The 56,196-nt window shown below is 67.5% G+C and carries 54 protein-coding genes and 4 tRNA genes (2 of these 58 cut by a window edge); 11 read left to right on the top strand and 47 right to left on the bottom strand.

From position 1 onward, the window contains the following. From EAW56_RS00575 to EAW56_RS00530, 10 genes are all read right to left on the bottom strand, one after another. On the bottom strand, positions 1–950 hold the 5' portion of the coding sequence (locus EAW56_RS00575) for a TIGR03773 family transporter-associated surface protein (RefSeq protein WP_122084676.1). 706 nt of this gene lie to the left of the window's left edge; 950 of the gene's 1,656 nt are visible here — the first part of the coding sequence; its start codon is at positions 948–950; its stop codon lies off the left edge, out of view. A gap of 118 nt (positions 951–1,068) precedes the next feature. Next, positions 1,069–1,779 carry a 50S ribosomal protein L1 gene (gene rplA / locus EAW56_RS00570; RefSeq protein WP_095535268.1) on the bottom strand — a complete coding sequence of 237 codons (711 nt, stop codon included), beginning with the start codon at positions 1,777–1,779 and terminating at the stop codon, positions 1,069–1,071. A gap of 79 nt (positions 1,780–1,858) precedes the next feature. Then, the gene (gene rplK, locus EAW56_RS00565; RefSeq protein ID WP_095275090.1) at positions 1,859–2,287 is read right to left on the bottom strand and encodes a 50S ribosomal protein L11; all 429 of its coding nucleotides are present in this window, start codon (positions 2,285–2,287) and stop codon (positions 1,859–1,861) included. A gap of 190 nt (positions 2,288–2,477) precedes the next feature. Continuing rightward, entirely contained in the window at positions 2,478–3,428 is a 951-nt protein-coding gene (gene nusG / locus EAW56_RS00560) for a transcription termination/antitermination protein NusG (protein WP_095546827.1), read from the bottom strand. A 136-nt stretch (positions 3,429–3,564) separates the two neighbouring features. Further along, a complete protein-coding gene (gene secE, locus EAW56_RS00555; protein WP_095275092.1) occupies positions 3,565–3,885 on the bottom strand; it encodes a preprotein translocase subunit SecE in 321 nt (106 codons plus the stop codon). Between the two features lie 24 nt (positions 3,886–3,909). After that, a tRNA-Trp gene (locus EAW56_RS00550) sits at positions 3,910–3,985 on the bottom strand. Positions 3,986–4,057: 72 nt separating this feature from the next. Then, positions 4,058–4,129 (bottom strand) — tRNA-Met (locus EAW56_RS00545). Between the two features lie 26 nt (positions 4,130–4,155). Continuing rightward, positions 4,156–4,228: transfer RNA gene (locus EAW56_RS00540), tRNA-Thr, on the bottom strand. Between the two features lie 443 nt (positions 4,229–4,671). Then, positions 4,672–4,753, bottom strand: a tRNA-Tyr gene (locus EAW56_RS00535). An 80-nt stretch (positions 4,754–4,833) separates the two neighbouring features. Continuing rightward, a complete protein-coding gene (locus EAW56_RS00530) occupies positions 4,834–5,850 on the bottom strand; it encodes a polyprenyl synthetase family protein (RefSeq protein ID WP_122084675.1) in 1,017 nt (338 codons plus the stop codon). A 159-nt stretch (positions 5,851–6,009) separates the two neighbouring features. Here EAW56_RS00530 and EAW56_RS00525 point away from each other — a divergent pair, with 159 nt between their 5' ends. Next, entirely contained in the window at positions 6,010–7,230 is a 1,221-nt protein-coding gene (locus EAW56_RS00525) for a geranylgeranyl reductase family protein (RefSeq protein WP_122084673.1), read from the top strand. A 13-nt stretch (positions 7,231–7,243) separates the two neighbouring features. Here the strand turns inward: EAW56_RS00525 and EAW56_RS00520 are convergent, their stop codons facing one another. After that, complete coding sequence (locus tag EAW56_RS00520; protein ID WP_095547017.1) at positions 7,244–7,933, bottom strand: demethylmenaquinone methyltransferase; 690 nt, start codon at positions 7,931–7,933, stop codon at positions 7,244–7,246. A 123-nt stretch (positions 7,934–8,056) separates the two neighbouring features. Here EAW56_RS00520 and EAW56_RS00515 point away from each other — a divergent pair, with 123 nt between their 5' ends. Genes EAW56_RS00515 through EAW56_RS00505 form a run of 3 tightly spaced genes read left to right on the top strand, consistent with a single transcriptional unit; the run spans position 8,057 to position 10,568 of the window. After that, the gene (locus tag EAW56_RS00515) at positions 8,057–8,965 is read left to right on the top strand and encodes a metal ABC transporter substrate-binding protein (protein ID WP_122084671.1); all 909 of its coding nucleotides are present in this window, start codon (positions 8,057–8,059) and stop codon (positions 8,963–8,965) included. Then, complete coding sequence (locus EAW56_RS00510; protein ID WP_122084669.1) at positions 8,962–9,702, top strand: metal ABC transporter ATP-binding protein; 741 nt, start codon at positions 8,962–8,964, stop codon at positions 9,700–9,702. Before EAW56_RS00515 ends, EAW56_RS00510 begins: the two co-directional genes overlap by 4 nt. After that, the gene (locus EAW56_RS00505; RefSeq protein ID WP_095547664.1) at positions 9,699–10,568 is read left to right on the top strand and encodes a metal ABC transporter permease; all 870 of its coding nucleotides are present in this window, start codon (positions 9,699–9,701) and stop codon (positions 10,566–10,568) included. Before EAW56_RS00510 ends, EAW56_RS00505 begins: the two co-directional genes overlap by 4 nt. Here EAW56_RS00505 and EAW56_RS00500 read toward each other — a convergent pair. From EAW56_RS00500 to EAW56_RS00470, 7 genes are all read right to left on the bottom strand, one after another. Then, the gene (locus EAW56_RS00500) at positions 10,474–11,190 is read right to left on the bottom strand and encodes a metal-dependent transcriptional regulator (RefSeq protein ID WP_095275098.1); all 717 of its coding nucleotides are present in this window, start codon (positions 11,188–11,190) and stop codon (positions 10,474–10,476) included. The genes EAW56_RS00505 and EAW56_RS00500 overlap by 95 nt on opposite strands. Positions 11,191–11,211: 21 nt before the next feature. Further along, on the bottom strand, positions 11,212–12,411 hold the full coding sequence (locus EAW56_RS00495) for a glycosyltransferase family 4 protein (protein ID WP_122084668.1): 1,200 nt from the start codon (positions 12,409–12,411) through the stop codon (positions 11,212–11,214). Positions 12,412–12,474: 63 nt separating this feature from the next. Beyond that, complete coding sequence (locus tag EAW56_RS00490) at positions 12,475–12,891, bottom strand: DUF3592 domain-containing protein (protein ID WP_415528451.1); 417 nt, start codon at positions 12,889–12,891, stop codon at positions 12,475–12,477. After that, positions 12,891–14,519: a 2-succinyl-5-enolpyruvyl-6-hydroxy-3-cyclohexene-1-carboxylic-acid synthase gene (menD, locus tag EAW56_RS00485; protein ID WP_122084665.1), complete on the bottom strand. Its 1,629-nt coding sequence runs from the start codon at positions 14,517–14,519 to the stop codon at positions 12,891–12,893. Before menD ends, EAW56_RS00490 begins: the two co-directional genes overlap by 1 nt. A 21-nt stretch (positions 14,520–14,540) precedes the next feature. Continuing rightward, a complete protein-coding gene (locus EAW56_RS00480) occupies positions 14,541–15,116 on the bottom strand; it encodes a hypothetical protein (RefSeq protein WP_122084663.1) in 576 nt (191 codons plus the stop codon). A 38-nt stretch (positions 15,117–15,154) separates the two neighbouring features. Further along, positions 15,155–16,735 carry an SLC13 family permease gene (locus EAW56_RS00475; protein ID WP_095537587.1) on the bottom strand — a complete coding sequence of 527 codons (1,581 nt, stop codon included), beginning with the start codon at positions 16,733–16,735 and terminating at the stop codon, positions 15,155–15,157. A 144-nt stretch (positions 16,736–16,879) separates the two neighbouring features. Next, entirely contained in the window at positions 16,880–17,869 is a 990-nt protein-coding gene (locus EAW56_RS00470) for an o-succinylbenzoate synthase (RefSeq protein ID WP_167457366.1), read from the bottom strand. Between the two features lie 60 nt (positions 17,870–17,929). On the opposite strand from EAW56_RS00470, the gene EAW56_RS00465 reads away from it, so the two are divergent. Further along, on the top strand, positions 17,930–18,862 hold the full coding sequence (locus tag EAW56_RS00465) for a 1,4-dihydroxy-2-naphthoyl-CoA synthase (RefSeq protein WP_122084660.1): 933 nt from the start codon (positions 17,930–17,932) through the stop codon (positions 18,860–18,862). A gap of 107 nt (positions 18,863–18,969) precedes the next feature. Here the strand turns inward: EAW56_RS00465 and EAW56_RS00460 are convergent, their stop codons facing one another. The 5 genes from EAW56_RS00460 to EAW56_RS00440 all read right to left on the bottom strand — a co-directional run bounded on the left by EAW56_RS00460 (position 18,970) and on the right by EAW56_RS00440 (position 24,049). Then, positions 18,970–20,394, bottom strand: a complete 1,425-nt coding sequence (locus EAW56_RS00460) for an ABC-2 family transporter permease (RefSeq protein WP_122084658.1) — start codon at positions 20,392–20,394, stop codon at positions 18,970–18,972. After that, the gene (locus tag EAW56_RS00455) at positions 20,391–21,101 is read right to left on the bottom strand and encodes an ATP-binding cassette domain-containing protein (RefSeq protein WP_122084657.1); all 711 of its coding nucleotides are present in this window, start codon (positions 21,099–21,101) and stop codon (positions 20,391–20,393) included. The genes EAW56_RS00460 and EAW56_RS00455 overlap by 4 nt, the downstream gene beginning before the upstream one ends. Before the next feature lie 75 nt (positions 21,102–21,176). Next, positions 21,177–21,806 (bottom strand): response regulator, encoded by a 630-nt coding sequence (locus tag EAW56_RS00450; RefSeq protein ID WP_122084655.1) that lies wholly within the window; start codon positions 21,804–21,806, stop codon positions 21,177–21,179. Next, on the bottom strand, positions 21,803–22,891 hold the full coding sequence (locus tag EAW56_RS00445; protein WP_122084654.1) for a sensor histidine kinase: 1,089 nt from the start codon (positions 22,889–22,891) through the stop codon (positions 21,803–21,805). Before EAW56_RS00445 ends, EAW56_RS00450 begins: the two co-directional genes overlap by 4 nt. Positions 22,892–22,900: 9 nt before the next feature. Further along, positions 22,901–24,049 (bottom strand): ATP-binding protein, encoded by a 1,149-nt coding sequence (locus EAW56_RS00440; protein WP_167457365.1) that lies wholly within the window; start codon positions 24,047–24,049, stop codon positions 22,901–22,903. Positions 24,050–24,116: 67 nt separating this feature from the next. On the opposite strand from EAW56_RS00440, the gene menE reads away from it, so the two are divergent. Both menE and EAW56_RS00430 read left to right on the top strand, forming a co-directional pair. Then, positions 24,117–25,265: an o-succinylbenzoate--CoA ligase gene (menE, locus tag EAW56_RS00435; protein WP_122084650.1), complete on the top strand. Its 1,149-nt coding sequence runs from the start codon at positions 24,117–24,119 to the stop codon at positions 25,263–25,265. Positions 25,266–25,347: 82 nt separating this feature from the next. Continuing rightward, on the top strand, positions 25,348–26,061 hold the full coding sequence (locus EAW56_RS00430) for a hypothetical protein (protein ID WP_095553335.1): 714 nt from the start codon (positions 25,348–25,350) through the stop codon (positions 26,059–26,061). A 7-nt stretch (positions 26,062–26,068) separates the two neighbouring features. Here EAW56_RS00430 and EAW56_RS00425 read toward each other — a convergent pair whose 3' ends face one another. Both EAW56_RS00425 and EAW56_RS00420 read right to left on the bottom strand, forming a co-directional pair. Continuing rightward, positions 26,069–29,248, bottom strand: coding sequence for an alkaline phosphatase (locus tag EAW56_RS00425; RefSeq protein WP_095547034.1), 3,180 nt, complete (start codon positions 29,246–29,248; stop codon positions 26,069–26,071). A gap of 283 nt (positions 29,249–29,531) precedes the next feature. Further along, positions 29,532–30,407, bottom strand: a complete 876-nt coding sequence (locus tag EAW56_RS00420; protein ID WP_095535246.1) for a glycosyltransferase — start codon at positions 30,405–30,407, stop codon at positions 29,532–29,534. A 48-nt stretch (positions 30,408–30,455) separates the two neighbouring features. Between EAW56_RS00420 and EAW56_RS00415 the strand changes: the two genes are divergently transcribed. Beyond that, positions 30,456–31,448: a 1,4-dihydroxy-2-naphthoate polyprenyltransferase gene (locus EAW56_RS00415; RefSeq protein WP_095555303.1), complete on the top strand. Its 993-nt coding sequence runs from the start codon at positions 30,456–30,458 to the stop codon at positions 31,446–31,448. Between the two features lie 869 nt (positions 31,449–32,317). Here the strand turns inward: EAW56_RS00415 and EAW56_RS00410 are convergent. Then, complete coding sequence (locus EAW56_RS00410) at positions 32,318–32,857, bottom strand: hypothetical protein (protein ID WP_122084649.1); 540 nt, start codon at positions 32,855–32,857, stop codon at positions 32,318–32,320. A 90-nt stretch (positions 32,858–32,947) separates the two neighbouring features. Further along, entirely contained in the window at positions 32,948–33,235 is a 288-nt protein-coding gene (locus EAW56_RS00405; protein WP_095547681.1) for a hypothetical protein, read from the bottom strand. Between the two features lie 88 nt (positions 33,236–33,323). On the opposite strand from EAW56_RS00405, the gene EAW56_RS00400 reads away from it, so the two are divergent. Further along, on the top strand, positions 33,324–34,238 hold the full coding sequence (locus tag EAW56_RS00400) for an AEC family transporter (protein ID WP_122084647.1): 915 nt from the start codon (positions 33,324–33,326) through the stop codon (positions 34,236–34,238). A gap of 3 nt (positions 34,239–34,241) precedes the next feature. On the opposite strand, the gene EAW56_RS00395 is transcribed toward EAW56_RS00400, so the two are convergent. Then, a complete protein-coding gene (locus EAW56_RS00395; RefSeq protein ID WP_095535242.1) occupies positions 34,242–34,550 on the bottom strand; it encodes a DUF4229 domain-containing protein in 309 nt (102 codons plus the stop codon). 39 nt (positions 34,551–34,589) lie between these two features. On the opposite strand from EAW56_RS00395, the gene EAW56_RS00390 reads away from it, so the two are divergent. Beyond that, complete coding sequence (locus EAW56_RS00390; RefSeq protein WP_095535241.1) at positions 34,590–34,844, top strand: hypothetical protein; 255 nt, start codon at positions 34,590–34,592, stop codon at positions 34,842–34,844. Between the two features lie 6 nt (positions 34,845–34,850). Here EAW56_RS00390 and galE read toward each other — a convergent pair whose 3' ends face one another. From galE to EAW56_RS00295, 19 genes are all read right to left on the bottom strand, one after another. Further along, entirely contained in the window at positions 34,851–35,840 is a 990-nt protein-coding gene (gene galE / locus EAW56_RS00385; RefSeq protein ID WP_122084646.1) for a UDP-glucose 4-epimerase GalE, read from the bottom strand. A gap of 20 nt (positions 35,841–35,860) precedes the next feature. Then, positions 35,861–36,880: a c-type cytochrome biogenesis protein CcsB gene (gene ccsB, locus EAW56_RS00380; RefSeq protein ID WP_095553329.1), complete on the bottom strand. Its 1,020-nt coding sequence runs from the start codon at positions 36,878–36,880 to the stop codon at positions 35,861–35,863. Positions 36,881–36,909: 29 nt separating this feature from the next. Further along, a complete protein-coding gene (locus EAW56_RS00375) occupies positions 36,910–38,553 on the bottom strand; it encodes a cytochrome c biogenesis protein ResB (RefSeq protein ID WP_122084644.1) in 1,644 nt (547 codons plus the stop codon). 1 nt (position 38,554) lies between these two features. Further along, positions 38,555–39,283: a cytochrome c biogenesis CcdA family protein gene (locus EAW56_RS00370; RefSeq protein WP_122084771.1), complete on the bottom strand. Its 729-nt coding sequence runs from the start codon at positions 39,281–39,283 to the stop codon at positions 38,555–38,557. A gap of 52 nt (positions 39,284–39,335) precedes the next feature. Continuing rightward, entirely contained in the window at positions 39,336–39,926 is a 591-nt protein-coding gene (locus tag EAW56_RS00365; protein WP_122084643.1) for a TlpA disulfide reductase family protein, read from the bottom strand. Positions 39,927–39,983: 57 nt separating this feature from the next. After that, positions 39,984–40,586, bottom strand: coding sequence for a histidine phosphatase family protein (locus EAW56_RS00360; RefSeq protein WP_122084641.1), 603 nt, complete (start codon positions 40,584–40,586; stop codon positions 39,984–39,986). Then, positions 40,583–41,911, bottom strand: a complete 1,329-nt coding sequence (gene hemL / locus EAW56_RS00355; protein ID WP_122084640.1) for a glutamate-1-semialdehyde 2,1-aminomutase — start codon at positions 41,909–41,911, stop codon at positions 40,583–40,585. Before hemL ends, EAW56_RS00360 begins: the two co-directional genes overlap by 4 nt. Positions 41,912–41,943: 32 nt before the next feature. Continuing rightward, positions 41,944–42,663, bottom strand: a complete 720-nt coding sequence (locus tag EAW56_RS00350; protein WP_122084638.1) for a DedA family protein — start codon at positions 42,661–42,663, stop codon at positions 41,944–41,946. A 19-nt stretch (positions 42,664–42,682) separates the two neighbouring features. Then, on the bottom strand, positions 42,683–44,200 hold the full coding sequence (locus EAW56_RS00345; protein ID WP_147453233.1) for a CAP domain-containing protein: 1,518 nt from the start codon (positions 44,198–44,200) through the stop codon (positions 42,683–42,685). Positions 44,201–44,210: 10 nt separating this feature from the next. Further along, positions 44,211–45,596, bottom strand: a complete 1,386-nt coding sequence (locus tag EAW56_RS00340) for a protoporphyrinogen oxidase (protein ID WP_122084635.1) — start codon at positions 45,594–45,596, stop codon at positions 44,211–44,213. Continuing rightward, positions 45,597–46,658: a uroporphyrinogen decarboxylase gene (hemE, locus tag EAW56_RS00335; RefSeq protein WP_095547047.1), complete on the bottom strand. Its 1,062-nt coding sequence runs from the start codon at positions 46,656–46,658 to the stop codon at positions 45,597–45,599. Between the two features lie 25 nt (positions 46,659–46,683). Next, positions 46,684–49,251, bottom strand: coding sequence for a heavy metal translocating P-type ATPase (locus tag EAW56_RS00330; protein WP_122084633.1), 2,568 nt, complete (start codon positions 49,249–49,251; stop codon positions 46,684–46,686). Between the two features lie 15 nt (positions 49,252–49,266). Then, positions 49,267–49,761 carry a hypothetical protein gene (locus tag EAW56_RS00325; protein WP_095537618.1) on the bottom strand — a complete coding sequence of 165 codons (495 nt, stop codon included), beginning with the start codon at positions 49,759–49,761 and terminating at the stop codon, positions 49,267–49,269. Positions 49,762–49,772: 11 nt separating this feature from the next. Further along, on the bottom strand, positions 49,773–50,387 hold the full coding sequence (locus tag EAW56_RS00320) for a hypothetical protein (protein WP_147453232.1): 615 nt from the start codon (positions 50,385–50,387) through the stop codon (positions 49,773–49,775). A 5-nt stretch (positions 50,388–50,392) separates the two neighbouring features. Continuing rightward, positions 50,393–51,391 carry a porphobilinogen synthase gene (hemB, locus tag EAW56_RS00315; protein ID WP_165765491.1) on the bottom strand — a complete coding sequence of 333 codons (999 nt, stop codon included), beginning with the start codon at positions 51,389–51,391 and terminating at the stop codon, positions 50,393–50,395. Positions 51,392–51,424: 33 nt separating this feature from the next. Next, on the bottom strand, positions 51,425–53,149 hold the full coding sequence (locus EAW56_RS00310) for a bifunctional uroporphyrinogen-III C-methyltransferase/uroporphyrinogen-III synthase (RefSeq protein ID WP_122084630.1): 1,725 nt from the start codon (positions 53,147–53,149) through the stop codon (positions 51,425–51,427). 171 nt (positions 53,150–53,320) lie between these two features. Further along, entirely contained in the window at positions 53,321–54,205 is an 885-nt protein-coding gene (gene hemC / locus EAW56_RS00305) for a hydroxymethylbilane synthase (RefSeq protein ID WP_122084628.1), read from the bottom strand. After that, positions 54,205–55,530, bottom strand: coding sequence for a glutamyl-tRNA reductase (locus EAW56_RS00300; protein ID WP_122084627.1), 1,326 nt, complete (start codon positions 55,528–55,530; stop codon positions 54,205–54,207). The genes hemC and EAW56_RS00300 overlap by 1 nt, the downstream gene beginning before the upstream one ends. A 57-nt stretch (positions 55,531–55,587) precedes the next feature. After that, positions 55,588–55,806, bottom strand: coding sequence for a glutaredoxin family protein (locus EAW56_RS00295; RefSeq protein WP_095275327.1), 219 nt, complete (start codon positions 55,804–55,806; stop codon positions 55,588–55,590). Between the two features lie 112 nt (positions 55,807–55,918). Between EAW56_RS00295 and EAW56_RS00290 the strand changes: the two genes are divergently transcribed. Then, on the top strand, positions 55,919–56,196 hold the 5' portion of the coding sequence (locus tag EAW56_RS00290; protein ID WP_095275137.1) for an HAD-IB family hydrolase. Its footprint extends 775 nt past the window's final position; 278 of the gene's 1,053 nt are visible here — the first part of the coding sequence; it begins with the start codon at positions 55,919–55,921; the stop codon falls past the right edge of the window.

The raw sequence follows: 56,196 nt of genomic DNA, 5'->3' as shown, positions 1-56,196 counted from the left end.
GGGATCGGTCCGACGTCCTCGGGCAGTGTGGTCGTTGCGGCATCGCCGAGCCCGAAGACCATCGTGGCGGGGTCGTTCCACGTCGCGGGCACCTGCCGGTCGTCCTTCACCTGCGGGCTCAGGGCCGGCTTGCAGGACTCGCTAGCCGCGGCGGTTGCGGCCTCAGTGCCCTCGGCGGGCTCGGCAGGCCCGCCGGCGTAGGTCTCCACCCGGTGCGATGCCTCCGACTCGTCCGTGTCAGCCAAGCCGCCGAGCGCCGAAGCGTCATCACTCTGCGTCGAAGAGTCCGCCGGGGTCGGTGTTGTCTCGGCCGAGTCAGCCTCCCCCACCATCCAGGTGTAGGTCGCCTCGTTCGACGTCGCGCCGCCCGCGTGCGCCACGACCCGCATCGTGTAAGTACCGGGCTCGGTGAACAGCCAGTTTGCGTGGGCATGCGCAGGCGTGGCCTGGTGGATGGTCGCGCCTGCGTTGAGGGCGAGGGTGGCGTCGTCAAGCACTGGCCCAACGCCGCCGAGCCCCTGCGCCTGGAAAAGGTACACCTCGCCTGGGCCGGAGATCTCGAGGAATTCGATGTCAATGTCGCTGATCCCCGCGCCGGCGAGCGCCTGCGTATCCCAGCCCGGCCAGATGAGGTCCGACTGCTGCGTCTGCGGGAGCAGGTAGCCTGGCGCGCCAATCCCCTCGACACTCTCGGTGTCCTCGGTGTATGCCTGCTCGCCGACAACAAGGGTGACGTCCTCGGGGGCGTGCTGCACATGCGACCCCGTCACGTCCTCCTGCAGGCTCAGCGCAATCCCGTCGCCGTCGGGGCGCACCGCAAACGCGTCGATGTGCCCGGTATCCAGGCTGAGCTCCGCCGCGTGCGCGATCGGCGCGAGGAACACCAGCAACAGCGCAGAGAGTATCGACGCCACCTTGCGCCGCCCACAAGTCACTCCGAAGATTTCCACTTAATGAAGACTATTTTCATTAAGCACGCATGGCAAGTCGCCCAGGTGAGCAAGCAAAAAGCGCCCCGGCGCCGGACTTTCTCAAGTCTGGCGCCGGGGCGCTGAGAGTGTGCGAGACTTAGGCCTTGGTGGCGTAATCCTTCTGCACGGAGGAATCAACCGGGACACCCGGGCCCTGGGTCGCGGAAACCACGATCTTCTTCAGGTAGATCCCCTTGGCGGATGCCGGCTTCAGGCGCAGCACCTCGTCAAGCAGGGCACCGTAGTTCTCGGCGAGCTGCTCGGCGGTGAAGGATGCCTTACCAATCAGCGCGTGCAGGTTGGCGGCCTTGTCCACGCGGAAGGCAATCTTGCCGCCCTTGGACTCGGAGACAGCCTTCGCCACGTCCGGGGTAACGGTGCCGGTCTTCGGGTTCGGCATGAGACCACGCGGGCCGAGGACACGAGCGACGCGACCGACCTTGGCCATCTGGTCCGGCGTTGCAATAGCAACGTCGAAGTCGAGCTGGCCGTTGTTGATCTGCTCGATGAGCTCGTCGGTGCCAACGATGTCGGCGCCAGCTTCCTGTGCCTTGGTGGCGTTCTCGCCCTCGGCGAAGACTGCGACGCGGACGGTCTTACCGGTGCCGTGCGGCAGGTTGACGGTGCCGCGGACCAGCTGGTCAGCCTTGCGCGGGTCGACGGACAGACGCATAGCGACGTCGATGGTGGCGTCGTAGTTCTTGGAGGAGGTCTCCTGCGCCAGCTTCACCGCGTCGAGCGGGTGGTACAGGGCGTCGCGGTCGACCTGTGCGAGGGTCTCGTTGTAACGCTTGGACTTCTTAGCCATGTTGCGTTCCTTTCTTCGTATGTGATGTCAGGAGTGGTGGTACGGGCCTGGCCGGCCCTCCCACCTGCGTCGAGCGGGTTTACTTCTCGACGGTGATGCCCATGGAGCGGGCGGTACCAGCGATGATCGCGGCGCCAGCCTCGATGTCGCGGGCGTTGAGGTCCTTCTTCTTGGTCTCAGCGATCTCCTTGCACTGATCCCAGGTCACGGAACCGACCTTCTGGGTGTGCGGGACGCCGGAGCCCTTCTTAATGCCCGCAGCCTTGAGCAGCAGGGAAGCTGCCGGCGGGGACTTCAGGATGAAGTCGAAGGAGCGGTCCTCGTAGACGGTGATTTCCACCGGGATGATGTTGCCGCGCATGGACTCGGTGGCGGCGTTGTAGGCCTTGGTGAACTCGACGATGTTCACGCCGTGCGCACCGAGCGCCGGGCCAACCGGCGGTGCCGGGTTCGCCATGCCTGCCTCGATGTGCAGCTTGATCAGGCCAGTGACCTTCTTCTTAGCCATCGTTAAACCTCAATTCCTTGGTACAGCGCCCCGCCCACGATGTTTGGCGGCACGCTTCCGGATGCCCCGCTTTTCCGGAGCCACCGGGGAGACGAATAGAAAACGTCGCGCAGCCCTTGTGCGGGCACGCGCGACGTTTTACCTTACGGCAGGTGGGGCGCAAGAAGCAAAACGCTTCTCGACGCCACGCCTACATAATCCGCTCGATCTGGTCAGCCGTGAGCTCGACCGGAGTTTCGCGGCCGAAGATGGACACCAGCGCCTGGATCTTGCCTGTCTCCTCGTCGATCTCGGAGATCGTACCCGCAACGGACGCGAACGCGCCCGACAGGATGGTGACGGCCTCGCCCACCTTGTAGTCGTGGGTGACCTTCGGCTTCTCGTCCTCCTCCGGCATCGCGATGACGGTCTCGCCCTCCGCATTCGCGACGCTCTTGCCCTCAACCGGCTCCGCCTTCGGCATGAGGAACTTCGCCACATCGCGGTGCTTCACCGGCGTCGCGTTGCCCTCGTTGCCCACGAAGCTGGTCACGCCCGGGGTCTCGCGAACAACGGACCAGGCAGCGTCGTTCATCTCCATGCGCACAAGGACGTAGCCCGGCAGCAGCTTCCGCTTCACCAGCTTGCGCTTGTCATCCTTCTTCTCCAGCACCTGCTCGATCGGCACGACCACGTCGTAGATGGAGTCCTCCACCTCGAGCGTCTGGATACGCATCTCCAGGTTGGTCTTCACCTTGTTCTCGTAGCCCGAGTAGGACTGGATGATGTACCACTCGCCCGGCAGCTTCTTCAGCTCGCGGACGTAAGCGCGCAGGCGGGCGCGGTACTCGCTGTCCGCTTCGGCCGCGGAATCGTCGCCAAGCGCCGCGGCGGCAGCTGCCTCGGCATCTCCCTCGGTGGCCTCCGCGCCCTCGGTGCTTTCCGTCTCCGGGTCAGTTTCCTCGGTGACCGGGGCACCCTCGTCGACCATCTCGAGCTCCTCCTCCTGCTCGGAGGGCGCTTCCGGCTCGGCAGAATCGGCCTGCTGCTCAGCCAGCTCCTCCTCGGGGTCGGTCTGATCGGTGACGGGCGCGCCCTCGTCGATCATTTCCAGCTCGTTTTCCTCGACCGTGTTCAGGGCGTCGTTGTTTTCCACTGCCATGGTCCGTCTCCTTTATCTCCGTAAATTCCCCGCCCTAGCGTACTCACGTTGGTGGTTCGCGCGCGGTGGGACAAAAACTTATCCCGCCCCTCGGAGTCCGAGGAAGCGGGATATTAAGTAACCGTTCGCATTATAGCTAACGAATGAAGATCCATTCAACCAGCAGGCTAGCCAGGCTGTCGGTGCCCCACACCATGACGGTCAACACGATCAGGAAGGCAAACACGATGAGTGTGTAGTTGAGCATCTCCTTGCCGGTCGGCCAGATGACCTTGCGCATTTCGGAGACAACCTCGCCCGGGAATGCTGCGGCGCCGTTCTTCTTCTCGGCGTCATCGCCATCGCGCTTCGCGGGGGTGCGCTTCTCTTCGTAGGAGTCGGTGGAGATCGGAGAAGCCCCGCCCAGCTGACGCTTACCGGTTGGCCGTGCCGGGTTCTGACCGTTGGGGTTAGTCAAGAAAACTCCTCCACATTCATGCTTTGGCAGGGGCGACAGGACTCGAACCTGCAACCTACGGTTTTGGAGACCGTTGCGCTACCAATTGCGCCACGCCCCTAGGTCCCTGCGTTGTAAACAATTACAGGGGCCTAACCCTACCACGAACGCCGGAGCATCCGCTTGAGGTGAGTAGCGATGGAGAGAATTGAACTCTCGACACAACGATTATGAGTCGTTTGCTCTACCACTGAGCTACACCGCCATGTGTTTGCCTTACGCAAACAACAGAGCCCCCTGACAGAATCGAACTGTCGACCTTTTCCTTACCATGGAAACGCTCTGCCGACTGAGCTAAGGGGGCACAGCCTCTTTGTTGTGAGTCTCACCTTTCGGTGTGACCCGCTCCGTTGAAGCCTTAAGAAGATTAACCCGATAGCGTTAAAGAACACAAATCGCCACTACAGGGCGGGTTTTTAGGCCGTTTTTCACACGCTTATGAACGCTATCTGGGCCCTGCGCATTGGAGGCGCGACCGTGCGCCCCTCCACGCGGCGGCGGTACCGTGCCTCCGGCGCTGCAGGCGCCAATGTCGCTGCCGCGGGTCGCTGTGGCGAGGGATAGTTCAGGCTGCCACCTACTAGACGAGAACCCCGCGACGAGGATGCGACAAAATCCCCGCACCCTCGTCATCCTGATCTCGTCAAACAGGCCGTTCTCGTCATCCCGCCCAAGCCCGCCCAAGCCCCGCCCCCACGCACGAAAAACCCACCGCCTCGTACTCGCGTACGTGGTGGTGGGTGAGTGTGCCAGGTAGAAGATTCGAACTTCTGAAGGCAATGCCGGCGGATTTACAGTCCGCTCCCTTTGGCCGCTCGGGCAACCTGGCGTGCACCTTAAGTGCGTTGAATACTTTACAACACTACCGCCAGCTCTTTGCAAATCGGCTGGTCAGCAGCACCAAAGGCGCTATCCCACGCGGTCGACGGTGTAGCGGGACAGCTGGCGCAGCGCGTCGCTGGCGGGCCCGGCCGGGAGCGTCTCGAGTTCGCGGTTGACGGCGGCGAGGTAGGCGTTGACGTCGTCAAGCGCTCGCTCCCGCCCGTTGGTCTGGCCGATCAACTGGAGCGCCCGCTGCACCTCCTCATCCGTCTGCAGCGGGCCGGTGAGCATCGCGCGCAGCTCGCGGCCCGCCTCCGAGTCCTCCTGCATGGCGTAGAGGACCGGGAGGGTGAACACGCCCTCGCGAAGGTCCGTGCCGGGGGTCTTGCCGGACTGCGCGGGGTCGGAGAAGATGTCGATGATGTCGTCCACGATCTGGAAGACCATGCCGACGGCGGCGCCGAGGCGCTGGCAGCTCGCCACCACCTCCTGGCTCGCGCCGGCGTGGGTGGCGCCCAGGTACGCGGCGGACGCGATGAGCACGCCCGTCTTGCCCTCGATCACCTTCATGTAATGCTCGACAGGGTCGCCGCCGCGCGCGCCGAGTGACTCCAGCATCTGCCCCGTGACCAGTTCCTGGAAGGTGTCGGCGAAGTGCGCGACCGTGGCGGTGTCGATCTCGCTCATGATGCGCGACGCGTGGGCGAACAACACGTCGCCGGCCAGGATGGCCACGGTGTTGTCCCAGCGCGAGTTGGCCGAGTCGACGCCGCGGCGCCGCTCCGCCTCGTCCATCACGTCGTCGTGATAGAGGGTGGCCAGGTGGACCATCTCTGTAATGACGGCGGACTTCACCACGTTCTCCGACGCGGTGTCGGGCCCGAACTCGCTGCTCAACAGCGCCATCAGCGGGCGGAAGCGCTTGCCCCCGGCCACGGCCAGGTGGGTGACCTTGTCCGTGATGAACTCCTCGCCCTGCGAGAGCCGCTCGAGCAGCACGCGTTCAACCTCGCCCATCCCCTGCGCAATGCGGGCGTTCAGGGCGTCGTCGCCGAGGTCCATGTCGTATCCATGGCGCGGCGACGGGTGGTTGATGTTGGCCATCGGTACCATCCTTGCAGGTTGGGCGAGACGGCCGCGGCGCCACCCGGTTCCCGGGCAGCGCGTCGCGGCGCACAATTTATCGCATTCAACCGTAGTGCAAGCTGGCCGCCGGGTGTACCAGCGGGGGCTGTCAACGCCTCTGGCACAATGTTGTCCGTGATGGATGTTGTTGATTGCGTTGTTGTTGGCGCTGGCCCCTCCGGCTCGATCGCGGCGATCGCCACCCAGCGCGCCGGCCTGAGCACCCTGCTTCTGGACGCGCAACCGCACCGCCGCGACAAAACCTGCGGCGACGGCCTCACTCCGCGCGCCGTCCACACGCTGCGCACACTCGGCCTCGAATCAGCACTCCCCGCCTACCGCAACCGCGGCCTCAAGCTCCACGGCTACGGCGGCAGCGTCACCGCGCCTTGGCCCGCCGGCCGCTACGGCACGCAAGGCTCCGCGAGCCCCCGCTCGCTTTTCGACGCCACCCTCGCCGACCAGGCCGCCGCCTCCGGAGCCACCGTCTGGCACGGCTGCGCGGCGACCGGGGCGGATTTCGGCGCCCACGGCGCCATCACCGCCGTCCACACGGACCGCGGCCCGGTGCGCACCCGCTGGGTGATCGTTGCCGACGGGGTGCGCTCCCCCTTTGGCAAGTCGCTCGGGCGGACCTGGCACAAGGACCAGGTGTACGGGATTGCCGCGAGGTCCTACTGCACGACGTCGCTGAGCACCGAGCCCTGGATGCACTCGCACGTAGAGCTGCGCGACGACGCGGGCGAGATCCAGCCCGGCTACGGCTGGATCTTCCCGCTTGGCGACGGCACCGTAAACCTCGGCTGCGGCGCCCTGTCCACCCAGGCGCGCCCTGCGAAGGTGAACACGAAGAAGCTGCTCGCGCACTACGCCCGCCAGCAGCGCGACAACTGGGACCTGGGCGAGCCGCAACACGTGACCTCGGCGCTGCTGCCGATGGGCGGCGCGGTGTCCAACGTGGCGGGCCCGAACTGGGCGCTGATTGGCGACGCCGCCGCCTGCGTCAACCCCCTCAACGGCGAGGGCATCGACTACGGCATGGAAACTGCCGTGATGGCCGTGGAGCTCCTCGGCGAGGGCAAGGACCTCACCCTTGCGTGGCCGTACGCGCTGCGCCGCGCCTACGGCGACGCGTTCGCGCTCGCGCGCACCGCGGCGCTCCTGCTGACCTACCCGCAGTTCCTTCCCGCCGCCGGCCCGCTCGCGCTGCGAGGATTAGGCGGGCGCTACCTCATGCCGGCGGCGGCACGACTGATGGGCAACCTGGTCACCGAGGAAGACACGGACCTCATCGCACGCGCGTGGCGCGCCGCCGGGCGCCTCGCCCCACGTGGTGAGGCGCTGTGGGACCCACGCTAACGCGTGTGCGGGGCTAGGCAGGCTTCGTCGCGCTGTGCAGCGCGACAATGCCCGCGCTTAAATCCTGCCAGCCTGCGTCCTGCCAGCCATTACGGTTGATCGCTGCGGCAAGTGCCTCCTGATCCGGCCAGGCGCGGATGGACTCTGCCAGGTACTCGTAGGCCTCCGCATTGGAGGAAAAGACCTTGGCCAAAAGCGGCAGCGCGACCGGCAGGTACTCCTTGTACACGGTGCGGAAACCGGGCACGACCGGGGTGGAAAACTCGTTGACTACAAGGCGCCCACCCGGCTTGGTCACGCGCGCCATCTCGCGCAGCCCCGCCTCGAAGTCGTAGACGTTGCGAAGCCCGTAGGAGATGGTCACAGCGTCGAAGGTGGCATCCGCAAACGGCAGGTGCATCGCATCGCCCACCGCCTTGGGCACGTCGCGATCGCGGCCCGCGGCGAGCATGCCTTGGGAGAAGTCACAGGCCACCACCCAGGCACCCGACTTGGCCAGCTCAACGGTAGACACCGCGGTGCCGGCGGCGAGGTCAAGCACCTTCTCCCCCGGTTTGAGCTGGAGGCGCTTGCGCGTACGACGCCGCCAGTACTTATCCAGCCCAAAAGACAGGATGGTGTTGGTGATGTCGTACTTCTCGCCCACGCCGTCAAACATGCCGGCGACGTCGAAGGGCTTTTTCTCCAGATCTGCCTTGGCCATAGGAATGCATTGTACGGCTCCACCCCTCTTCAGTGGGTATTCGCCGGAGCCCCTCTTGTAACTTCGATGCATCGAAGTTTATACTTCTATCCACCAAGACACATCGAAAGAGAAAGGCACACCATGATCCGACGGGCACTCGGCGTCTGCGCCACACTCCTCCTCGCCTGCGGCACGGCAAGCTGCGCAAACACCCCCTCCTCCGGCGATGAACCGGTCGTTTTGACCACTTTCACCGTCATCCAAGACATCGCCGCCAACGTCGCCGGCGAACACCTGCAGGTGGAATCCATCACCAAACCTGGTGCCGAGATCCACGGGTACGAGCCCACCCCAGGTGACATCGCCAAGGCCTCAGAGGCGGATCTCATCCTGGATAACGGTCTCAACCTGGAAAACTGGTTCGCCCAGTTCGTGGAAGAGACCGATGTGCCGCACACGGTCATTTCCGAAGGCATCGACCCGATCGACATCACCGAGGACGCCTACGCCGGCAAACCCAACCCGCACGCCTGGATGAGCCCGAAAAATGTGCAGACCTACGTGGACAACATCGTCGACGCCTTCAGCGAGCTCGACCCGGAGCACGCCGAGCAGTACGCGGAAAACGGGGCGAGCTACAAGGCGCAGCTGCAGGAAATCCAGGACGAGATGACGCGCGAACTTTCGGCGCTCCCCGAGCAGCAGCGCGCGCTGGTGACCTGCGAGGGCGCGTTTTCCTACCTCGCCCGCGACGCCGGGCTGCAGGAGCAGTACATCTGGCCGGTCAACGCAGAAAACGAGGCGACCCCGCAGCAGATCGCCCGCACCATCGAGTTTGTCAAGCACAACGAGGTACCCGCCGTCTTCTGCGAGTCGACTGTCTCCAACGCGGCCATGCAGCAGGTTGTCGACGCCACGGGTTCCCAGCTCGGCGACACCCTCTACGTCGACTCCCTTTCACCCGAGGACGGCCCCGTGCCCACCTACCTGGACCTGATCAAGCACGACTCTTCCGCCATCATCGAGGGCCTTACGGGGCAGGCATCATGACGCCCGCGATCAGCGTCGAAGGCGTGACCGTACGCTACGGCGACGTCGAGGCCCTGCGCGAGGCCAGCGTCGCCATCGCCCCGGGCCGAGCCTGCGGGCTCGTCGGCATGAATGGCTCTGGCAAATCCACCCTGTTCAAGGCGATCATGGGCCTGGTCAAGCCCGACGCGGGCACAGTGCAGATCAACGGCGCGGACCCCGCCGCCGCTCGCAAGGCCCAGGTAGTCGCTTACGTCCCGCAGAGCGAAGAGGTGGACTGGCAGTTCCCGATCACCGTGCGCGAGGTCATCATGACCGGCCGCTACGGCCACATGAGGTTGACGCGCCGCCCGCGCCGCCGCGACGAGGCCGCCGTCGATGAGGCCCTCGAGCGCACGCACCTGACCCGCTTCGCCGACCGCCAGATCGGCCAGCTTTCAGGGGGACAGAAGAAACGCGCCTTCGTCGCCCGCGGCATTGCGCAGGGCGCGAGCATTATGCTTCTCGACGAGCCGTTCGCGGGCGTCGACAAGCAATCCGAAGCGACGATCACCGCACTGCTGCGCGAACTCGTCGCCGACGGTGCCACGCTGTTCGTCTCCACGCACGACTTCGCCGCGCTACCCGCGCTCGCGGACGAATCCGTCCTGCTGCAAAAGCGCGTGCTCATGCACGCCCCAACCGAGGATGTGCTGCGGCCGGAGAACCTCGCACGCGCCTTCGGCATGACCCCTACCAAGACGGGGGAGAGCGCATGATTTCGCTGCTACTAGACCCACTCACCTACGGCTTCATGAGCCGGGCGCTGGCCACCGCGCTGACTGCTTCCATCGTCTGCGCGATGCTTTCCTGCTGGCTCGTGCTGGTGGGCTGGTCGCTGATGGGCGATGCGGTCTCCCACGCGGTCCTGCCAGGCGTGGTGCTCTCCTACATCATCGGCGCGCCTTTCGCCGTGGGCGCCGTACTCTTCGGCTTCCTCGCGGTCGCCTTGATCGGCCTGGTGCGCAACACCTCGCGGGTCAAAGAGGACGCCGCGATCGGCATCGTGTTTACCTCGCTCTTCTCCTTCGGGCTGGTGCTGATCTCGGTCACACCCTCGCACACGGATCTAAACCACATCATCTTTGGCAACCTTTTGGGCGTGTCCCGCGCGGAGATGCTGCAAGTAATCGGTCTTGCCGTGCTCGTTTTTGGCGCGCTGCTCATCAAGCGCCGGGATCTGACGCTATACGCCTTCGACCCCATCCACGCGCACGCGATCGGGCTCAGCCCGCGCGCGATCGGTGCCGGGTTGCTCGCCCTGCTCGCACTGACGACTGTGGTAGCGCTGCAGGTCGTGGGGGTGATCCTGGTTGTTGCCATGCTGATTATTCCCGGCGCGACGGCGTACCTGCTCACCGATTCCTTTGGGAAGATGCTGCTTATCGCACCTGCCATGGCCGCGGCCTGCGCGGTGGTGGGCCTGTACTGCAGCTACTACCTGGACACCGCCACGGGGGCGATGATGGTGCTCGCGCAGGCGTGCGTGTTTACGCTCGTGTATCTTTTTGGGCCGCGGGGGCTGGTGCGTGCCCGAGCGCGCTCACGTACACCGCGTCAGTCGCAGCACGCCCCAGCGGGATAATCACGCCGTCGGCCGCGTTTTGCACTTCCACTGCCCCGGAAAAGGGCGCGCCCTCGGCCACGTGGAGGTGCGAGCCGACGTTCAGGCCGTGGGCGTGCAGGAAGCGCAGCAGCTCCGGGTCATCGTCGGAAATTCGCTCGATGACTACGTCGCTGCCTGGTTCCACCGTGCTCAGGGTGACTGCGTCGGGGGCGTGTATCGAGCCATCGGCGGCGGGGATCGGGTCGCCGTGGGGGTCGCGCGTCGGGTGGTGCAGCAGCGCCGCCACCCGTTCCACTAAAAGGTCGGAGACGGCGTGCTCGAGCTGTTCGGCTTCATCGTGAACCTCGTCCCAGGAGTAGTCGAGCACTTGCACCAGGAAAGTCTCGATCAGGCGGTGGCGGCGCACCATCTGCACCGCGTGCGCCCGCCCCTGCTCCGTCAGTTGCACGGAGCCGTAACGCTTGTGCGAGACCAGCTCTTGGTCAGCCAGCTTGCGCACGGTGTCGGACACCGTCGACTGCTTCACACCCAGCGCCTTCGCGATCATCGAGGTGGTAGCGGGCTGGTCCGACCACTCTTCAAGCTCCCAGATCGCCTTGAGGTAATCCTGGGTGCTTGCGGACAGGTCCGAGACTGACATAGTGCGCCAGTCTACCCGGCCCTAAGCCCCGCGCGATTTCCGACGCCTCCCCGCCCACCGTGGCAGGGTGATATCGCGCCCGAAGAGATTGACCACGTTGCTTCGGTAGCCCGCGCGTGCCTCCTCGTAGTAGCCGAGGAGCTGCTCGCACAGCGCATCCCAGGTTTTATCCGCCACCGAGGCTCGCGCGTTGCGTTTGAGTTCGGCCAAGCGGGCGTCGTCGAGCAGATAGCGCGCCGCGTCAGGAAGCTCCTCGCTGAAGGTGTCCACCTCCAGCAGCAGGCCGTTCTCGCCATCCTGGATCAGGTCGATCGGCCCGCCGGCCTTCGGGCCGATGGTGGGTACGCCGGAGGCCTGCGCCTCCTGGATGGCCTGGCAGAAGGTCTCGAACTCGCCGGTGTGCACGAACAGGTCCAGCGACGCGTAGGCGCGCGCGAGCTGCTCGCCGGACAGCGCGCCGGTAAACACAGCGGAGGGCATGAGCTCCTGGAGCGCGTCGCGCTCCGGGCCGTCGCCCACGATCACGAGTTGGATGTCCGGGTCCTGCTCGAGCACGGCCAGGCGGCACACGCTCTTCTCGCTGGCCAGTCGGCCGACAAAGCCGACGACCTTCTTCGTGCCGGTGGGATCCCACTGGTAGCGCAGCATGTCGGAGCGCTTCGACGGGTTGAACAGCTCCGCGTTCACGCCGCGACCCCAGCGCTTCACGTTCTTGATGCCGTGCGACTCCAGCTCCCGAATCGCCTCCGACGACGGGGCGAGGTTGAGCTGGCAGCGGTTGTGGATGTTGCGGGTCCAGTCCCAGGCCAGCGCGGCCACGGCGGAGAGCTGGTATTTGGTGGCAAAGCCGGCCACGTCGGTCTGGTACAGGCCCACAGCCGGCACGCCGAGCTGCATCGCGGAGAACACGCCCGCGCCGCCGAGCACGAACGGGCTGGCCAGGTGAATGATGTCCGGCTCGAACTCCGCCAGCGCCGCGGTCACGGTGGTGGTGGGCACGCCGATGGGCAGCGAATCCACCAGCGGCACGCGCATCGTGGGTACGCGCGCGATGGGAAAGCCCAGGTAGTCCGCGACCTCTTCCTGGAAGTCGCGAGCACCCGGCGCGACGACGAGCGCCTCGTGGCCCTCCGCCTTCAGGTACTCCAAGACGCGGAGCACCGAGTTGGTGACTCCGTTGATGTTCGGGAGGAATGATTCCGCGACAATTCCGACTCGCATACTTTCGAACCTTCCCATGTGCATGCAAACGAGACTCTACGAGTGATCAAACTTTGTTCTAACTCAACGTGAACGTTTAGGCGCTGATCGACGCACCCACGTCCACGCCAGCGCGAACACACCTGTGGCCACGACCGCCACCGAGCCCGCGGGGATGAGCGAGAGCCCCCACCCGCGCCCCTCAACCTTCACCAGATCCGGGTTGCTCTTGGCGTAGGTCACCCAGACCTGCTGCCCCTCCCCCAGCCCGGAGGGATAAAGCAGCCCGCTCGGCGGCGAGAAGTGCCGCCCCTCCTCGTCTTGGTATTCCACGGAGGTGCGCACCGCGCTCACCCCGGTCACCGTGGCCATGCCGCGTCCGGGGTCGGCCATGATGCGGGCGTCGTTCATCGCCGCTCCCCCGACCATCGCCACCGCCCCCAGCAGCGCGGCCAGGTAGAGCGCCAGCAGCGCCTGCTGCCCGCGCCGCCGCCAGTTGATCACCGGGCGAGCCTCTGCGCCAGTGCCCGCCGGGTCGCCCGCGTCGTGTCAACCTCCACCACGGTGATCGGGTTCGGCTCCGCCTCGAGCCGGATCAGGGTCTGCAGGAGTTCCTGCAGGCTGCCGGCGTGCTCGTAGTCGGCGCCATATGCCTGGGCAAGCTTTTCGACGCCCACGTGATGCCCCGTCCCGAACACCCGCTCAAAGTCGCGCTCCACGCTCTCCGCCCCGGTCTCAAGCGTGTGGAAGATCCCGCCGCCGTCGTCGTTGGCCACCACGATGGTGAGGTTCCCGGGGCGCGGCTCGTCTGGGCCGATGAGCAGACCATTTACGTCGTGCAGGAAGGTCAGGTCGCCCATGAGAGCAACGGTGCGCGGGGCCCGGATCTCGTCGGGGTGCAGGGCCTGCGTCGCCAGGGCCACGCCGACGGCCTGGGAGACGGTGCCGTCGATACCCGCGGCCCCGCGCGCGGAGATGGTGGTCACGCCGTCGAAAGGCATGCCCACCATGCTCACGTCGCGAACCGGGTTGGAGGAGCCGACGACGAGCGTGTCGCCCACGCCGAGGGTGTCGCACACGGCGGCGGCGACGTGCATGCCGGTCAGCCCGAACTCGTCCTCGGTGAGTGCGTCGCGCACAGTCTGGGCGCCAACCTCGCCCGCGGCCTCGCAGATCTTGATCCAGGTGTCCGTGGACTGTCCGGTGGCGTTGACGCGGGAGCCGCGCCGGTCCGGGTGGCCGGTGAACGTGTCGGTGCGCGAGATGCCGATGACCTCGATGTCCGGGTCCGCCATGAGCGCCATGACGTCGCGGTGCAGGGTGGGGTGCCCCACCACGATGAGCTGATCCGGCTTGGTTTCCGCGGAGAAGTCGCCGCCGTCGTGGGAGATGGCGACCTCGCTCTTGGCAAAGAAGCGCGCCGCCAGCGGGTGTACCTGGTGGAAGGGGGCGGGCGCAGTCGGCTCCGCGATGGTGGGCACGTGCTCGAGGCCGGGGACGTCCCAGGCCTCGTCGCCCGCGATGACGAGGGTGTTGCGGGTCAGGTCCACGTCCACGGCGCCGTGGTCCACCCAGGTCGGCGGCGTGCTCAGGCGGCCCGGGCCGACCCGGCGCGGCTCGCCCTCCGGCGCCGGGAGCGTGTCGGGCACGAGCGGGGTGTCCAGGGCGACGTTGATGTGGACCTGGTCCGCCGCGAAGGACACGGCGGCGGCGTCCGCCTCCGTGGCCACCTGCTGGGTGGCGGCGTAGCGGCCGAAGATCCCGTCTTGCCAAATTGTTTGCGATGCCCCCGTGCCCACCAGCCGGGCCGGGCGGTCCGCACTCACGACGGCCAGCGGGGTGTGCGACATGTGCGCCTCCACCATCGCGGGCAGCGCGTTCGCCACCGCGGTGCCCGAGGTCATGACGACGCCCACGTGCCGGCGTTGAACGCGCGCGAGGCCGAGCGCGGTGAAGGCGGCCGAGCGCTCGTCGATACGCATGTGCACGCGGAGGTCCCTGCGGGCCATGAGCGCGTAGGCCAGGGGCGAATTGCGCGAACCCGGGCTCATGACCACGTCGGTGACGTTGTCAGCCAGGCGCTGGGCAATCACGCGGGCAACGGCAAGCGATTCAGGGAGCGTTTCCATGAGTGCCCAGTCTAGCGGTGGCTACTGGTTCTGAAGAATGTCGTCCGCGCCGCGGCGCAGCTCGTCTAGGAGGTCCTCTGCACCGGTGCGCACCTCGTCGGGGACCTGCACGTCGGGCGCCTCCGGGAGGTCGGGCAGCTCGGACTCCGTCGGCGCTGTCTGCGCTGTCGGCTCCGGCTCACGGGAATCCCTGTCGCGGTCGCCGAACAGCGACGGGCGCTTCGTGGTCGTCTCCGTCGACGTGACGGTCTCGGTCCGGGTGTTGGTCACGGTCACCGGCGGCTTCGAGGCCTCGGCGGACGCGCCGCGCCAAAGGAAGAAGAACACCACGCCCGCCGCCAGCGCGATGGCGAGCAGCACGCCCAGCACCATGGCGAGTGTGTTGGAGCGCTCCTCTGGCTCCTCGTAGTAGCGCGACTCGGGCTCCGGCGGCGCCGGCTGGGTGTACTGCGGCTGCTCGTAACGGGGTTGCTCGTAGCGCGGGGGCTCCTGGTAGCGCGGGCGTTCCTGTTCAGCAGGGTCGGGGAAGTACTGCTTGGGGCGGGGACGGTGCGGTGGTTCCTCCGGAACGCCAAACTGGCGCGTCTGGTTATCCATGCGGATAGCCTAACGCGCCAGTGACAGCAGGGCGGTATCTAGAGCACTAACCCGAACACGGGGACGGCGAGGAAGTAGGTGGCCAGGGCGATAAGGACCAGCGCGATCGCGTTGAGCCAGATGCCGCCCTTGATCATCTCGCCCATGGTGACGTAGCCCGAGGAGTACGCGATGGCGTTCGGCGGGGTGGCCACCGGGAGCATGAACGCACAGGTGGCGGACAGCGCCACGGGGATGGCGAGGATGAGGACGTTCATCTCGCTGGCGTCGGTAAGCCCGATGCCCACTGCCACACCACCCATGATGGGCAGGAACGTCGCTGCTGTTGCGGTGTTGGAGGTCAGCTCCGTCAGACCGAGCACGAGGGCGGCGATGGCGAAGATGAGCAGGAAGACCGGCAGGACGGCCAGGCCCTTGGCGGCCTCGCCGATCCAGAGCGACAGGCCCGTGGCGGTGAACATTGCGGAGAGCGACAGCCCGCCGCCGAAGAGGAGGAGGACGTCCCACGGCATCTCGTTCGCCGTCTCCCAGTCAAGCAGGCGCTTGCCGTTTTTCTTGCCCGGGATGATGAACATGAGCAGGCCGGCGATGATGCCCACGATGGCGTCGTCGTACGGGAAGTCCCAGCCGAACTGCTTGATGCCCAGCGGGATGAAGATCCAGGCCAGCGCCGCGAGGAGGAAGATGATGCCCGCGGCAATCTGCGGGAAGGTCCACGGACCGAGCTTGCGGATCTCCGCCTCGATGAGCTCCTTGCCTCCCGGAATGTGGTCAATCTCCGGCTTGAACACGGTGATGAGCACCCACCAAGCGATGAAGGTGAACGCGATGGCCACCGGCATGCCAACCAGCATCCACTGACCGAAGCCGATGGTGATGCCGTGTGCCTCCTTCATGTAGCCCTGCAGCAGCGCGTTCGGCGGGGTGCCGATGAGCGTGCCGAGTGAGCCTATCGACGCCGAGTACGCGATCGCCAGCATCAGCGCGGTCCCGAACTTCTTCTGGTTCTGCATGCCGCCCACGGTGTCCGCGGTGAGCATGAGCACGGAGGTGCCGATGGGCAACATGACCACGGCGGTCGCGGTGTTGGAAACCCACATGGACATGAAGCCCGTGGCGATCATGAAGCCCAGGATGATGCGCTTCGGGCTCGTCCCCACCAGCTTGACCACTACGAGCGCGAGGCGCCGGTGCAGGTTCCAGCGCTGCAGGCCCAGCGCCATGAGGAAGCCGCCCATGAACAGGAAGATGGTGGCGGAGGCGTACGGGGACGACACCTTGGAAAACTCGGCCACCCCCATGACGGGGAAGATGGCGATGGGCAGCAGCGCGGTCGCGGCCAACGGGATGGCCTCCGTCATCCACCACACCGCCATGAGCACCGTGGTGGCGGCGACGACGCGCATCGCCTGCGCGGTGTACTCCACGTCCGGCTTCGCGCCCGCGGATTGTGACACCGTGTCCGGGGCGCTCGCGGGGAAAATGAACCAGATGAGCGCCGCGAGTGCGACGCCGAGGATCAGGCCGATCAGCTGGCGGCGCCACTCGCCTGGTTCTGGGGCTTTGGCGAGATCGCCATCCGACAGCGCGGATGAGTCATGCACAACGGGGGTAGACATTGCCCCACCTACTTTCCAACGTGTTCAGTACTGTTTCCACAGCATGATTGGTATTCTTTTTCACAATCACCTGTAAAAAAGTTTAGTGCACCGGGTGAAAAACCGGACATTCCTTTGGCATTCCGTAGGGCACTCCCGGACACATCACCCCCGTATGTAGGGGAGGCAGTCGCGAACCCGTTGGAACCACCAGTTTTCGCGTTCGCCGCCCGCACGCAGGCCGTGGAGCCGCTCCGGATCGGGCACGGTGCGGCTGATGCGGAGGCGGCCGCCGACAATCTCGCGCGGCGCCGCCACGTCCTCCGCGAACAGATTTTGGGTGGCCAGGCCCGCCGCGCGTGAGCCCGTGAGCTGCGCGGCGACCAGCCCGGCGTCCATGCCCACCGCGGTGTCCAGCGCGCTGGCCACGGTCACGTCCAGGCCCAGCTCGCGCGAGATCCGCACCAGCGGGCGCACCCCACCCAACGGGGCAACCTTGCACACGGCGACGTCCGCCGCGCCCAGCTCGGCGACGCGGTACGGATCACTCGCCTTGCGGATGGACTCGTCCGCGGCGATCGGAGAGGCGACGCGGCGGCGCACCTCCGCGAGCTCCTCGGCGGAGGCGCAGGGCTGCTCCACGTACTCGAGCTCGGCCACGCCATCGAGCGCGGCGATCGCCTCGCAGGCCTCGTCCACGGTCCAGGCCCGGTTGGCGTCCACGCGCAGGCGCGCGTCGGGGCGGAGGGTGTGGACGCGGGCGAGGCGGGCGGTGTCGTCGGCAAGCGACTGCCCCTTCTCCGCGACCTTGACCTTGAACGTGTTGATCCCCTCCGGGTAGCGGGCGAGCACCGCTTCGACCTCATCGGCCGGCACGGCGGGAACGGTGCCGTTGACCTCGACCTCGCCCTCGGCTGCGGGGAGGCCCTCGAAGGCGGCTTCGATCCCGGCGCGCAGCCACGCTGCGGACTCTTCCTGCCCGTACTCGAGGAAGGGCGCGAACTCGCCCCAGCCAGCGGGCCCGTCAATGAGCAGGGCCTCGCGGGTGGTGATACCGCGGAATCGCACGGCCATGGGCAGCGTCACGACGTGCGCGCGCTGCAGGATCTCGTCGGCGGTGGGCAGCAAACTGTTTTCCCTTCCGTACATCGTCATGTTCTTGCTACTGTAATTTGCCTGCGGGAGTGCACGCGTAGGTAGGTAGGATGCAGTCCCATGAGTTACTCCACCTCCCAGCCGTTCGACCCCACCCAGTGGCGCAGCGTCGAGGGCTTCGACTTCACCGACATCACCTACCACCGCCACGTCGGCGAGTCCCGCGCCGACGGCATCGTGCGCATCGCGTTTGACCGCCCGGAGGTGCGCAACGCGTTCCGACCCCACACGGTTGACGAGCTCTACCAAGCACTCGACCACGCCCGCCGCTCACCTGACGTCGGTGTGGTGCTCTTGACCGGCAACGGCCCCTCCGAGAAAGACGGTGGCTGGGCGTTCTGCTCGGGCGGCGACCAGCGCATCCGCGGCCGCTCCGGATACCAGTACGCCGGCGGCGACACGGCCGAGACCATCGACACCGCGCGAGTGAAGGCAGAGGGCGGGCGCCTACACATCCTGGAGGTCCAGCGCCTGATCCGCACGATGCCCAAGGTGGTCATCGCGGTGGTGGGCGGCTGGGCGGCCGGCGGCGGGCACTCGCTGCACGTGGTCTGCGACCTCACCATCGCCTCGCGCGAGGAGGCCCGCTTCAAGCAGACGGATGCCGACGTCGGCTCCTTCGACGCCGGCTACGGGTCTGCGTATTTGGCCAAGATGGTGGGGCAGAAGTTCGCCCGCGAAATCTTCTTCCTGGGCCGCACCTATTCCGCTGAGGACATGCAGCGCATGGGCGCGGTGAACATCGTCGCTTCGCATGAATCCCTGGAAGATGAGGCGATCCAGGCCGCGCGCGAGATCAACGGCAAGTCCCCCACCGCGCAGCGCATGCTCAAATTCGCGTTCAACCTTACCGATGACGGTCTGATGGGCCAGCAGGTCTTCGCCGGCGAGGCGACTCGCCTGGCGTACATGACCGACGAGGCCGTCGAGGGCCGCGACTCGTTTTTGGAGAAGCGCGACCCGCGCTGGGACGAGTTCCCGTTTTACTACTAGGGCGCTTTGGTGCTCGTTGCTGGCTAGACGGCGCTGCCGCCCCAGATGACGAGATGAGGATGACGAGGACGCGGAGAAAAATCAACGAGTTCGTCGCCCCCTTCTCGTCATCCAGCCGAGTCACGCCGAGCGGGACCCGCCAACGCCCTCCCCGCCGCAGCCCACGCCCCCGTCGCCAGCAGCACCCCGCCGCCCAGCGCCACCGCCGCGCGCAGCGGGGTCGTCGCGGTCTCCGCCCAGGCCGGCACGGCGAGCACCCACAGCCAGCTGCCCGCCAGCACGTCGCCGCCAATGGTCACGGACAACGCGGTCCACACCAGCGTCGCCGCGAGCGTCCACGCGACGCCGAACCGCACAGTAATATACAGCGCGGTCAGCGCGAGCGTACTCGTCGTCAGCAGTGCGATAGCACTTCCAACTCCCCCAATCCCGCTGGTCAGCGCCCCGAACACCACCACGAGCGCGACCACGCCGCACGTCCACACCCGCAGCGCGGCGCCCACGCCCGGGTGCTCGACGCGCATGAGCTGCCACGCGGGCCGCAGCCTCGGCCACACCAGGGTGGGCAGCAGCCCCGCGCCGACCGGCAGAATGAGGTAGGTCTCCAGCGCGCGCCGCACATCGATGGGGTATCGCATCGCCACCAGCATCACCAGCGCGGTGAGCAGGAGCAGCACGCTTAGCGACGCCACCCGCCCCGCCCCGTACACACCCCGGAGCGCCGCAACGAATCCCACCCGCGCCGGGCGTGGCACCGCAGCCCCCGCCGGGCGCGGTGCGGCCACGACGTGTGCGGTCGTGCGACGCCGGCGCTCCCGGCGCGGCTCCGTCCACACCGCGCACGCCGCACCGAAGGCGGCAAGCAGGAGGCACAGCGCGAGTGGCGCCCAGGGCGACTGCCGGTCCAGGGCCGATCCGGGTTCCAACGGCAGCAGGTTGAATTGCAGCCCCATGAGCGGAAGCTCGAGACGCAGCGGCCAGGCGGCGGGGTTGGCCCACCACCAGACGCGGTCGCAGAAGTAGCCGAGCTCGACCTGGTACGCCATCGCCGCCACCAATGTGGGTAGCATCCCGACCCGGCGCACCAGCGCGGCGGCCACGCCCGCCACGCCGCACATGCCCACCCAGGCGGCAGCGCCGGCAGCGAGCACCGCCCCCGCGCCGGAAAGCCCGACGGCGGAGGCCACCAGCCAGTTCACGCCAAAGTCCGCGAGGCAGAACACACCGAGTGCGGCCCACACCACGGCGAGGCGGGCAGCGCGCACGCGGCGGGGGTCCACCGGCCGCCAGTCGGTCCCGCCCGAACGTGACGAACGCTCGCGGGTCTCCGCCACGCCGGCGAACAGGGTCGCGACCGGCGCGGCGAGTGCGGTGACCAGGAGGCCTTGCCAGTTCATCAGGTAGCGTGCCGTCTCTACCCGGCCGACGAGCGAGAACGCCGCGAACACGCAGCCGAACAGCAGGCCCGCCCCGGCGAGCCACCACAGGGTCGAGCCGCGCGAGCGGATCCATTCAGCGTGCAGGTAATTCACTGCGCTCCCCCGTTCCCGCCGGTGGTGAGCCGGAAGAAGGACTCCTCCAGGTTCGGCCCCAGCTGCGCAAGCTGACCGGCGAAGCGCACGCTGCCGCCGGCGATGACGGTGGCGTCATCAGCCATGTGCACGACCTCGCCAAGCTGGTGGGAGCTGACCAGCACGGTGCGCCCCGCGGCGGCGTATTCGCGCAGGTAGGCGCGCAGGTGGGCGATGCCCTCGGGGTCAAGTCCGTTCTGGGGTTCGTCGAGAATGAGCACCTCTGGCTCGCCGAGCAGGGCCTGCGCGAGCGCCAACCGGCCCTTCATGCCGGTGGAAAACGCGCCCGCTTTCTTCTTGCCCGCGTCCTGGAGCCCCACGAGTTGGAGGACACGATCCACCTCGGAATCCGGCAGGCCGAGCAGCGTGGCGTGCACGCGCAAGTTGTTGCGGGCGCTTAGGTGGCTATAGAAGGCGGGGTCGTTGATAGAGGCGCCTACGTGGCGCAGATTCGCCCGCGCAAAGGGCTGACCCATGAGCGTGACCTCGCCGGCCTCTGGAACAAGGAGCCCGAGCAGGACCTTCATGAGTGTGGACTTGCCAGCCCCGTTGGGTCCGAGCAGCGCGTGGACGCGGCCGGGAGTGGTGTGCAGGGAGACGTCGGTAAGCACGCGGTGGGCGCCGTAGGACACGGTCACGCCCTCGCAGGCCAGCTGTGGTGAAGTCATACCCCAATCCTCGCCACCAGCCCGGCGCGCCACATCGCCCCGCGGGCGGAACTGCGCTCCTCCCGTGGGAGGAGATCAGGAGATCCCGGCGCGCTGCGCGATGAGCACGAGCGCGATCCGGTCGCGCGCGCCCAGCTTGGACAGCAGGCTGGACACGTGCGTTTTCACGGTGGTTTCGGCGATGAAGAGCCGCTGCGCGATCTCGGCGTTGGTGGCCCCGCGGCCGACCTCGGCGAGCACGTCCAGCTCGCGCGCCGTGAGCCCCTCGAGCACCGACCGGTCCTGCGGGGTGCCGCCACGCACCCACTCCATGACGCGCCCCGTCACCCCGCTGGCCAGGACGGACTCGCCGCGCGCGACGGTGCGCACCGCGTCCGCAAGCACGTCCGGGTCCGCGTCTTTGAGCAGGAAGCCGTGGACGCCGGCGTCGATGGCGGACTGGATCAGGGCGTCGTCGTCAAACGTGGTAAGCATGATCACCCGCGTGCCGAACGGGAGGATCTGCGCGGCGGCGGCGATGCCGTCGAGCACCGGCATGCGGATGTCCAGCACCGCCACGTCGATGCGGTGCGCCCGCGCCCGCTCCACCGCCTGCGCCCCGTCCTTCGCGGTGGCCACGACCTCCAAGTCCGGCTGTGCCGCGAGGATGGTGGACAGGGCGGAAAGGAGGAGCGGTTGGTCGTCGGCAAGCAAAATGCGAATCATCGGCCCAGCTCCGCGCGCACGATAAAGGTGTCCCCGCGCTGCTCGGTCGACAGCGTGCCGCCCGCGCTGGCGGCGCGCTCGCGACAGCCCTCCAGTCCGGTGCCCGCGCCGGGGCGGGGGCCGATCGGCCCGGTCGACGCGACGGTCACGGCGAGCCGGTCTGCCGCCTCCACCCGCACGCGCACGTCCGGGTCCTCCTGGTGGCGCGCGGCGTTGGCCACGGCCTCGGCGACGATGCGGTGGGCGGCCAGGCTGCTCACGGCGGGCACCTGCGGCAGCGCGCCGCCCTCGTACCTGACGCGCACCCCCGCGTCCCGAAAGCGTTGCACCAGCTCAGGCAGCTCCTCCACACCGGCGGTTGGCTCCACCCCGCTGCCACCGTCGCGCAGGCCGCGCACAAGCCGGCGGATGTCCGTGAGCGCCTCGCCCGCCTCCGCGCTGATCTGTTTCAGCGCCGCGCGCTCGTCGCCGGCCGCGAGCCCCGCGTTCGCCTGCACCCGGATCAGCGTGAGCGTGTGCCCGAGGAGGTCGTGGATGTCGCCGGCGATGGCCAGTCGCTCCTGCTCGCGCGCCACGCGCAGCCGCTCGCGCCTTCCTGCCTCCTCCCGCGCCAGGTTCGCGCCCAGCAGGTACGCCACGGCGAGCACCGCCCAGTGCGCAGCGAGCGCGAGTACCGCGTCCACCCCTGAGCGGTAGAACAGAACGAAGCGCTCGTCCCACGCCCACATAAACGGCGAGGCCAGCGCCCACACCATCGCCGCGGCAAGCACACCCGCGCCGAAGCGCCCGCCCGCGAACCTGCGCGCCACGAACACCGCAACGGGCACCGCCAGCACCCAGAGTGTGTAGCCCAGGTTGACCGGTGCAAGGATCCACACCGCGGACCAGGCCGCGTTCAGGGCAATCATGCCTATCGACGCCCACCGCACCCGCCCCGTGACCATCCCGAACGCCGCGACGAACCCCCAGGACAGCAGGGCCTGCACCCACCCGGATGCGTCGCTCGGCTCCGCGAACGCGCTGGCCGTGTACACCAGCGCCAGCACCGCGGCGAGGCTGGCGAGGACCAGGTCGACCGTACGCATCCTCACCGCCTACAGCCCCCGGACGAACTCGGCGAAGCCCGGCGCGGTGAACTCCAGGTAGCCGTGGCTGGAGGTGTCGATGAGCCCCTTGTCCAGCAGGGATCGCCGCGCCATGCTCAAGTCGTTGGAGTCGCGTCCCATGGCCTCGGCGATGGCGCTGCGCTTCACGGGCCCATCCGCGCTGCCCTCGCTCGCGGTGGCCATGGCGCGCAGCATCCGTGCCTCCGCGGGTGTGGCCTTCTTCCAGCGGGCGCGGAAGAAGGTCTGGCGCATCTGGTTGAAGCCCTCCCCGGCGGCCTCAACCTGCGGCACCTCCAGCACCGTGCCCGGTCCCGGGAAGCCAGCGGCACGCCACGTCTCGTCGCCGATGACCTGCATGAAGTAGGGGTAGCCGCCCGCGAATCCGAGTGCGGCCTCGAGCGCGTCGTCGGACCAGCGCACCCCCTTCGCCGCGGCGAGGCTGCGCAGCGCGTCCGCGGCCTGCGGGCGGGTGAGGTTGTGCAGGTGCTGGTAGGCGAAGCGCTCGGCGAAGCTCACCGCGTCCGTGACCACGTCCTGAGTGTGGCTGAGTCCTGCGGTGTAGGCGGCCATGGGCAGGTCGCGCTGCTCGGATTGCATGTGCTGCCACGCGTAGGCGAGCGCCTTGATGCCGTCGGCGTCGGCGCTCTGGATCTCGTCGATGAACAGGACGAGCCCGCGCGAGCGCTCCCGCGCTGCGCGGCCCGCTGCGGCGAGGAGCCGTTGCAGCCGGCGTCCCTGGCTGCCCGTCTCCGTACCCTTGCGCGGGGCCGCCCCGCTGACCGAGACGCCGGCGACCTCAACTTTTGCGGTGGAGATGAGGGAGCGGAGGGCGTCGACAAGCGAGCCCTGCCAGGTGCTGGAGACCTCCTCGAGCGCTTCGACGAGCGAGGCGAGCAGCGGACCGTCGCCCGCAGTGACCCAGAGGGTGTCGAATCCCTTGGCCGCGGCGTCGGTTTGCGCGGCGCGCAGTAGGCTCGTTTTGCCCACGCCGCGCGGGCCGGCGAAGACCTGGATGCGGCCGACAAAGCGCGGCTCGACGATAATGAAGGCGAGGTCGCGGCGGATGTCCTCGAGGATCTGCTCGCGGCCGAAGACTTCCGGCGCGATCTCGCCTGGGGTGTACGGGCTAGGCTGCATGCCCCCTTTATACCTGTTTATGAATCGCCGAATCATAAAGACTCATACGGCTTGCTAGGCTAGCTCCGTGAACAACCGCCTTGAGATCCTCCCCGTCGACCCCGCGAACCCGCTGGCCATCATGCCCGCGCTCGAGGAGGCACTCACCGGCCAACGCGCCCTCCTGCCGGTGCCCACCAACGACCCCACCCGCGCCAACCTGCTGCGCAATACGCAGGGCGTCGGGCAGCTTATCGACGCCAACGTCGCCCTCGTCGTCGCCACCTCCGGCTCCACGGGCCGCCCCAAGGGTGCGATGCTCACCGCCGCTAACCTCATCTCCAGCGCGGACGCGACCCACCAGGCGCTCGGCGGCCAGGGCCAGTGGCTGCTCGCCATGCCGGCCGCCTACATCGCGGGCATCCAGGTGCTGGTGCGCAGCATGGTCGCCGGCGTCGAGCCCGCCGCCCTGGACCTTTCCCGCGGATTCAGTATCAACGAGTTCGCCGCGCGCGCCGAGGAGCTCGCGGCCACCGGCGAGCGCTGCTACACCGCGCTCTCGCCCCATCAGCTGGCCAAGGCCACCTCCACGATGCAGGGCATCGATGCTTTACGACGCTTCACCGCCATCCTCGTCGGCGGCGCCGCCACCAACCCCCGCCTCCTCGACTCCGCGAAGAAGCTGCGCATCAACGTCGTGACCACCTACGGCTCCTCCGAGACCTCGGGCGGCTGCGTCTACGACGGCGTGCCCATCGCAGGCGCGCGCGTGCGCCTCGACGGCGGCCGCATCGTCCTCGGCGGCCCCATGGTGGCCGAAGGCTACCGCGGTGACGTGCAGCCCGACCCGTTCACCACCGACGCCGACGGCCAGCGCTGGTTCACCACCTCCGATGCCGGCCACATCACCGACGGCGTACTCACCGTCGAGGGCCGCCTGGACAACGTGATCTCCACCGGCGGCTTCAAGCTGCAGCCGGAAGTGCTCGAGCGCTTCCTACTCGCCCAGCCCGGCGTGACCTCCGCCTGCGTTGTCGGCGTTGCCGACGAGCGATTCGGCCAGCGCATCTGCGCCGCCTACACCGGCTCCGCCGAGGTCGCCGATTTGATGGACAGTTTTGAAGACCTGCCCCGCTGGCAGGTGCCGAAGGAACTACGCCCCGTGCCCGCCCTCCCCCAACTCGGCCCCGGCAAAGTCGACCGGGCTGCGGTGGCGGAAATGTTTGGCGGGAACTAGCCTTCAACGTTTACGCTCTCGCAACACGGTGTCCTTCACACTTTGGGTTGTACATACCCATCCCTCAAACAAGGAGGACACCATGCATCGTCTCACCGCTTGCGTCGCCGCAACCGCGATCGCGCTTTCCGCACTCGCCGCACCCGCCCACGCCGCAACCGTCGCCCAGAAGGACAAGGAAGGCACCTGTGCGGTCAGCCTCACTGCCGGCGAGAAGCAGTTCATCTCCACGCTTTTCGACGAGTCCAAGGCCATCGGTGAGCACGAGCAAGCCCGCGATTTCATCGCCGCAGTTGAGTCGGTCTACCCCGGCGTCATCGCGGAAAACGAGAAGACGCTCAAGGGCGAGGAGGCAGACCTGACCAAGGTGCTGCCCGCCCAGCTCGCCGGGCAGTACGCGAGCGCGCAGAAGACGCTGAAGGAGACCCACCCGACGACAGAGCGCACGCTCGAGGACATCAACACGGACTCCTGGCACGTCGGCTCCGACACGAAGCCCGTCGAGCTGCCATTCGCAGTCGCAAAGAGCGACGCCGCACTGTACGACGCCTGGTCCACCACGCCTGCCGGGAAGGTCGCTGTGAAGCAGGTGCAGCTTAGCGACGCCGACGTGGCCGCTGCCGCAGCCTGCGCCAAGGGCCCCCAGGCGAATGTGGATTACCCCACCGCGAAGCCAGATCTGAACGTTCCAGCCATCATCGGTGGGGTCGTTGCAGCGCTGTTGGCGCTGCTCGGGCTGCTTGCCCTGCCACAGCTCGGACTGAAGCTGCCGAAGCTGCCGATGGTGGGCAAGTAAGTAGCGCTTAGAGCTTGGCGATCGGGCCGAGCGCCTTATCTACCTGCTGCGGCAGCAGCAGGGCGATCAGGGACAGCAGGCCCGCCAGGCCCGCGATGGTCAGCACGGCGATCAGCCACGGAGACTCTGCAGAGGAGCCAGTGGTGGTACCCGGCTGCTCGTCGACCTGCTTCATCTTGTTCTCGAAGGTGAGGTCGTGGTTGATCGGGTCGATGCCGAGCGCGTTAAGGCTGGCGAAGAAGAGGTCAGTCTGGTCGATCTGGCCGGTCAGGTTGGCCGCACCCGGGCCGGAAGCTGCGACGCGCAGCTGGGCACCGGTGTGCTGCTGGCCGCCGAGGGCGTCCTCGTCCTCGTTGGTCTTAGAGGTGGCGAAGTTGACCGCCATGGTGGAGCCTTCGACCGTGGTCAGCTGGGTCACGCGGCCAGCGGTGTTGCTGTCCTCGTAGGTGATCTGCGCGGTGTGCGCGTGGTCCGCAGTAGCGACGATGAGGGTTTCCTCACCGGTCTTGTCCGCCCACTGCTGCACGGCCTGGACGGCCTCGTCGAGCTGGCCGACCTCGCCGATCAGGCCGCAGGCGTCTGCGTCGTGGTCGGCCTTATCCGGGGAGGCGGACTCCACCTGGAGAAGGAAGCCCTTGTCGTTTTGCAGCAGCTCAAGCGCCTTGGTGGTCATGTCCGCCAGACGCGGGGTCTCCGCGGTGAACTCCGGGTTAGCTACACACGTCGCCGGATCCATGTCGCCGCCGTCGATGGTGGGGATGGACTGGTTCAGCGTACGCGGCATGTTGCCCTCGGAGAACAGGCCCAGCACCGGCTTTTCTGCGTCCGCCTTGTCAACGGCGTTGAGCTCGGAAAGATTGGTCGCGACCTGGTAGCCGTTGTCCTTCGCGTTCTCCAGCACCGTCTTGCCTGCGGTCCAGGTATTGCCGTTCTCGCCCCACTGACCGCCCTGAACGACCTCGGTGTTGAAGTACTTCATGCCGCCGCCGAGGGTGACGTCGGCGCGCAGGTCGACGATCTGCTCCGAGATGGAGCCGAGGCCGCCGTTCTCGCGTAGCTGCTCGCCCTGCGCCGCCTTCTTATCGCCGGAAGGCGCGTAGTAGGAGCGGTCAAGCGCGTGTGCGGCAAAGGCCGCCGGGGTGGCGTCCTGGATCTCCGCAGTGGAGACGTTACCGATCTTCATGCCCTTCGCCTTGGCCAGCTCGCCGAGGGTGGCAACCGGCTTGCCCTTGCTATCGACGCCAATCGCGCCGTTGTAGGCCTTCACGCCAGAGTTCCAGGCGGTGCCGGTCGCGGCGGAATCCGGGACGTAGTTCGGCAGGCCGGTCTCCTTGTCCAGGGAGAAGGTGGTCAGGTAGCCGGTGTAGTCCAGGTTGTCCAGGCCGTCGAAGCGGCCCGCGGAGCCCTTCAGGTAGTTGCGGGCAGCGGTGATTTCGGAGTCGCCCGTGCCGTCGCCAATCAGCAGCACGACGTTCTTCGCCTTCGCGTTATCAATGCCCTGGCCGGCGGTGCCGAACTGGGCGCAGTCGCCGACCTTCGGAGCGGCACCTTCAGAGACGAGGTAGCACAGTTGGTCGCCCGGCTTCGCCTTGGAGCGGGTAGCCAGCGACATGACCTTGTTGCCCTTGTTGATCTCCCACGGATCCTGACCGCCCTCGGTGCCGCCGTTGAGGCCGAGCGCGTTCGCCATGACGTAGAAAGCGTCAGTCTGGTCGAGCTGACCGTTGACGTTCTCGGAGCCCGGGCCGAAGCCAGCGATGCGCACCTGGGTGCCGGTGTGCATCATCGACTTGGTTTCCAGCTCGCCACTTTCATTGATGGACCACGGCTGGGTGCCGAAGCCGACGGACATCACCGCGCCGCCGTCCTTCTGCGACTTCAGACGGGTCACTGCGGATACCGACGGACGGCCGTCCGGCACGATCTCTGCGGTGTGTGCGTGGTCAGCCGTGACCACGATGAGGGTGTCCTTGTCCTTCTTAGCAAAGTCGAGGGCTTCCTTGATGACCTCGTCGATCTGCTCGGTCTCACCGATCATGCCGCAGGCGTCAGCGGCGTGGTCCGCCTTGTCGATAGAGGCGGACTCCACCTGGAGGAAGAAGCCCTTGTCGGACGAGGGGTCGTCGAGAAGCTCGATTGCCTTCTTCGTCATCTCCGCCGCGGTCGGCTCGTTGCCGGTGTCCTGCGGGGTGCAGGTCTCCGGCTCCTTGTCGGTGGCGTTGCCCGGGACGGTCTGCTCGTAGCGGCGGGTCATGTTGCCGTCGTTGAACAGGCCGAGGACCGGCGCGTCCTGGTTAGCCACGGTGACCGCGTCGAGGCCAGCCTCGTCATCGACGATGGTGTAGCCCTTAGCCTCTGCGTTCTCGCGCACAGTCTTGCCGGCTTCCCACTCCGCGCCGCCGTCGTGCTTCTCGGTGAGGAATGGGTTACGGTTCTCGCCGCCCGCCTGCACCTCGGTGTCGAAGTACTTGCGGCCGCCACCAAGGGTGAGGTCCGCGCGGGTGTCGATGATCTGCTCGGAGATCGAGCCCAGGCCGCCGTTCTCACGCGCCTCCTTGCCCTGCACGACCTTCTTGTCGCCCGACGGCGCGTAGTAGCCGCGCTGAGAAATGTGCGAGTGCAGCGCGCCCGGGGTGGCGTCCTGGATCTCGGCGGTGGAGACGTTGCCGGTGCGCATGCCGGCGTTCTTCGCCATCTCGATCAGGTTCTCGTGCGGTGTGCCCGCCACGTCGACAGAGAGCGCACCGTTGTAGGTCTTCGTGCCGGTGGACCAGCCGGTGGCAGAAGCCGCCGAGTCGGTCACGTACTGGCGCTTGCCCTCCTGGGAGACGGCGAAGGTGGTGTAAGCACCTGAGGCCGTCAGCTCGTCCAGGCCCTCGAAGCGACCGTTCGCGCCCTTGAGGTAGTTACGCGCTGCGGTGATCTCCTGGTGGCCCATTCCATCGCCCAGGATGAAGATCACGTTGCGGGCCTGGGCGTCGGTGTTGCCCTGCCCGCCCTTGCCAAACTGGGTGCAATCCCCCGGCTGTGGGACGTTCACCAAGTTGCCTTCGGCGTCAAGGGTCACACAGGACTCTTTGCCGTTAAAGTTCTGCTCCGCCGGTGCGGCAGAGGCTGTGGGGAGACTCGCCAGGGCCAGCGCGGAAGCGCTGACCACGGCGGTCAGTGTTCTAAACGGAATACGCATGTGGGGTTCCTTCACATGAAAAGCCAAAAAAAGTGGATGGTTGTTCAACCGCCACACATCATAAATCCAGCAAATTTCCAATTCGGAAAACCCAAATGAACTTTAGGTGACTACAAAAATGCAGTTAAGGGCGCTACCCGAGCACTTTAGGGAAGCTTAAAACACACGTTTAGATTGATGCTTCCTGCGGCGCATGTCAAACACCCCTGCTCACACCCGGGTTTCAGCTTCAACCAGATCTGCAGGTAGTTACGGTTGCGCACCGCTTCCGATACGCCGGGGATTACCGTGCTGGTTCGTTGAGGGACAGCGCGGCGTCGATAAGCATGCCCAGCTCTTCTTGCGCATAGGTGGCGCGCAGCTGGGCATCATTGCCCCCGCGGAGATTGCCGCGCACGAGCGCCACGCCTTGCGACGCCGGCACCATCGAGAACTCGCGCGGGTGCGGGAAGACCTGGCGCACGAAGTGGCCCGTGCGAAGTGCGCAACGGTTCAGCCAGATGTCGTCGGCGTGTGGGGCGCAGTCCTGGAACGCCTTGCCCTGCGCGGCAACTGCATCGACCATCGCCGGCGGGTACGCAACACCGGAGACGCCGGTGGCGAAGTGGCGCGGGTCCGGATCCGTATCCTGCACAGACTTCCACTGCTTGTACGGCGCCAACTTGCCGTCCTGGAGCACGATCTCGTGAGCGCGGTACGCCACCACGTTGTTCGGATCGGCGTCCGAGGCGTTGAGGAGCTTTTTGGCGAACCACTTGGGGTACATCATGTCGTCATCAACGGTGATGACGCGGGTGCCAGTACCGGCAAACCGTTGAAACGTGCCGTAATACTTGGTGTGCGGACCATAGTGGCCGTCCGAACAGCACACCTGCAGGCCGCGCTCCACAAGGGTGTGCAGACCTTTCGGCCACTCACCCTCGTAGTCCTCCTTATCCAGCCACAGATACACCGGCAGGCGTGTCGTGCCGACGAGCAGCGAGGAAATCGCCACCACCGCCGACTTCAGCCGGGGCCCATGGGAGGTCAGCGAAATAACGGTGTCGCCCTCCTGTGGGAACCTAGCCGGAGATTTCCGCGCCACCACCCGCAGCTGAGGCGCGCGCAAAAGTGCACCAGCCCCACCGAGTGCTTGCCGAAGCGCGTAGTCAATCCACATGAGCCAAAACTTTAGCCGACTTGACCAAATCGGGGCATGATGGGAGACATGACTGACACGAGCGGTAATGGAACTGACAACCAGCAGACAGCGAACACTACAGAACGGGCCGACACTGGCAGTTCGGCAACGTTCCACGACTGGTGGCAGGCGGCGCGACCGCACACGTGGCCGAACGCGTTCGCCCCAGTGATCGCCGGCACCGGCCTGGCTGCACACATTGGTGGCATGCACCTTGGCAAGGCGCTGCTCGCACTCGGCGTTGCGTGGGCACTGATTATCGGCGTGAATTTCGCCAACGACTACTCCGACGGTGTGCGCGGCACTGACGACGAACGGACAGGCCCTAGCCGCATCACCGCGTCCGGGCTGGCGCGGCCGCAGGATGTGAAGCTCGCAGCATTCGCTTCCTTCTTCGTCGCTGCCGTTCTTGGCGTGATCCTTGCGGTCATGAGTGCGTGGTGGCTCATCCTGGTCGGTGCGGCTTGCATCGCGGCAGCGTGGTTTTACACCGGCGGGACGAAGCCGTACGGCTATTACGGATTCGGCGAGCTGGCCGTGTTCATCTTCTTCGGGCTGGTCGCTGTGCTAGGTACGCAGTACACACAGTCAGGATGGCTGACTGCCGAGGGGTGGTTGGTGGCCATCGGTGTGGGCGCGATTTCCGCGTCCGTGAACCTGGCAAACAATATCCGCGATATTGACACCGACGCCGCGGCCGGCAAACACACCCTTGCTGTGCGCATCGGCGAGGTGCGCGCCCGTCGCCTGTTTACTGTGCTGACGTTGACGCCATTTGTCGTCTCCCTGCTGCTTGGTAACTCGCTCGCGCTCCTCGGTTTCGCTGCTTTGCCGTTTGCCGTTTCCTCCATTCTGAAAGTGCAGCGCGACCAGGCAAAGGGCAAAGACCTTATCCCTGTGCTGGGTATCAATGGTCGGGCCATGCTGATCTGGTCCGTGCTCACCGCCGTTGCGTTTACTGCCCTCGGATTCCCCATTTGGGGTGGAGGTGAAACGGTACCGTACACGGCAGTGCAGTAGTCGCCTGCTGAGTGAGCTGCGCTGCATTTGCCAGTTCCATGTCTCGACCTGCCCCGAAACTCCTTGCTGTACAGGGAGACCGGGGCGGTTTTTCATGTCTGCGCTATTGCTTGCTGCACCCTGGTGGCGCTGAATCGGGTGTGGATCCGGCTCGCGGACGGGGTGGGCGCGGTTGTAGGCGGTGTATCGGAAACCGCCAGCAAAACGGTAGTGGATATGCCCGTTGCGTTCCCAGATCTTCGCAGAGCCATGGCGGACAAGGGAGTGGCAGGACGAGCACAGCGGCAAGAGGTTATCCACGTTCGTTTCCCGCCTCGAACCCAGTCTCTGAGATGGTGCATCTGCAGAAAACGTGAATGAGTACAGCCGGGCATAGCGGAGGAGAAAGCGAACCGTCGTATAGCTCACCGCCCCGCACTCGAATGCATCGTAGAGGGACCGATACTTACGAATTCCCCTGGAAACAAATACATACTCGAATGCGGTCGCCTCGCTCACCCGCAACTCCCGCTCCAACCAGCTCGCCGTATGCTTCGCGCCAAGCTACTCGGCGCAGCCCCCCCTCATCAAACTCGCCGACCGCGTCGAGCATGCGCGCCCGAATCCTCGTGGACTGCCTATGGTGGTCGCGGGTATTTCCGGCGAGGTCCGTCGCGCGCTTGCCCTGGCTCAAGTTCGGGTTCATCCCACCCCAGACGAAGCCGGGGCGGAGCTAGTGAGTAGTAAAGTAGTTCATTGCCATCAGCTGTACCCACACTATTGTTCGATTTCAAGGGGTATGCCTATTTTGTTTGCAAATGGGGTAAAACCGCACTCCTGTGACAGCGAGCGAAACGATTTCTACTCTGCCGCCGCAGAGTAGACGGCAGCTACTCCCCGCACGCGGCATCGAAATCCGCGGGGCTCCACGTGTCTGTCGAGCCGTCGTAGGGGTTCACGGACACAATGGTGCCGGCGGGCTGTTCCAGGATCTGCTGCTTGGCGGCGCTGGCGGGAGTGAAGGACCTCTCCTTGCTGAAGGGCCCCTGCCCGCCCCTGTCGTCCGGCGCCGGGTTAAGCAGGAGGGTGCGATCCTCGGGATAGGAGGCGTCGAGCGGTGCTTCCGCGGCCCACGGGCCGGAGCTCGGCCCATCAAGCGGCACCTGCACGTGGCCGGTCTGCGGCTCGGCGGCGGTGAACTTGGCCAGCACCCGGTTCTCCTCGTCCTCGGCGAGACCGATGCGGTCGGCGGCGACCTCGAGCTCGCTCATCTCCTCACCGCAGGTGTTCACGTGCGCGATGATGTGGCCCTCCTCGTCGTGGGAAAACCCGGCGGCGCCGATGACGTCCACGTTGACGTAGTTGCCGCAGGCAGTCAGCGCCGCTGCGGAAGCGCACACCACTGCGATGACGGATGCGGTCCTGCTCACGTTGGGCCTTTCGTCGATAGGCTGCAATTGCCCGAACCAACGTAGGCGGCAACTATTACGTAGCGCTGGCCGCCCGCCTGGGAGAGTCCGTCAATTCCGCGCGCGGCCGCCCAGGGTGCCGATGCCCGCGCCGACCAGCAGGAGCGCGACGAACGGGAGCGCGGATGCGTTCATGAGGACGAGCACCTGCAAGGCTCCCGCCAAAACGGGGACGGCGAACCACCACCAGGTCGCGCCGCGGCGGGCCGTGTCGCGCCACGCCAGCACCGCGACGAGCAGCGGGTTGAGCACCAAGAGCGGAACGGCCCAGCCCATCGGCCCGAAGATCGACGAGACGAGGAGCAAGCCTGTCGACGCCACCACGTAAACTACCAACATCCGCCACCGCGGTCCCATCACGATTCCTCCCAGGTGTCATACTTGGTGCCACTACCTCGACCAAGATTACAGAAGGAGGGAACCGCGGATGCTCGACGTCCTGACTGGTTTCGCCATCATCCTCACCGTCATCGCGGTGGGGTTCCTGCTGGCGCACAGAGGCGTGATCGGGCAGGGCGAGGCGCGCCTGCAGCTCAACCGCATCGCGTTTTGGGCGTGCACCCCGGCGCTCATCTTCTCCAGCGTGTCCACCTCGGACACGTCCGCGTTTCTGTCGCCGGTCATGGGGGTGATCGCGGTGGCGTCGGTAGCCACCATGCTCCTGTACTGGCTGCTCAGCGCCCTGCTGTTCCGCCGCAGCTTCGCCGAGACGATGGCGGGCGCGGCCGCGTCAAGCTACTACAACTCGGTCAATATCGGGCTGCCCATCGCCACCTACGTGATCGGCGACGCCACCTACGTCGTCCCCGCGCTCGTGCTGCAAATGGCGGTGCTCTCCCCCGTCATCATCGCCGGCCTCAACGCTGGCGGGGCGAGCCTGCGCTCGATCGGCGGCTCCATCGTCGCGGGCATAACGGCGCCGGTCGTGCTCGCCGCCTTCGCTGGTTTCGCCGTCTCCGCCTCCGGCTGGGAGGTCCCCGAGCCCGTGCTCGCGCCGCTGGAGATCCTCGGCGGCGCGTCCATCCCGCTCATCCTTATGAGCTTCGGCGCCTCGTTGAAAGGGGATTCCGTGCTCACGCATGATCGCTTACCGACGCTCACCGCCACCCTCCTCAAGCTCGTCGGCATGCCCGCCATCGCCCTCGGCGTCGGATACGCCCTGGGCCTCGACGGCACCGAGCTCTACGCGGCGCTCATCCTCGCGGCGCTGCCCACCGCGCAAAACGTGTACAACTACGCCGCCACCTACCAGGTCGGCCAGACGGTCTCGCGCGACACCGTCTTCCTCACCACGTTCCTCTCGCTGCCCGCCATGCTCGCGATCGCCGCCCTGTTCGGGTAGGCGCTAGCGCTCGCTCAGCTCGCTGGAGATCCACTCCTTGCGCAGCTTGCGCTGCTCGCGCCAGTGCGCAACGGCCTCGGTGGCCTCAATCCGCTGGCGCTTGAACACCAGCATGGACAGCGGGAACGCCACGATCAGGGCGAGGAGCGCGGAGATGATCAGCGGCACTGGGGCGCCGATGAGCATGGCCGCGCCCTGGATCACCACGGTGAGCGCGATGAACAGCACGAGCCTGCACAGCCCGTAGATCGCGGCGGCCTTATTTGCGCGCGAGCGGGCGGCGGGATCAACTTCCGGCGGTTGTTGTTGCATATGCCTAACCCTAGACGGCCACCAAGTATGTTGGAAGTCATGGGAAGGCTACTACTCCTCGTACTCATCGTCCTCGCCGTGTACCTGATGTGGCGCGCCTTCGGACCCGGCTCGAACAAGCAGGTCGAGCAGGCGCCGGAGCGGCCGCAGATCAAGGGGCCCGACGATGATGAGGAGTTCCTCTGGAACATTGAGAAGAACCGCTTCAAGGAGCGGCGCGCCCGCGAGGAGGCGGAGCGCAAGCGGCGCGAAGAGGAGGAGCGCCGCAAGCGCCGCGACGGGGAGGGCAGCTAGCCGGAACTAGCGCTGTTCCAGCACCTCGGGCAGCTTCTCCGCCCAGGCGAGCGAGTGGCGCACGCCGTCCGCCACGGTGTACTCCGCGCGCCAGCCGAGCAACTGCTCGGCCTTCTCGGTGCGGGTGGCGCAGCCGACCACATCGCCGTCGCGCGGCGGGGCGGTGCGCACCTCCAGGGGCTTGCCGGTGGCCTCGCCGACCGCGTTGGCCAGCTCGAAGACGGTGGTGCCCTGGCCGGTGCCCAGGTTGATCACCTCGTAGTCCGCCAGCGCTGACGCCTCGGCCTTCAGCGCGGCGACGTGCGCGCGGGCCAGGTCCCACACGTGGACGTAGTCGCGCAGGCCCGAGCCGTCGCGGGTGGGCCAGTCCACGCCGGTGACGGTGAACGGCTCGTCGGCCTGGTAGGCGGAGATCATCTTGCCCAGCGCGTGGGACGGGGCCGGGTTCTGCAGGCCGGTGCGCAGCTGCGGGTCCGCCCCGATGGGGTTGAAGTAGCGCAGTGAGATGGCGCGGATGAGGCCGGCCGAGGCGGCGTCGGCAAGCACTCGCTCCAGCATCCACTTCGAGGCGGCGTAGGGGCTCGACGGGTCTGCCGTGCTCTGCTCGGTGACCATCAGGTCCTCGCCGGGGACGTACATGGCGGCGGTGGAGCTGAGCAGGACGCGCTTCACGCCGCGCTCAGACAGGGTACGTACGCAGGTCGTGGCCTTGCCCACGTTATTCTCGTAGTAGTACAGCGGGCGCGAGACGGACTCCGGCACGACGATCTTCGCGGCGCAGTGGACGACGGCCTCGATGTCCGGGTGCTCGTCCAGGATGCGGTGCAGCAGCGCCACGTCGGCGATGTCGCCCTCGTAGTGGTCGAAGCGCTCGGCGAAGGCGCGCAGGCCGGTGGAGTAATCGTCCAGAATCACCGGGGTAATTCCGTTGTCGGCGCAGCAGGAAGCGATCGTGGAGCCGATAAAGCCGGCCCCGCCAGTGATAAGAACCTTCATAACCTGTGAGTCTAACGCAGCTAGTTCAGGCCCGCGTACGAGTGCAGACCCGCAATCACCGTGTTCACGTACGTCATGTTGAAGATCGTCATCGCCAGGGCAAACACGTTAATCCAGGCCGCCTTGGAGTTCTTCCAGCCCGCGGTCGCGCGCGCGTGCAGGTAAGCGGCGTACAGGATCCAGGTGATCATGGACACGGTTTCCTTCGCGTCCCAGTTCCACGGGCGGCCCCAAGCCACCTCGGCCCAGATCGCGCCGAAGACGATGCCGATGCCGAACAGCGGCAGCGTAATGATCGCCGTCTTGTAGGTGATCTGGTCCAGCGTCTTTGCCGACGGCAGCGGGTGCACAATCTTGCCAATGAAACCGTGCTCCTCACCCTTCGGCTGCCACATGCGCAGTAGGTACAGCATCGCGAACACACCGGAGACGATGCCAATCGACGCGCCGATCGACACCGTGGAAACGTGCACCGGCATCCAGTAGGACTGCAGCGCCGGCACCACCGGGGCGGCTTGCATGTGGAACACCGTGGAGTTGAGGAACATCGCGATGACCATGGGGAACAGCAGCCACGGCCACACCGTGTGCCAGCCCTTCCGCCCGATCACGATCGCGGCGGCCACCATGATCACCGCGGTCATGAACAGGATGTACTCGTACAGGTTGCCCAGCGGGAAGCGCCGCGCCGCGATGCCGCGCGTGACAAACGCGACGATGTGCAGCGCCACGCCGACCCACACCAGGGCCTGCGTCATGCCCGCCCACTTGCGGGCGGCGGCCACCCGCTTCTCGTAGACGCCGTCAAGCTCGGGTTCCGGGGGCAGTTGCTTTTCGACGACCACCGGCCCCCCAGCCCCAACCGCTACCTTCTCCGCGGCGCGCTCCTGCTGCGCCGCGCGGCGCTCGCGCCGCACGTCCACGACCGCAAGAACGCGGCCGTAGTACACGCACGCCATGAGCAGCGCCACGATGTAGATGATGAACGCGGTGCGGAAGGTCAGATCGGACAGCTCCGCCATGGTGGTGTTGACAAGCATGGTGCTCAATCTACTCCATCAGCGGGCCATTATCCAAGGTCATCCAGCTCGTCATCGTCCCCGTCATCATCCGGGTGCTCCCCCAGGATCTCCTCGACGAGCTCGGAAAACTCCGGGCCCCACCCGGCGCGGTCCGTGCGCGCCAGGCCCGCGATCTCCACCGCGGTCCCGCCGCCGGCGACCGGGGCGAGGCGGACCCAGACGCGGCGGCGCTTGATGGTCAGCGAGCCGGCGAGCGCGGCGAGCATGATCACTGTGGTGACCAGTGCCCACACCTGCGTCGGGTCGCGCGAGATCTGGTAGTTGGCGTACTCGGCCGCGCCGTCGAAGCGCACCTTGATCCCGCCGTCCACGGTGATCTCCTCGCCCGGGGTGAGGTTGACGCGCTCCAGCTTCTGCAGCTGGCCTTCCGCGATGAGCATCTGGTCGAGCACGAAGATGTTCTGCGGGCGGCCCGAGTCCAAGCCAGCGTCGCCGCGGTAGATGTCCATGGACAGCGCCGGGTCATCCATCGACGGGAACGACGACTGCAGCGTCTCCCCGTCCTGGCTGCCCCACTGGGCCGTCGGCGCGAAGTTGCCCTCCAACGCGATCTGGTTCTGGCGGCGGTCCGCCAGGTCCGGGAACATGCCGGCGGGCGGGTCAAAGCGCATCACGCCCGAGGACAGGAACGTCTGCGTGTCCGTGGGGCGGAACTGCATCATCTGGGTGCGGGTCTCGCCGTTGGGCCACGTCACCGTGACCTGCGGGGCGAACCCGTGGCCCTGCAGGTAGACGCGGTCGCCGTGGATGCGCAGCGGGTGGTTGACCGCCAGGGTGGTCTCCTGCCAGCTGTCCTTCGGCGCGGTCAGGTCGTCGGTGTAGGACACGTCGGACCAGAAGCCGTTCGCCTGGCCGCTGTTTAAGTATTCAGCGCGGAAGTTGTGTGCATCGATGCAGAAGGGGGTGAGCCCGGTGCCGTCGAAAAGCGGCCCCGCGCGGAACACGTCAAAGTTGGCGGGGGACGTGTTGCAGAACTCGGTGGACTGCTCCACCGGCACGGCGTACTGGGACTCGGAGTTGGTCACCACGATGACCTGGCCCTCGTAGAAGACCATGCGGCCGGCGGCGAAGGCGACGATCATGCCGACGATGCCCACGTGGAAGAGCAGGTTCATCAGCTCGCGGGTGTAGCCGCGCTCGGCGGCCAGGGAAAACGTCCCGGCGCGGTCCTCCTCCGGCGAGTAGGCGGCCACGTGCCAGCGCTTGAGCAGGCGGCGGACCTTCGCCTCCACCTCGTCCTGGCCGGCGTCCACCGTGGCTTGCGCGTGCATGGGCATGCGCGAGAGGTAGCGCGGCGCGCGCGTCGGGGTGGCGCGGTAGGCGCGCCAGTGGTCCATGGAACGCGGGATGATGCAACCGACCAGGGAGATCATCAGCAGGGTGACGATGGCGACGAACCAGGAGGAGCTGAAGACGTCGAAAAGCTGCAACCTGTCATAAATCGGACCCATCGTCGGGTTGGCGTCCAGGTAGTCCTGCACGAGCGACTCGCTCACGTTGCGCTGCGGGAGCAGGGCACCCGGAATGGAGGCGAGCGAGAGGAGGAAGAGCAGGACGAGCGCGGTGCGCATGCTGGTCAGCCAGTGCCACGTCTTGCGCAGCCAAGTCGTTGTCGCCGATACGAGTTGCATCTCAGATCACCGTCGCTCCATAACGCAAGGTCCACTGTCGGATCCAGCCGACGAACACGTTCCACGCGCCGGTGACAAGGAGCACGCCGACGAGGATCATCAGCACGCCGCCGATCACCTTGATGGTGTGGGAGTGGCGGCGCAGGAACTCGACGCTGCGCACCGCCTGCGCGGACCCTAGCGCCACCACCACAAACGGCAGGCCGAGGCCCAGGCAGTACGCCACTACCAGCAGGACGCCGCGCGCCGCGGTCATCCCTTCGGTGCCGACGGAGACCGACATGATCGCCGCCAGCGTCGGCCCGAGGCAGGGCGTCCACCCCAGCGCGAACACGCCGCCGAGCAGCGGGGCGCCGAGCACGTTGGCCCAGCGCCGCGGCTGCAAGCGCCGGTCCTGTTGCAGCGCAGGCACCGCGCCCAGGAACACCAGGCCCATCGCGATGGTGATCACGCCGCCAACGCGCATGAGCACCTCGGCGTTGAGGGTGATCAAGCTGATCGCGCCGAACACGGAGACGGTGGCCAGCAGGAACACCACGGTGAAGCCGGCCACGAACAGGCCGGCGGCACCGGCGACGGCCCAGCGGCGCGACTTCACGCGCACGCCGTCCTGGTCCACGGTCATCTCGCCGCCGACCACGCTGGTCAGGTACGACATGTAGCCGGGCACGAGCGGGACCACACAGGGGGACGCGAAGGACACCAGGCCGGCCAGCGCGGCGGCCAACATGCCGAGCAGGAGCGGCCCGGTGGCCACGACCTCTGAGAACGCTTCGCCCACGCTAGCTCTGCCCCTCCTGCGCCAGCTTGTCGGTCACCTCGAGCACGTCCTGGGCGGTCACCTCGCGCAGGAACACCGCGGCCGGGCGGTGCTGCTTATCCAGCACGATCGTCGTGGGGATCACGGAGCTGGGCACGCCGCCGAGGAAGGAAGCGGTCTTGAACGGCGGGTCGTATATCGACGGGTAGGTCACGCCGTTGTCGGCGACGAAGTCGCGGGCGATTTCCGGCTGCGGGTCGCGCACGTTGATGCCCAGGACCGTGCCGGTGCCGTCCGCGTCCAGGTGCTCCTGCACCTCCTGCAAGTCATCCACCTCCGCACGGCAGGGCGCGCACCACTGGCCCCAGGCGTTGAGGACGACGATCTTGCCGTCAAAGTCGTGCAGGTCCACCGTGGTACCCGGCTCGGTGAGCGATTCGCCGCTGAAGTGCTCCACCGGCTTGCGCTCGGATTCCTCGTAGAAGATCTCGGTCTGCCCGCCCGGGGAATGGAACGCAAAGTTGTCTCCCCCACCAGAGCTGGCGCAGCCGGTAAGCAGGAGCAACGCGGCCATCGGCGCTGCAATCGCGCTCAGCGCGGTCCGTCGGGACATTGGCACCTCTCAATTCATCTGTTCAAAAACTCCGGCACGCTGGCCCAGCAGAGCGGGCTAGATGCGTTCGGCCGGAGTGTCGTAGGACCAGTCAACAACAACGTCGCCGTCAAACACAAGTGACGTCACGCTGGCCAGGTCGCACTCGCGGCTCGCGTGCGCGAGGCGTTTGCCCTGCACGTAGCGCTGCACCATGACGATGGGCAGCTGGTGGCTCACCAGCACCGCCTCGTGGCCCTCCGCCTCGGCGCGGGCGCTGTCCACGGCGTCGCACATCCGCACGCGGATCGCCTCGTAAGACTCGCCCCAGCTCGGCTCCAGCGGGTTTGTCATGTGCCGCCACCGGATCGGGTTGACCAGCTGGCTGCGCCAGCCCTTGGTGCGCAGCCCCTCAAAGGTGTTGCCGGCCTCGATGATGTCGGTGCGGGTGTGCACCTCGCAGCCGGTCACCTCCGCGATCGGCTCCGCCGTTTCCTGCGCGCGCTCGAGCGGGCTCGCCGCCAGGTACGTCACGTCGCGCCCCTCGAAGAACTGCGAGGTCACCGCCGCCATCGACCGGCCGCGGGAGCTCAGGTGGTAGCCGGGCATGCGCCCGTAGAGCACCTTCTTCGGGTTGTAGACCTCGCCGTGCCGCACGAGGTGCACAGTCGTGCGCGTCACTCGGGCGTCACCGCCTGCGCCGCAGCCTTCGCCGCGGGCACCAGGGCCTCCTCGATCCGGCCGAAGTCCTCGTCGGTGAGCGCGGTGGAGACGAACCAGGTCTCGAACGGGCTCGGCGGGGCGAACACGCCGTTGTCCAGCAGCGCGTGGAAGAACGGCGCGTAGCGGAAGGTGTCCGCCGCCTTCATGTCAGCAAAGTTGTGGCCCTCGCCCTCGGCGAAGCGGAACGACAGCATCGTCGCGGCGCGCTGCACGTTGTGCGCCACGCCCTCGCGCTTCAGCGCGTCGGACACCAGCTTGGCCAGGGTGCTGGCGTTGCGCTCCAGCACCGGGTAGATGTCCTCCGAGGCCAAGCTTAACGACGCCATGCCCGCCGCCATCGCGACCGGATTGCCCGAAAGGGTACCCGCCTGGTACACCGGCCCAGTCGGCGCGAGACGCTCCATAATCTCCTTGCGTCCGCCGAAGGCCGCGGCCGGGAGGCCGCCGGAGATGACCTTGCCAAAAGTGGTCAGGTCTCCCGCCACGTGGTCCACGCCGTACCAGCCCGCATACGAGGTGCGGAAGCCCGTCATCACCTCGTCCAGGATCAGCAGCGCGCCGTTGGCGTGCGCGACCTCCTTGAGCTTGGCGTTGAAGTTGTCCTGCGGCGCAACCGTGCCCATATTGCCGGCGGCTGCCTCGGCGATCACGGCGGCGATCTCGCCCTCGTTTTCCGCGAACGCGGCCTTCACGGCCTCGATGTCGTTGTAGGGCACCACGATGGTGTCCGCCGCCTGCGCGCCCGTCACACCCGGCGAGTCCGGCAGGGAGAACGTGGCCAGCCCGGAGCCTGCTGCGGCGAGGAGCGCGTCGACGTGGCCGTGGTAGCAGCCGTCAAACTTGATGATCTTGGGGCGGCCGGTGTAGCCGCGCGCCAAGCGGACCGCGGACATCGTCGCCTCGGTGCCGGAGTTGACCATGCGCACCTCCTCCACCGAGGTACGGCCCACGATCATCTCCGCGATCTGCACCTCCGCCTCGGTGGGCGCGCCGAAGCTCAGGCCGTCACGCATCGCCTTCTGCACTGCCTCGAGGATCTCCGGGTGTGCGTTGCCGTGGATCATCGGGCCCCAGGAATTGATGAGGTCGACGTAGGCGTTCCCGTCGACGTCGATAAGCGTGCTCCCGTGCGCGCTCTCGATGAAGCGCGTCTGGCCGCCGACCGAGCCGAAGGCGCGCACCGGCGAGTTCACGCCGCCGGGCGTGGCCTGCTGCGCGCGCTGCCACAGCTCGGCGGAGCGGGACGTGTGTGCGGACGTTGGGTACTTGGCCGAAGTTGTCATAGTTGCCCATCCTAGGCGATGGGGGCGAACGCCTACTTACCCTTCCGGCGCATCGCCCCGACGAAGATGACCACGAGCAGGCCAATCGCGATCCAATTGGCCACGCGCGCGTACTGCTCCAGCACGTACACCACGGGCTCGCCGATCCACCAGCCGAGCGCGACGTAGCCCAGCGACCAGAGCGTCTTGGACACGAAGTCCAGGAGCATGAACTTCCACAGCGGCATCTCAGTCATGCCCATAAGCACGAAAACCACGAACGCGATCGGCAGCGGGATGGGCACGTACGCCAGGAAAATGCCCAGCCAGCCCAGCTTCATCCCCCACCGCTCCACGCGCGCGATGTTCTTCGCCGCGCGCTTGGAATTCTGCGCCTGCACGTCCAGGATGCCGCGCCCCCACAGCTTACCGGCCCACCAGTACACCCAGTCGAACTTAATCGCCACGATCGAGCCGATGAGCAGGTACAGCAGCCAGTGCTGCGCCTCGCCCACCGAGGCCAGGGCGCCTGTCGACGCCGCGCCAATCCTCGAGCCCGTCAACGCCAGCATGATCGGCGGGTCCAGGCCCAGCAGCCAGGCGCGGAACGGAATGAGCGCGAGGCCGAAAATACCGATGAAGCCGAACCAGCCCAGGCACCAGTAGTCCGCCTTGGTGGGCTTTTCGTTCCAGGGCATGCCTGGCTGATCCCACCACTCCGGTTCCGATTCCGGGGTGTGCTGTTGGACCTGGCCTTCGTCCTCGCTCGACATAGACGTAAAGTCTACCGAGTTAGAACATATTCAGCAGCGCAGGGTTCGACGCCACCGCAATTCCCACAACCGCCAGCAGGCCGAGCACCACGGCGGCGATGATGCCGCCCGTCGACGAGCCTTCCTTCGGCTCACCGGCCACCGGCGCGCACTCCCCCTTCACGGGCTCGTACTCGGCCGTGGCCTCCGCGGCGTTCGCCCGGGCCTCCTTGACGGCCACCTGTGCAGCCTCGGCTGCCTGTGTCGCCTCGCCCAGCGAGCGCTTCGCAGCCGCCAGGGCCTCGTCGGCCGCGGCCTGGCGCGCCGACTGCTCCTGCTTCGCTGCCTCGAGTTCCTGCGCGCGCTTCGCCACGGCCTGTTCGGCGGCACGCAGCGCCCGCGCCGCCGTAAGCGTGTCCTCCGCTTGGGCCACGGCAGCCTCGCGCTGCTCGAGTGCTTCCTGCTTCTGCGCATCGCCCTGCTCGACGGCGAGGACGAGCTCGTCGTAGTAGGTGTTGAAGCGCTCGGTGTACTCCTCTACCGAATACGTCGGCCCCTCCACTGTGAGGTGAGCGAACGTCTGCGCGTGCGCGACGCGCCACGTAAAGCCGTGGTAGAGGAACTCCTCCGTGTTCACCGCGAAGCCGGTCGCGCGCATCTGCGGGTTCACCAAGGCCATGTAGTGGCCGGCGCCTGCGGCGAAGGGGTCGCGCCCCTGCTCCTTCGCCTCGAAGTACTTAGGGCGCTCCTCGCGGAACCACCCGTCGAACGGGTTCTCCGCGTTCCACGACAAGTTATCCCACCCGTTGCCGGAGTGCCCGCGCGGCAGCTGCTGCGACCAGTTGATGTTCACCTGCGCCTGCGCCATCAACGCATCCGTGACGGGCAGCGCGTCACGGCCCTCGCTTTCGCGGAGCTCGTTCGCCTCCGGCAGCCACTCGATTGCCGCCTTCATGTTGTCCAGGTGCGTCGCGTCACCTTTGGCGCCGATGCGCGTGTCGTCCGCGATGCGGTACCCGGTCTGCCCGGTCACCTCATCGACCTTGTCAAAGCGGTAGTCCGTGTGCAGCTCCGCGACGGCGTCGTCGGCCCCCATCGCTTCGAAGAATCCGAGCGAGCCCCGGTCGAACTGGGCCCGCGCCTCGGCCTTGCTCGCCTCCAGCGCAGCGCGGGCCTCCTCGGCGCGCGCCTTTGCCTGCGTGAGTGCCGCCTCGGCGGAGTCGACCGTCACGCCTCCCGGCACCGCGGTCTGCGCGGCGTCGCGGTCCTGGGTCGCGCTGTCGAGGGCACGCTGCGCATCCTTGACCAGGTTCGCGCTCGCCGTGCGCTCCTGCTCCGCAGCGTCGACATCGCGCTGCGCCGCGTCCAGCGCCTGCTGCGCCTCGTGGTCGCGCGCTTCGGCGGAGCGCAGCGCGTCGGTCGCGTCGTGTACAGCGGTGCGCAGCGCGACACAGCGCTCCTGCGACACCGACGCCGCGTCCTCAGCCAGCGCCGGAGGCGCAACAACCAACGCCGCCGAACAGCTCGCGGCCAGCACAAGTCCAAGAGTTTTCTGCATACCCAGCAGGTTAGCAGTCTTTCCCCAGACCCCGCGCAGTTTCGCGCGCGTTCGCGATCACGGCGGGCACGCCCACGCCGCCGACCCACGCGCCGGTGACGGCAATGCCGGAGCCGGACTCGCGCAGCTGCGCCAGCGCCTTGTCCACGGTGGCGAGGTGGTGCTCGTCGTAACGCGGCAGCCCGCCGAACCAGCGCTGGACAAAGATCTCCTCCAGGCCAGCCGCGCGCCCGTCGAAGCCGGTGACAGTCTGCAGGTCATCGAGCGCCCAGTCCACCAGGTCGTCCTCGGAGGCGCGGATCGCCACGTCGTCGCCGAAGCGGCCGAAGCTGGCGCGCACGAGCGCCCCGCCGCGCTCGGCCAGGTGCGGCCATTTGCGCGAGGAGAGCGTGAACGCCTTCGCGTGCACATCCTCCGCGCCCGCGGCAACCAGGACGCCCGAATTTTGGGGCAGGCCGTCGTCGGTAGCAAAGCGCATGCCCACCACCGCCGAGTTGGCCAGCTTGATCGGCGCGAGCGTGGCCGCCACCTCCGGCTCCACCTGCTTCAGCAGCATCGCGGCCGTCGGCGCGGGCACGGCGAGCACCACGCGGTCGTACACCGCGTCCTCGCCGCCCTTGAGGCGGTAGCCCTCGCCCTCGCGCGTGATCGCGGAGATGAATGCGTCGATGTAGATCTTCGCGCCGGACTGCTCCGCCAGCGCCTCGTACGCCTCCTGGTAGCCCTCGCGGAACGCGCTGAAGACGGGGCCCTGGCCGGTCGGCAGCTCCTTGCGCGCCTGCTCCAGGTTGCGCACGGCCTCCGACAGGTGCACCGGGCCCGCCTCGGCCAGGCGGTCCAGCTCCTCGGCCAGCTGCGGGATGGTCGCGCGCACGCCCAGGTCGTCGGCGCTGCACGAGTACACCCCGCCGAGCAGCGACGTCACGATGTGGTCCACCACCTCGTCGCCGTAGCGCTCGCGCAACAGCGCGCCCACGCTCACGTCGCCGCCGATCTCCCACTCGAAGCCGGGGGCGTCGCCTTCGGCGTCGATACGCGCGGCGGTCTCCTCGCTCACAAGGTGGGCAACGCTTGCCGACGCCGCCGGGATCCCCATCACACCGCCCCGCGGAAGCGGGCGCGCCTCGCCGTCCACGTACACCAGCGAACCGAGGCCGGACGGCGCGACGAGCGAGTCCCCCACCCCCAGCTCGGTGAAGAACTCAACCGCGTCGACCCGGCGCGACAGGAACGCCTCGGCGCCCATGTCGGTGGGGCCGCCCTCAAACGCGACGGTGTAGAGCTTGCCGCCAATGCGGTCGGTGGCCTCGTAGACGTCCACCTCGTGCCCGCTGCCGCGCAGTTCGTAGGCGCAGGTCAGGCCGGCGAGTCCGGCGCCGATGATGGCGATGTGCATTTAAGCCTCCGTGCTGTGAGTGTCGTGAATAAGCCGTACGGCGTTGGTGATGGCGTCCGGGTCCGTGGTGGGCAGGACGCCGTGGCCGAGGTTGAAGATGTGGCCGGTAGCGTGGCCGTCGATAAGCGCCTGCTCCGCCTCGCCCTTAATGCGGGCGACCTCGCGGGCGACGACCTCCTCGCCGGCGAAGAGCATCGCCGGGTCCAAATTGCCCTGCAGGACGCGGGGGGAGGCGAAGCGCGTGGCGGCGCGGTCGAGGGGGACGCGCCAATCCACGCCCATAACCTCGCTGCCGGCCTCGCTCATCGCGCCGAGGAGCTCGCCGGTGGAGACGCCGAAGTGGATGCGCGGGATCTCCCCCGCGACTGATTCCAGGATCTCCGTGGAGTACGGCAGGACGAACTCGCGGTAGTCGCGCTCCGTGAGGAAGCCGGCCCACGAGTCGAACAGCTGCATGGCGTCGATCCCCGCCTCGACCTGGGTGCGCAGGAACGTGATGATGGTGGGCACCAGGCGGCGCATGAGCGCGTGCCACGTCTCCGGCTCGGCGTGCATCATCGCCTTCGTGGTCTCGTGGTTCTTGCTCGGTCCGCCCTCGATGAGGTAGCTGGCCAGGGTGAACGGTGCGCCGACGAAGCCGATGAGCGCCTGGGTATCGGTGAGCTCGTCCAGGATGATGCGGATGCCCTCGGCGACCTCGTCCACCGTGTGGTCCAGGATCGGCAGGTGCTGCACGTCCGCCAGCGAGCGCACCGGCGCGTCCATCACCGGGCCGCGGCCCGGAACGATCTCCACGCCCACGCCCGCCGCCTTGAGCGGGACGACAATGTCGGAAAAGAGGATCGCCGCGTCCACGTCGTGGCGGCGCACCGGCTGCAGCGTGATCTCAGCGAGCAGCTCCGGCATGAAGCAAGAGTCCAGCATCGGGATACCCTCGCGCACCTTCCGGTACTCGGGCAGTGAACGGCCCGCCTGGCGCATGAACCACACCGGGGTGCGCGACGGGGTGCGGCCATTGGCGGCCTCGATGAGCGGGGCGGAGGAAAGGTCGCGTCTGGTCATGGTTTCCCAGCCTACGCGGTAGAAATCAGGCCGGGAAATGGCGCACGCGCACCGAGCGCAACTCGATGACCAGGGAGCTGCCCAGCATGAGCAGCGTGGCCCCGACCGGGGGCAGCACACCGGCGATGGCCAGCAGGATCGCGGCCGCGTTATAGGTCCAGGCGATCACCATGTTCGAGTCGATGGTGCGGCACACCCGGCGCGCGAGCTCCACCAGCTGTGGCACCGCCGTGACGTCCCGGCGCAGGAGGAGCACGTTGCACTTCTCCTCCACCTTGCCCGTGTTCGCGCCCAGCAGGGCATCGTCGGCGTACAGGATGCTCACGTCCGCGACGCGCAGGGTGCGCACCGCGCTGTGGTCGCCCACCATGGCGACGGTCGCGCCCTTGGTGTGCAGCGCGCGCACCGCGTGCGGTTTGTCGGGGGCGGTGATGCCCGCGAGCACGCGGGACATGCCGAGGAAGTCGGCGAAGCGGCGCGCCACCGGGTACGTATCGCGCGTGAGCATGATGGTCTCCACGCCGATGGATTCCAGCCGGTCAATCGCGCTGGTGGCGTCTGCCTTCGGCGGGTCGTACAGGGTGATGACGCCGCGGTCGCGGCCCTTCCAGCGCACGACGACGGGGGTGCCGCCGGCCGTGGCGGCCAGGGAGAGCCGGCCTTGCAGCTGCGACAGGTTCGTGGGCCGCCACAAGATGGCGTCCAGGTTTTCTGTCCGCTGGTCCTCGTAGGTCAGCGTGACGCGGCCGCGCACCGAGCCGTCCGGGGTCGTGTCCTCGTTGGCCAGCTCGAACCAGGTCGGCCCGCCCGCGTCCTTGTCGCGCTTGTCGCGGGCCTCGCGCGCGGCCTTCACAATCGCGCGCGACGCCGGGTGATCCGACTCCACCGACAGCGCGCCCGCGATCCCCAGCACCAAAGCCGGGTCCTCGCCGATCTCCGCGGTGACCGTCTCCACCTTCATCTTCGGCTCCACCAGGGTGCCCACCCGGTTGAACACGGCCACGTCGGTGGCCTCCAGGGTGCGGAAGGTGGAGCCGTCGCGGACCAGGATACCGTTGCGCGCTGCTGACTCGATGCCCAGGCGGATGGCCAGCGCGGTCGAGATCGCCAGCGCCACCGGCGCGACCACCGCCAGGATCGCCAGCGCCGTGGAAAACGCCGCGTTGAGGTTCCCCGTGAACAGCAGCCACAGGCCGAAGTCCAGCACCGCCAGCACGTACGCCACCGGGATGAGCATGCCCGCGGCGCGGGTGGACACCATCGTCGTCGCGTTCTGGTGCTCCGAGGCGCGCTCCAGCCAGCGGTTGACCGAGGCCAGCCGGGTCGCGTGGCCGACCCGGGAGACGCGGATCTTCACCTTCCCCTTGCGCAGCACCGACCCCGCGTAGACGTGGCTGCCCACTTTGAGGGTGGGGGACTCGTGGGCGTCGATAAGCTCCTGCTCGAGCGTGCCGCAACCGCCGACCACCTCGCCGTCGGCGGGGATGATCGCGCCCGGGAGGATGACAATGTCGTCGCCCCGGTTGATCTCGGCGGCGGGCAGCGGTTCCTCGATGACCTTGCCCGTGCGCGAGCGGCGGCGGACCATGTAGGTCGACTCCGCGTCGGGGACGCGGCCGGAGAGGTCCTCCTGCAGGTGCGGGCGCACGCGCATGCTGAAGAAGCGGCCGACGAGGAGGAGCGAGGTGATGGTGCAGGCGACCTCGAAAAACAGGCCGGGCTCCTCCACCATGGTGAGCGGGACCCAGCTGCCGTAGTTGCGCCAGTTGAGCTCCCCTGCCGGCGTGAACAGCAGCACGGCGGCGGACCAGAAGTAGGCGGCGAGGATGGCGATGGAACTTGCTCCGTCCAGCGCCGAGATGCCGCGGCGCACGCCGCCCGCCATCGCGCGGTGGAAGGGGAACGCGCACCACAGTGCGACCGGGGTGGTCAGCGCGAAGCACGCCCACTGCCAGCCGTCAAACTGCAGGTCGGAGACGTACGTGAGGAGCAGCACCGGGAGCGTCAGCACGATTGCTAACCACATCCGCACCGGCGTGACCAGGTCGCGGGCGGTGAACAGGACGTCCTCGTTTTCCCGGGCGCGCGCGGCGCGCGACGCCGAGTCCACGAACCCCTGCGCGCGGGCGCGGCGCAGGCTGACCAGCTCGTCGTGGCGCAACTTTCGACGCCTCCCGCTCAGCCCCCGCACGCCCCGCCGCGGCACCGGACGCGCGGCCGCCGCCCGGCCGAGCACCCTGCGGCGCAGCGTGGAATCCGTAAGCCGGGCGCTCACACCGAAGCGCGCGAACACGGCCTCGAGGTCCGCGATCGGCGTGGTGCTCGGCGCGGTGATCCACGCCGTCTTGGAGGAGTACACCAGGCGCGCGGCGACGCCGTCCAGCTCCTCCAGCGCCGCCTCGATGTCTTTGAGCTGTGGTCCGTCCTCGAGCCCGTCGAGCTCGAAGGCGTAGGAGGTGTTCGGGTAGCGCGGGTTGCCGTCCGCCCCGATCCGGGGCGAGTCCAGGTCCACGCCGCATTCCTTCGCCGCCTCGCGGGCGGCCACAATGGTCTGCTCGAGCGCAGCCGTCTGTTGCTGAGTCTGCTCTGACATGCTGAATCCCTCGCGCTAGTCCACGCCCCGCCAGGGGGAGCCGCTGCGCTCGTCCACAAACGCGTTCGCGGCGGGGCGGAACGCGAAGAATAGGGCGGCGACCAGCAGGATCACTACCGCGAACACGCCCCAACCCGCCACGTTGAGGAAGAACCCGGCCAGGTTGAGGAAGATCGCCACGGCGGCGGCGATGGCAAACACGCGCCGCGCTGTCTTGGAGCCGCGCGCAAAGTAGGAGGCGCACCCCGCGATCACCAGGGCGAGGACGATGTTGCACCAGGCGACGATGCGCATGTTGCGCGCAAACGCGTCCGCGAACTCGGCGTCCGCGTCCTTCGGCGCGCCGCTGGCCAGCATGAGCATGCCGAACAACAGCAGCAGCACGGCGCCGGCCAGCGCTGCGTAGTACCCGGCGCGCAACTGGCCGGGCCAGGCCTCGCCGACCTTGCCGGTGTAGCGGCGGTTGGGGTCGTTCGGGTCTGCAACGAAGGTGGGAAACATTCCGGCCATCGGTTGCTCCTTTACTGTTTACCCGCGGGATCGTCGTGCTGTGGCTGTTGCGGAGATTGGTGCGCCGGCGGCTCTACCCAGTCCCCCGAGTCCTTCTGCGAAGCGTAGAACAGTCCCATCGCGCCCGCCACGCCGAGGATGATTTGCACGACGCCGTCCGCCCCGTACAGCGCGATCGGCACCGCCGTGGACCCCGGCGACATCATGTACAGCGTGACCATGCGCAGCGCGAAGAAGGTGGCAAAGATCTGCAGGAGGCGCCGCGCCGCCGCCGCGCGCTTCCCCCGGTTGGCCACCATGCGCAGCGCGACGACGAACCCGGCCAGGATGAGCAGCTGGATCAGCGCCATGAGCACAACCGAGCCGTAGATGCCGAGGTTGAGCATGGCGTCGCTCAGCTCCTGGCCCTTCGCCGCCTCCTTGGCGCTCTCGCGCAGCGGGGCGGGGTCAAGCACTGTCATGACAACGGTGAGGATCTGGTGGATCAGCTCGCCGCCGATCATCACCGCCCAGCACGCGAGCATGAGGCGCACGGCCTCGGGCATCGAAGTGCTTGACGACGCTCCTCCGCCCGGCATCGGGCGCTGCTCCGGTGCCCGCTGGGGCGTCGGGGGAAGGCTAACCATAAACGCTACTTCAGTTCCTTTGCTGCCTCGATGGCGTAGTAGGTCAGAATCTGGTCCGCGCCGGCGCGCTTGATGGACATCAGCGACTCCATCATCGTTTCCTCGAAGTCGATCCAGCCGTTGCGGCCGGCGGCGACCATCATCGCGTACTCGCCGGAGACCTGGTAGGCGGCCACCGGCACCGGGGAAATCTCGGCGACCTGGCTCAGCACGTCCAGGTACGGCAGGGCCGGCTTCACCATGACAAAGTCCGCGCCCTCGTCGAGGTCCAGCTCCGTCTCCAGCAGCGACTCGCGGATGTTGGCCGGGTCCTGCTGGTAGGTGCGGCGGTCGCCCTGGAGGGAGGAGCCGACGGCGTCGCGGAACGGGCCGAAGAACTTCGACGCGTATTTGGCGGAGTACGCCATGATGGCCACGTCCTGGTGGCCGGCCTGGTCGAGGGCCTCGCGGATAACGGCGATCTGGCCGTCCATCATGCCGGACGGGCTCACGATGTGCGCGCCCGCCTCCGCCTGGGAGACAGCCATCTGGGCGTAGAGCGGCAGCGTGGCGTCATTGTCCACGAACTGGTTGCCGTAGCGGTCAGTGCTCAGGGCGCCGCAGTGGCCGTGGTCGGTGAACTCGTCCAGGCAGGTATCCGCCATGATGAGCAGGTCGTTGCCAAACTCCTCGCGCAGCGCGCGAAGGTTGCGGTTGAGCACGCCCTCGGGGTCCCAGGCGACGGAGCCGGTGGCGTCCTTGTCCTCGTCCAGGGGCACGCCGAACAGGTCAATGCACTTCACGCCGGCCTCGAGCGCCTCGTGGCACAGTGCCTTGAGGGAGTCCGTGGTGTGCTGGTACACGCCCGGCATGGACGTGATCTCGCGCTTTTCCTCGATGCCGTCGGCCACAAACATCGGGAGAATGAAGTCCGCTGGGTGCAAGCGCGTCTCCGCAGTCAACGCGCGCATCGCGGCGTTTTGGCGGAGGCGGCGGGGACGGCGGGGCAAATCGTAGGTAGACATGGCCACCATCATAGGCCCCGTGGCCGTGCGTACCTACTCGCCGGACGCTTTGGCCACGGGCTTGCGGCGGGTGCGGCGCTTCTTCCGCGGGGGCGGGAGCTGGCCGGCGGCACGCAGGTTGGCAACGTGGTTCGCGAGGGCGTCGATAAGCGAAGGCACGTCCGCCACCTCGGGCACTACGTCCACGCGCAGCCCCTGCTCTTTCGCTTCGGCCGCGGTGCTCGGGCCGATGCAGGCGATGATGGTGCGCTGGTGCGGTTTGCCCGCAATGCCCACGAGGTTCTTCACCGTGGACGCGGAGGTGAAGCAGACGGCGTCGAAGCCGCCCGTCTTAATCATGTCGCGGGTCTCGGGAGCCGGCGGGGCGGCACGCACCGTGCGGTACGCCACCACGTCGTCGACCTCCCAGCCCTTCTCCTTCAGGCCGTCGACGAGCAGGTCAGAGCCGAGGTCGGCGCGCGGCAGCAGCACGCGGCTGACGGGGTCGATGTCCTCGACGTACTCGGGGAAGATCTCCACCATCCCGGCCGCGTTCTGCTTCGTGCGGTGCGGCACCAGCTCGGGGAACATGCCGCGGGCGCGCAGCGCGTCCGCCGTCTTCTGTCCCACCGCGCCCAGGTGGACTCCGGCGAAGGAGCGGGCGTCCAGGCCCAGCTGCGCAAACTTCTTCCACACCGCGTTCACGGCGTTGACGGAGGTGAAGAGGACCCACTGGTAGCGGCCCTCCACGATGCCCTTGATCGCGCGGTCCATCTGCGCCGGGTTGCGCGGCGGCTCCATAGAAATGGTGGGGACGGACTGCGGGATCGCGCCGTAGGAGCTCAGGCGGGCGTTCATCGGCCCGGCCTGCTCCTTCGCGCGCGGCACGAGGACGCGCCAGCCGTAGAGGGGACGGTTCTCCCACCACGAGTACTTCGAGCGGTCATCCGCCACCGCGCCGAGCGTGACTACGAGGGATCCGGGCAGGTCGGCGTCCAGCTTGCCCAGGGTCTCCAGGGTGGCGTCGACGGTGCGCTGCAGGCGCGTCGTGCCGTGGGTCGTCACCGCAACCGGCGTGGACGGGCCGAAGCCGCGCTCCATGAGCGCGTCGGCAATCTCGCCCAGCTGCTCCTGCTCCGCCTGCAGCACCAACGGCTGCGGCGCGGACGCCAGCTGGTCAAAGTCGATGCCTTCGATACCGGAGGTCAGGTCCGCCTCGGTGTAGGTGGAGCCGAGCGCGATGCCCGCAAACGACGGCACCGTGGACGGCAGGCTCATGCCCGGCACGACCTGGAACTCGATGCCCGCGGCGGCGACGGCGGAGATCTCCTCCATCACCGCGTCGCGGGTCAGCGGATTGCCGCGGACCAGGCGGACCACGTCGCCGTCGCCGGCCTCGCCGCGCTCGATGGACGCTGCGGCCTCGCCCAGGGCGCGCTGCACGGCCTCCACGATGGTGTCGGCGGACAACGCGAGCTCCTCTACCTCGGCCGCGGTCGGGTCGTCCGGGCGCGGCGGCTTTCGGCGCGCACCCGCTTCCTTCGCTTCCGCGACCATGCGCGCGTACGCCTCGTCGGCGGCCTGCATTTTAGCCTTGGGAACAGGCAGTTTAGCGGCGACGACGTCTCGGGCACCCTGAGCGACGTCCGGATCAACGAGGGCGATAGAATTAGTTTCCATCACCTCGCGTGCGCGGACGGTAAGCAGATCAGGGTTGCCCGGGCCTGCACCGACGAAGATGACCTTCCCCGGTGGGGGCGTAAGCGAGGGCAATGTCATAGAACGATCTTTTCTAAGGCGCAAAACAGTAGCCTCGGCGCAACAGGACGCTCAGTGCGGGCTGCGCGCAGCAAGGCGCGCCCTCCCCATGGGACCCAGTTGCGCCGGGGCAATCCGACGTATGGTAGTTACACCTTAAGATGGAAGCGGCCCGAAAACCAAACCCGCGTCTTACTCCATGATGTCCGCGGCCCCGCGCTCGAGCAGCTTCTCGGCGGCCTCGCGCCCCAGCGCCGCGGCATCGGTGCCGGTCAACGTCTCCACCAGCTGCGCGGAGCCGTCCACGGCGAAGACGCCAGCGTGGAGCGTCAGCGCGCCGTGCTCCCCCAGTTCCGCGTACGCCGCGACCGGGGCGGTGCAGCCCGCCTCGAGCGTGGCCAGCACCTGGCGCTCGGCGGCGGCGCACGCGGTCGCCTCCGCACTGACAAGCGCGTCGAGCGCTGCGCGCGTCGCCGCGTCGTCCGCCCGGCACTCCACTGCCAACGCACCCTGCGCCGGGGCAGGCATGAGTGTGGCCGGGTCGAACACCTCGGTGGCGCGCTCGGCGTACCCGCCGCGGCACAGCCCCGCGTAGGCGAGGACGATCGCGTCCAGCTCGCCGCGCTCGACGTAGCTCATGCGGGTCTCAATGTTGCCGCGGAGCGGGAGAATGTCCAGGTCGGGGCGCAGCGCACGCAGCTGCGAGACGCGCCGCGGCGCCGAAGTGCCCACCTTGGCGCCCTGCGGCAGCTGCGCGAGCGTCAGCCCATCCCGCGCGATGAGCGCTTCGCGGTTGTCCTCGCGCTCCGGGGTGACGAGGTGGAGGCGGGCGTCGCCAGCCGTGGGGAGGTCCTTGAACGAGTGGACGGCCACGTCGACTTCGCCGGACGCGAGGGCGTCGCGAAGCGCGGTGGTGAACACGCCGACGCCGATGCGCTCGACGGGCGACATATTCAGGTCGCCGGCGGTGGTCACGATATGCAGTTCCGCCTCAGCGCCGCCCGCGATCAGCGCGTCGCGCACGTGGCCAGCCTGCGTGGTGGCCAGGTGGGACCCGCGTGTACCAATCTTGAGCATCAGTTCTCCTTCGCCTGCAGTTCGTCCGGCCGCGGCAGGCGCTGCGCGTCCACCGCCACCGAGGATCGCCCGAGCCCGAACAACTCCTCGATCGCCATTTCTACACTCACCGTCTCGGAGGATGCGGCGAGCTCCTTAATCTTCACCGTCGGCGTGTGCAGAAGCTTATCGACGACACGCTTCACCGCCCTACCAACCTGGTCAAACTCCTCCTCGGAGAGGTTGGGCAGGCGCGTGCGCAGCCGTTCGAGCTCCTGCGCCTGCACCTCCGCGGCCGTCCTGCGCAGCCGCGTCACCGCCGGCGTGACGTCACGGACGCGCTGCTCCGAGCTGAACTCCTCGACCTCCTCGCGCACGATGGCCTCCGCCTGCTGCAGCGCGCGGGAATCCTCGCTGTCGTTGTCGCGCAACGTCGCGTGCAGTGACTCGATGTTGATCAGGCGCACGCCGTCGCGCTCGGTGACGGCGTCATCGATGTCGCGCGGCAGGGAAAGGTCCACCAGCACGGTCGGGCCGGACAGGTCCTCGGGGGTGATGGTGAAGTCGTCCGACGCCGTGGCGGAGACGGTGATGTCCGCCCGGCCGATCGCGCCGGCGCGGGCGTTGAAGTCCACGACCTCCGCGGCAACGCCCGCCTCCCGGGCGTGCTCGGCCACGCGCTCGGCGCGCGAGCGCGTCCGGTTCGCAATGATCAGCTTGTCCACGCCGCGCTTGCCCAGGTGGGTGGCGGCCAGCGAGCTCATCGCGCCCGCCCCCAGGACCAGCGCGGTGGTGCCGGAGAAGTCCTCTCTTTCCATCTCGCGCATGGCCTGGTCCAGGCCGAGCGTGACCATGGACGCGCCGGAATCATCAATCGCGGTCTCGCTGTGCACGCGCTTGCCGGTGTGCAGCGCGGTCTGCGCCAGCGAGTGCAGGGCCGGGCCGACGGTGCCGCGCTCGGCGGCGTCCGAGTAGGCGGAGCGCACCTGGCCGATGATCTGCTGCTCCCCCACCACCATGGAGTCCAGCCCCGCAGCCACGGTAAACATGTGCTCCGCGGCGGCGTCGGCGTAGCGCACGTAGAGGTAGCCGCGCAGCTCCGCCTCGGGCACGCCTGAGACGTCCGCGAGCACGTGCAGCACGTCCTCGACCCCGGCGTGGAAGGCGGTCGCCACGGTGTAGACCTCGAGACGGTTGCAGGTGGAGATGATCATCGCTTCCGTCAGCGCGGGCCGGGACACCAGCGCCGTCGCCGTGTCGTGCTGCACCGTCTCGTCCATACTCAGCCGCTCCAGCAGCGCCACCGGCGCAGAACGGTGCGACATCCCTACGACGAGCACACTCACACAATCACTCCAGCAATCCAGCCAAATCCAGAAAAAATCAAACTAAAGGATACCCCGCTACGACCTGAGTTCCGCGACGAGGTCGTCCGAGTCTACCTCCCAGCAGGCGAACTCCTCACCGTCGATCACCACGACGGGGACGCGGTCACCGTACTCGGCGGCGTTGTCGGGGTTGGCGTCGACGTCGATAAGCGAAAGCTCCGCGCCGCACTCTGCCACGAGCGGGCGGATTTGCGCGGCGACGCGGTCGCACGACCCGCAGCCCTCGCGCACCATGAGCTCGACCCTCTTCACGTTTGGTCACTCCCTCTCCACGGAAACCCAAGCGGTACGATATTCCAGAGTTCCAAGCTATCTCACGCGCACCCCCGACCGCGAAAGGCAGGACATGACCGAACACCGCGATCTGCTCGCGTACTGGTCCGTCTCCCACGGAAACTTCCGGCGCTTCCTGGAGGAACTCGCCCTGCCCCCGCTCGACGCCTCCGCCCAACGCACTGCCGGCGAAGCCGCCGCGGCGGCCGCCATCGAGGAAACCTTCGGGCTGACTATCGACGATTTCTCGCTCGGCATCGACTCCGTCGGCGGCGCCTTCAACACCGCCGGCACCCCCACCATCACCCCGCCGGACCCGGACGTGCCGCAGGACACCGAGGCCGCCGCGTT

Source organism: Corynebacterium gottingense (assembly GCF_003693265.1).
Taxonomy (GTDB): Bacteria; Actinomycetota; Actinomycetes; order Mycobacteriales; family Mycobacteriaceae; genus Corynebacterium; species Corynebacterium gottingense.
This window is presented reverse-complemented; position numbering and strand designations above follow the sequence as displayed.

Coding starts and splice junctions, on each gene's coding strand:
- EAW56_RS00295 (WP_095275327.1), bottom strand. CDS start 55,806: ATGGTGCGCGAGGGCTGCGGGTCGTGCGACCGCGTCGCCGCGCAAATC.
- EAW56_RS00320 (WP_147453232.1), bottom strand. CDS start 50,387: ATGGTTAGCCTTCCCCCGACGCCCCAGCGGGCACCGGAGCAGCGCCCG.
- EAW56_RS00390 (WP_095535241.1), top strand. CDS start 34,590: ATGGGAAGGCTACTACTCCTCGTACTCATCGTCCTCGCCGTGTACCTG.
- EAW56_RS00430 (WP_095553335.1), top strand. CDS start 25,348: ATGCATCGTCTCACCGCTTGCGTCGCCGCAACCGCGATCGCGCTTTCC.
- EAW56_RS00400 (WP_122084647.1), top strand. CDS start 33,324: ATGCTCGACGTCCTGACTGGTTTCGCCATCATCCTCACCGTCATCGCG.
- menD (WP_122084665.1), bottom strand. CDS start 14,519: ATGGAAACGCTCCCTGAATCGCTTGCCGTTGCCCGCGTGATTGCCCAG.
- EAW56_RS00350 (WP_122084638.1), bottom strand. CDS start 42,663: ATGTCGAGCGAGGACGAAGGCCAGGTCCAACAGCACACCCCGGAATCG.
- rplA (WP_095535268.1), bottom strand. CDS start 1,779: ATGGCTAAGAAGTCCAAGCGTTACAACGAGACCCTCGCACAGGTCGAC.
- EAW56_RS00525 (WP_122084673.1), top strand. CDS start 6,010: ATGGATGTTGTTGATTGCGTTGTTGTTGGCGCTGGCCCCTCCGGCTCG.
- EAW56_RS00510 (WP_122084669.1), top strand. CDS start 8,962: ATGACGCCCGCGATCAGCGTCGAAGGCGTGACCGTACGCTACGGCGAC.
- EAW56_RS00500 (WP_095275098.1), bottom strand. CDS start 11,190: ATGTCAGTCTCGGACCTGTCCGCAAGCACCCAGGATTACCTCAAGGCG.
- EAW56_RS00370 (WP_122084771.1), bottom strand. CDS start 39,283: ATGTTGGCCGCCGCGCTGGCCGGCCTGGTGTCCTTCGCGTCCCCCTGT.
- EAW56_RS00325 (WP_095537618.1), bottom strand. CDS start 49,761: ATGGCCGGAATGTTTCCCACCTTCGTTGCAGACCCGAACGACCCCAAC.
- EAW56_RS00530 (WP_122084675.1), bottom strand. CDS start 5,850: ATGGCCAACATCAACCACCCGTCGCCGCGCCATGGATACGACATGGAC.
- nusG (WP_095546827.1), bottom strand. CDS start 3,428: ATGGCAGTGGAAAACAACGACGCCCTGAACACGGTCGAGGAAAACGAG.
- ccsB (WP_095553329.1), bottom strand. CDS start 36,880: ATGCTTGTCAACACCACCATGGCGGAGCTGTCCGATCTGACCTTCCGC.
- EAW56_RS00340 (WP_122084635.1), bottom strand. CDS start 45,596: ATGCACATCGCCATCATCGGCGCCGGACTCGCCGGCCTGACCTGCGCC.
- EAW56_RS00445 (WP_122084654.1), bottom strand. CDS start 22,891: ATGCGTACGGTCGACCTGGTCCTCGCCAGCCTCGCCGCGGTGCTGGCG.
- EAW56_RS00505 (WP_095547664.1), top strand. CDS start 9,699: ATGATTTCGCTGCTACTAGACCCACTCACCTACGGCTTCATGAGCCGG.
- EAW56_RS00450 (WP_122084655.1), bottom strand. CDS start 21,806: ATGATTCGCATTTTGCTTGCCGACGACCAACCGCTCCTCCTTTCCGCC.
- rplK (WP_095275090.1), bottom strand. CDS start 2,287: ATGGCTAAGAAGAAGGTCACTGGCCTGATCAAGCTGCACATCGAGGCA.
- hemE (WP_095547047.1), bottom strand. CDS start 46,658: ATGACCAGACGCGACCTTTCCTCCGCCCCGCTCATCGAGGCCGCCAAT.
- hemL (WP_122084640.1), bottom strand. CDS start 41,911: ATGACAACTTCGGCCAAGTACCCAACGTCCGCACACACGTCCCGCTCC.
- EAW56_RS00365 (WP_122084643.1), bottom strand. CDS start 39,926: ATGTCCCGACGGACCGCGCTGAGCGCGATTGCAGCGCCGATGGCCGCG.
- EAW56_RS00520 (WP_095547017.1), bottom strand. CDS start 7,933: ATGGCCAAGGCAGATCTGGAGAAAAAGCCCTTCGACGTCGCCGGCATG.
- EAW56_RS00425 (WP_095547034.1), bottom strand. CDS start 29,248: ATGCGTATTCCGTTTAGAACACTGACCGCCGTGGTCAGCGCTTCCGCG.
- EAW56_RS00465 (WP_122084660.1), top strand. CDS start 17,930: ATGAGTTACTCCACCTCCCAGCCGTTCGACCCCACCCAGTGGCGCAGC.
- EAW56_RS00470 (WP_167457366.1), bottom strand. CDS start 17,869: ATGACGATGTACGGAAGGGAAAACAGTTTGCTGCCCACCGCCGACGAG.
- EAW56_RS00495 (WP_122084668.1), bottom strand. CDS start 12,411: ATGCGAGTCGGAATTGTCGCGGAATCATTCCTCCCGAACATCAACGGA.
- EAW56_RS00330 (WP_122084633.1), bottom strand. CDS start 49,251: ATGTCAGAGCAGACTCAGCAACAGACGGCTGCGCTCGAGCAGACCATT.
- EAW56_RS00415 (WP_095555303.1), top strand. CDS start 30,456: ATGACTGACACGAGCGGTAATGGAACTGACAACCAGCAGACAGCGAAC.
- EAW56_RS00310 (WP_122084630.1), bottom strand. CDS start 53,149: ATGACATTGCCCTCGCTTACGCCCCCACCGGGGAAGGTCATCTTCGTC.
- EAW56_RS00475 (WP_095537587.1), bottom strand. CDS start 16,735: ATGTCTACCCCCGTTGTGCATGACTCATCCGCGCTGTCGGATGGCGAT.
- EAW56_RS00440 (WP_167457365.1), bottom strand. CDS start 24,049: ATGCAGCCTAGCCCGTACACCCCAGGCGAGATCGCGCCGGAAGTCTTC.
- EAW56_RS00375 (WP_122084644.1), bottom strand. CDS start 38,553: ATGCAACTCGTATCGGCGACAACGACTTGGCTGCGCAAGACGTGGCAC.
- EAW56_RS00455 (WP_122084657.1), bottom strand. CDS start 21,101: ATGACTTCACCACAGCTGGCCTGCGAGGGCGTGACCGTGTCCTACGGC.
- EAW56_RS00405 (WP_095547681.1), bottom strand. CDS start 33,235: ATGTTGGTAGTTTACGTGGTGGCGTCGACAGGCTTGCTCCTCGTCTCG.
- EAW56_RS00480 (WP_122084663.1), bottom strand. CDS start 15,116: ATGGATAACCAGACGCGCCAGTTTGGCGTTCCGGAGGAACCACCGCAC.
- EAW56_RS00420 (WP_095535246.1), bottom strand. CDS start 30,407: ATGTGGATTGACTACGCGCTTCGGCAAGCACTCGGTGGGGCTGGTGCA.
- EAW56_RS00345 (WP_147453233.1), bottom strand. CDS start 44,200: ATGCAGAAAACTCTTGGACTTGTGCTGGCCGCGAGCTGTTCGGCGGCG.
- EAW56_RS00395 (WP_095535242.1), bottom strand. CDS start 34,550: ATGCAACAACAACCGCCGGAAGTTGATCCCGCCGCCCGCTCGCGCGCA.
- hemC (WP_122084628.1), bottom strand. CDS start 54,205: ATGCTCAAGATTGGTACACGCGGGTCCCACCTGGCCACCACGCAGGCT.
- galE (WP_122084646.1), bottom strand. CDS start 35,840: ATGAAGGTTCTTATCACTGGCGGGGCCGGCTTTATCGGCTCCACGATC.
- hemB (WP_165765491.1), bottom strand. CDS start 51,391: ATGTCTACCTACGATTTGCCCCGCCGTCCCCGCCGCCTCCGCCAAAAC.
- EAW56_RS00515 (WP_122084671.1), top strand. CDS start 8,057: ATGATCCGACGGGCACTCGGCGTCTGCGCCACACTCCTCCTCGCCTGC.